This is a genomic window from Streptococcus mitis SK1080 (genome assembly GCF_000220085.1).
GTDB lineage: Bacteria > Bacillota > Bacilli > Lactobacillales > Streptococcaceae > Streptococcus > Streptococcus mitis_K.
Genome location: NZ_AFQV01000010.1, coordinates 1 through 43,989, shown reverse-complemented (window position 1 = coordinate 43,989; position 43,989 = coordinate 1). Strand labels below are relative to the sequence as shown.

Annotated in this window: 43 protein-coding genes and 2 tRNA genes; 40 read left to right on the top strand and 5 right to left on the bottom strand. The window is 40.4% G+C overall.

What is annotated here, in order from left to right:
* Positions 1-107 precede the first annotated feature (107 nt).
* From HMPREF9957_RS05135 to deoD, 13 genes are all read left to right on the top strand, one after another.
* Positions 108-392 carry a DUF2695 domain-containing protein gene (locus HMPREF9957_RS05135; protein ID WP_001031754.1) on the top strand — a complete coding sequence of 95 codons (285 nt, stop codon included), beginning with the start codon at positions 108-110 and terminating at the stop codon, positions 390-392.
* A gap of 58 nt (positions 393-450) precedes the next feature.
* Positions 451-780 carry a hypothetical protein gene (locus HMPREF9957_RS13395; RefSeq protein ID WP_000767168.1) on the top strand — a complete coding sequence of 110 codons (330 nt, stop codon included), beginning with the start codon at positions 451-453 and terminating at the stop codon, positions 778-780.
* An 8-nt stretch (positions 781-788) separates the two neighbouring features.
* The gene (locus HMPREF9957_RS13390; protein ID WP_369665124.1) at positions 789-1,124 is read left to right on the top strand and encodes a DUF6678 family protein; all 336 of its coding nucleotides are present in this window, start codon (positions 789-791) and stop codon (positions 1,122-1,124) included.
* A 225-nt stretch (positions 1,125-1,349) separates the two neighbouring features.
* A complete protein-coding gene (locus HMPREF9957_RS0102225) occupies positions 1,350-1,655 on the top strand; it encodes a hypothetical protein (RefSeq protein WP_173253953.1) in 306 nt (101 codons plus the stop codon).
* A 90-nt stretch (positions 1,656-1,745) separates the two neighbouring features.
* Positions 1,746-2,618: an NAD(P)H-hydrate dehydratase gene (locus tag HMPREF9957_RS05125; protein ID WP_004242176.1), complete on the top strand. Its 873-nt coding sequence runs from the start codon at positions 1,746-1,748 to the stop codon at positions 2,616-2,618.
* Between the two features lie 281 nt (positions 2,619-2,899).
* Positions 2,900-3,583, top strand: coding sequence for a ribose-5-phosphate isomerase RpiA (gene rpiA, locus HMPREF9957_RS05120; RefSeq protein ID WP_000429290.1), 684 nt, complete (start codon positions 2,900-2,902; stop codon positions 3,581-3,583).
* Between the two features lie 13 nt (positions 3,584-3,596).
* Positions 3,597-4,808 carry a phosphopentomutase gene (locus HMPREF9957_RS05115; protein WP_000033114.1) on the top strand — a complete coding sequence of 404 codons (1,212 nt, stop codon included), beginning with the start codon at positions 3,597-3,599 and terminating at the stop codon, positions 4,806-4,808.
* 1 nt (position 4,809) lies between these two features.
* Positions 4,810-5,370 (top strand): DUF1697 domain-containing protein, encoded by a 561-nt coding sequence (locus HMPREF9957_RS05110; RefSeq protein ID WP_000199112.1) that lies wholly within the window; start codon positions 4,810-4,812, stop codon positions 5,368-5,370.
* Positions 5,367-6,176 carry a purine-nucleoside phosphorylase gene (locus HMPREF9957_RS05105; protein WP_000143373.1) on the top strand — a complete coding sequence of 270 codons (810 nt, stop codon included), beginning with the start codon at positions 5,367-5,369 and terminating at the stop codon, positions 6,174-6,176. Before HMPREF9957_RS05110 ends, HMPREF9957_RS05105 begins: the two co-directional genes overlap by 4 nt.
* A 301-nt stretch (positions 6,177-6,477) precedes the next feature.
* Positions 6,478-9,225, top strand: coding sequence for a galactose-binding domain-containing protein (locus HMPREF9957_RS13745; protein ID WP_000690147.1), 2,748 nt, complete (start codon positions 6,478-6,480; stop codon positions 9,223-9,225).
* Between the two features lie 295 nt (positions 9,226-9,520).
* Complete coding sequence (locus HMPREF9957_RS05100; protein WP_419992007.1) at positions 9,521-9,742, top strand: phosphorylase family protein; 222 nt, start codon at positions 9,521-9,523, stop codon at positions 9,740-9,742.
* Positions 9,736-11,019 (top strand): chloride channel protein, encoded by a 1,284-nt coding sequence (locus HMPREF9957_RS05095; RefSeq protein ID WP_000910662.1) that lies wholly within the window; start codon positions 9,736-9,738, stop codon positions 11,017-11,019. Before HMPREF9957_RS05100 ends, HMPREF9957_RS05095 begins: the two co-directional genes overlap by 7 nt.
* A 691-nt stretch (positions 11,020-11,710) precedes the next feature.
* Positions 11,711-12,421 carry a purine-nucleoside phosphorylase gene (deoD, locus tag HMPREF9957_RS05090; protein WP_000022107.1) on the top strand — a complete coding sequence of 237 codons (711 nt, stop codon included), beginning with the start codon at positions 11,711-11,713 and terminating at the stop codon, positions 12,419-12,421.
* Positions 12,422-12,446: 25 nt separating this feature from the next.
* Here deoD and HMPREF9957_RS05085 read toward each other — a convergent pair whose 3' ends face one another.
* The 3 genes from HMPREF9957_RS05085 to coaA all read right to left on the bottom strand — a co-directional run bounded on the left by HMPREF9957_RS05085 (position 12,447) and on the right by coaA (position 14,249).
* The gene (locus HMPREF9957_RS05085; protein WP_000684194.1) at positions 12,447-12,971 is read right to left on the bottom strand and encodes a DNA topology modulation protein; all 525 of its coding nucleotides are present in this window, start codon (positions 12,969-12,971) and stop codon (positions 12,447-12,449) included.
* Between the two features lie 53 nt (positions 12,972-13,024).
* Complete coding sequence (gene rpsT, locus HMPREF9957_RS05080; RefSeq protein WP_001274000.1) at positions 13,025-13,261, bottom strand: 30S ribosomal protein S20; 237 nt, start codon at positions 13,259-13,261, stop codon at positions 13,025-13,027.
* Between the two features lie 67 nt (positions 13,262-13,328).
* Positions 13,329-14,249, bottom strand: a complete 921-nt coding sequence (coaA, locus tag HMPREF9957_RS05075; protein ID WP_000180500.1) for a type I pantothenate kinase — start codon at positions 14,247-14,249, stop codon at positions 13,329-13,331.
* A 200-nt stretch (positions 14,250-14,449) separates the two neighbouring features.
* On the opposite strand from coaA, the gene HMPREF9957_RS05070 reads away from it, so the two are divergent.
* The 9 genes from HMPREF9957_RS05070 to HMPREF9957_RS05030 all read left to right on the top strand — a co-directional run bounded on the left by HMPREF9957_RS05070 (position 14,450) and on the right by HMPREF9957_RS05030 (position 22,804).
* Positions 14,450-14,842 (top strand): hypothetical protein, encoded by a 393-nt coding sequence (locus tag HMPREF9957_RS05070; RefSeq protein WP_000698101.1) that lies wholly within the window; start codon positions 14,450-14,452, stop codon positions 14,840-14,842.
* A 208-nt stretch (positions 14,843-15,050) separates the two neighbouring features.
* Positions 15,051-15,641, top strand: coding sequence for a class I SAM-dependent methyltransferase (locus HMPREF9957_RS05065; protein ID WP_080563507.1), 591 nt, complete (start codon positions 15,051-15,053; stop codon positions 15,639-15,641).
* Entirely contained in the window at positions 15,638-16,915 is a 1,278-nt protein-coding gene (locus tag HMPREF9957_RS05060; RefSeq protein ID WP_001201449.1) for a pyrimidine-nucleoside phosphorylase, read from the top strand. Before HMPREF9957_RS05065 ends, HMPREF9957_RS05060 begins: the two co-directional genes overlap by 4 nt.
* A gap of 19 nt (positions 16,916-16,934) precedes the next feature.
* A complete protein-coding gene (gene deoC / locus HMPREF9957_RS05055; RefSeq protein ID WP_000773719.1) occupies positions 16,935-17,597 on the top strand; it encodes a deoxyribose-phosphate aldolase in 663 nt (220 codons plus the stop codon).
* The gene (locus tag HMPREF9957_RS05050; protein WP_000246098.1) at positions 17,584-17,973 is read left to right on the top strand and encodes a cytidine deaminase; all 390 of its coding nucleotides are present in this window, start codon (positions 17,584-17,586) and stop codon (positions 17,971-17,973) included. The genes deoC and HMPREF9957_RS05050 overlap by 14 nt, the downstream gene beginning before the upstream one ends.
* 89 nt (positions 17,974-18,062) lie before the next feature.
* Positions 18,063-19,115: a BMP family lipoprotein gene (locus HMPREF9957_RS05045; RefSeq protein ID WP_001036121.1), complete on the top strand. Its 1,053-nt coding sequence runs from the start codon at positions 18,063-18,065 to the stop codon at positions 19,113-19,115.
* A gap of 143 nt (positions 19,116-19,258) precedes the next feature.
* Positions 19,259-20,794, top strand: a complete 1,536-nt coding sequence (locus tag HMPREF9957_RS05040) for an ABC transporter ATP-binding protein (protein ID WP_000929812.1) — start codon at positions 19,259-19,261, stop codon at positions 20,792-20,794.
* Positions 20,787-21,845: an ABC transporter permease gene (locus HMPREF9957_RS05035; protein WP_000038669.1), complete on the top strand. Its 1,059-nt coding sequence runs from the start codon at positions 20,787-20,789 to the stop codon at positions 21,843-21,845. Before HMPREF9957_RS05040 ends, HMPREF9957_RS05035 begins: the two co-directional genes overlap by 8 nt.
* A gap of 2 nt (positions 21,846-21,847) precedes the next feature.
* Positions 21,848-22,804 (top strand): ABC transporter permease, encoded by a 957-nt coding sequence (locus tag HMPREF9957_RS05030; protein WP_000029124.1) that lies wholly within the window; start codon positions 21,848-21,850, stop codon positions 22,802-22,804.
* 57 nt (positions 22,805-22,861) lie between these two features.
* On the opposite strand, the gene HMPREF9957_RS12495 is transcribed toward HMPREF9957_RS05030, so the two are convergent.
* Together HMPREF9957_RS12495 and plsY are read right to left on the bottom strand one after the other, a co-directional pair.
* Positions 22,862-24,210 (bottom strand): IS3 family transposase gene (locus HMPREF9957_RS12495; RefSeq protein WP_141562069.1). Its coding sequence is split into 2 segments (ribosomal slippage): positions 22,862-23,769 and positions 23,769-24,210, totalling 1,350 coding nucleotides; the frame shifts between segments, so codons are not numbered across the junction.
* Between the two features lie 66 nt (positions 24,211-24,276).
* Entirely contained in the window at positions 24,277-24,918 is a 642-nt protein-coding gene (gene plsY / locus HMPREF9957_RS05015) for a glycerol-3-phosphate 1-O-acyltransferase PlsY (RefSeq protein WP_004242180.1), read from the bottom strand.
* A gap of 135 nt (positions 24,919-25,053) precedes the next feature.
* Here plsY and parE point away from each other — a divergent pair, with 135 nt between their 5' ends.
* The 18 genes from parE to sufB all read left to right on the top strand — a co-directional run bounded on the left by parE (position 25,054) and on the right by sufB (position 43,951).
* Positions 25,054-26,997 carry a DNA topoisomerase IV subunit B gene (parE, locus tag HMPREF9957_RS05010; protein ID WP_000037281.1) on the top strand — a complete coding sequence of 648 codons (1,944 nt, stop codon included), beginning with the start codon at positions 25,054-25,056 and terminating at the stop codon, positions 26,995-26,997.
* Positions 26,998-27,024: 27 nt separating this feature from the next.
* Positions 27,025-27,858, top strand: a complete 834-nt coding sequence (locus HMPREF9957_RS05005; RefSeq protein ID WP_004242169.1) for an aminoglycoside 6-adenylyltransferase — start codon at positions 27,025-27,027, stop codon at positions 27,856-27,858.
* The gene (locus HMPREF9957_RS05000) at positions 27,839-28,573 is read left to right on the top strand and encodes a CPBP family intramembrane glutamic endopeptidase (protein ID WP_000681815.1); all 735 of its coding nucleotides are present in this window, start codon (positions 27,839-27,841) and stop codon (positions 28,571-28,573) included. The genes HMPREF9957_RS05005 and HMPREF9957_RS05000 overlap by 20 nt, the downstream gene beginning before the upstream one ends.
* Positions 28,574-28,624: 51 nt before the next feature.
* Positions 28,625-31,096, top strand: a complete 2,472-nt coding sequence (gene parC / locus HMPREF9957_RS04995) for a DNA topoisomerase IV subunit A (RefSeq protein ID WP_000065518.1) — start codon at positions 28,625-28,627, stop codon at positions 31,094-31,096.
* A 134-nt stretch (positions 31,097-31,230) separates the two neighbouring features.
* Positions 31,231-32,253, top strand: coding sequence for a branched-chain amino acid aminotransferase (locus HMPREF9957_RS04990; RefSeq protein ID WP_000219006.1), 1,023 nt, complete (start codon positions 31,231-31,233; stop codon positions 32,251-32,253).
* A gap of 22 nt (positions 32,254-32,275) precedes the next feature.
* Positions 32,276-34,243 (top strand): peptide ABC transporter substrate-binding protein, encoded by a 1,968-nt coding sequence (locus HMPREF9957_RS04985; protein WP_000837383.1) that lies wholly within the window; start codon positions 32,276-32,278, stop codon positions 34,241-34,243.
* Positions 34,244-34,340: 97 nt separating this feature from the next.
* Complete coding sequence (locus tag HMPREF9957_RS04980) at positions 34,341-34,571, top strand: DUF2969 domain-containing protein (RefSeq protein WP_000037113.1); 231 nt, start codon at positions 34,341-34,343, stop codon at positions 34,569-34,571.
* 49 nt (positions 34,572-34,620) lie between these two features.
* Positions 34,621-34,701 (top strand) — tRNA-Tyr (locus HMPREF9957_RS04975).
* 9 nt (positions 34,702-34,710) lie between these two features.
* Positions 34,711-34,782, top strand: a tRNA-Gln gene (locus HMPREF9957_RS04970).
* 161 nt (positions 34,783-34,943) lie between these two features.
* Entirely contained in the window at positions 34,944-36,146 is a 1,203-nt protein-coding gene (rpsA, locus tag HMPREF9957_RS04965; RefSeq protein ID WP_001001634.1) for a 30S ribosomal protein S1, read from the top strand.
* Positions 36,147-36,232: 86 nt separating this feature from the next.
* Positions 36,233-36,730 (top strand): GAF domain-containing protein, encoded by a 498-nt coding sequence (locus HMPREF9957_RS04960; RefSeq protein ID WP_004242179.1) that lies wholly within the window; start codon positions 36,233-36,235, stop codon positions 36,728-36,730.
* Entirely contained in the window at positions 36,730-38,385 is a 1,656-nt protein-coding gene (gene dnaX / locus HMPREF9957_RS04955) for a DNA polymerase III subunit gamma/tau (protein ID WP_000283802.1), read from the top strand. The genes HMPREF9957_RS04960 and dnaX overlap by 1 nt, the downstream gene beginning before the upstream one ends.
* 27 nt (positions 38,386-38,412) lie before the next feature.
* Positions 38,413-38,607 (top strand): DUF3272 domain-containing protein, encoded by a 195-nt coding sequence (locus tag HMPREF9957_RS0102205; RefSeq protein ID WP_001081609.1) that lies wholly within the window; start codon positions 38,413-38,415, stop codon positions 38,605-38,607.
* Between the two features lie 149 nt (positions 38,608-38,756).
* Positions 38,757-39,527, top strand: a complete 771-nt coding sequence (gene sufC / locus HMPREF9957_RS04950; protein WP_000114489.1) for a Fe-S cluster assembly ATPase SufC — start codon at positions 38,757-38,759, stop codon at positions 39,525-39,527.
* A 27-nt stretch (positions 39,528-39,554) separates the two neighbouring features.
* Positions 39,555-40,817: a Fe-S cluster assembly protein SufD gene (gene sufD, locus HMPREF9957_RS04945; RefSeq protein ID WP_000159848.1), complete on the top strand. Its 1,263-nt coding sequence runs from the start codon at positions 39,555-39,557 to the stop codon at positions 40,815-40,817.
* 10 nt (positions 40,818-40,827) lie between these two features.
* Positions 40,828-42,054 (top strand): cysteine desulfurase, encoded by a 1,227-nt coding sequence (locus HMPREF9957_RS04940; protein WP_000887695.1) that lies wholly within the window; start codon positions 40,828-40,830, stop codon positions 42,052-42,054.
* Positions 42,041-42,481 carry a Fe-S cluster assembly sulfur transfer protein SufU gene (gene sufU / locus HMPREF9957_RS04935; RefSeq protein WP_001218497.1) on the top strand — a complete coding sequence of 147 codons (441 nt, stop codon included), beginning with the start codon at positions 42,041-42,043 and terminating at the stop codon, positions 42,479-42,481. Before HMPREF9957_RS04940 ends, sufU begins: the two co-directional genes overlap by 14 nt.
* 57 nt (positions 42,482-42,538) lie before the next feature.
* On the top strand, positions 42,539-43,951 hold the full coding sequence (sufB, locus tag HMPREF9957_RS04930; protein WP_000797047.1) for a Fe-S cluster assembly protein SufB: 1,413 nt from the start codon (positions 42,539-42,541) through the stop codon (positions 43,949-43,951).
* Positions 43,952-43,989: the final 38 nt, after the last annotated feature.

The window sequence follows — 43,989 nt, the reverse complement described above, 5'->3', positions numbered from 1 at the left end:
AAACGACCAGTGACGGCAATTATGTATGTTTGGAATAGCGGAGATATGGTGTATAACGTAAAAAAATAAACTATTTGAAAAAACAATTTAATAAAGGAGAAAAGCTCATGAACAAATTTGAGAAGAGAAAATTGTTACAAGAATATCAAGTCAAACAAATGGAAGAATTTGAAGAGAACTTACCGATGGAAAAGAAATTATTTTATGAATTATTTGATTATCTAAATGATAAATCAGAAACGGTAGAGTGTAATCACGATTTTTCTTTAACAAATGAGTTTTTGAAAGATAAAAATGCGGATATTGAAAAGGTTATAGAATTTTTGCGAGAAAATGGTGCTGGTTGCGATTGTGAAGTGATTTTTAATGTTGAGGAAAAGTTTGAAGAATAAAATGTTTGTATTAGAAACAGACTGGTAAATTTGAAGGTGTAAGTAAAAATAGTGATAGATGAAACTAATAAATGATATTTTATGTGAAAAACTAAATCCGAGAAGTGGAGTTATCAAAATAAGTAGTTCTAATGATGAAGATAGAATTTATTTCGATATAAGTTGGGAGGGAGATTTCCATTTTATAGTTACTGGTTGGGTGCATTACGGGTGGTATTATGTACAAAGAGATAAACAATGTATATCGCCATCTTATGTTTATCAAAGAATAGATGATAGAGCGTTATCTGTAATGCAACACATTATAGACGAAATTGAAAATGGGAAATATAACAACAGAAAAACTGAAAAAGAAAAATTAAACAGATTCTTGAAGAAAGAAATCTAACCTCTTTTGTGAACAATACAAAATGGAAAGAACTAATAGATTCCATCATGGAGAACATGAGAGACATCCCGATACAATATAAGACGTTTTTTGATGAAGAAGAGCCTAGCATGTATTGGACGATTGATGCTGATGAACATTTTTTTCATATGAATATGAGAATTGTTGAATGGTTTAAAATTAGAAGTAAATTTGAGAAAGTTATTGGTCAAGGACGTTTAATTGAGCCAAAGATATGTGTTACTGATAAAAAAACAGAAATAGAGTGTATGCTTAATAAATTTAGTATTCCTTATGAATATGATGATATTGAAAAATGTTTTATTATTTTTGGGTATAGATAATGAAAATTGAAAATTAGAAGTTAAAGGAGTAATTGTTCCATTAAATAGAATAGTTTGTTGTGATACTCCTCTTTATATTAAAATATCCGACTATAAATATGAGGTGCGGTTAGGCTATGAATTAGTTTTTAAATATGATTTTTTTGTATAGCTTTTGGGAAGAATGTGTTGTTATCACTGATAAGTTTTAGCAGCAAGGATGATAAAAATATTCGGATATCACAAATGAAAAAGGCTTGGTCAACGCCTAACCGAAGCGATAAAACAGAAGAGGAAATGTGGAAGTCTTATCAAAAAATTGCAAACAGACAAACTTTTGAGAAACTATGCAATATGGAAGAGATTGCAAATGAATCTGATATAGTAAATAAAAAATCGGAAAATAGTTACCACCTTATCGCTCTGTACAAAATGATTGGATACGGAGTTACAGGGTTTTATCCTGCCTTGGAAGAAAATAAAGATGAGCTGGAGAGAAAAATCGAAGAATACATTATGTGCTTAAGAACAAATCCCAGTTTGTTGGATTAGTAACTAAATATAAATTTTAAATTTTTTAATTTTTAATAAGGAGGTCTGCGCCTCCTTTTTGTTGTATAATAAATGCGAGAGGAAAAAACGATGAAAGTGATTGATCAAACCTTACTAGAAAAAGTTATTATTGAACGTTCTCGTACCAGTCATAAAGGGGACTACGGTCGTCTGCTGTTGCTGGGTGGAACTTATCCTTATGGTGGTGCCATTATCATGGCTACTTTAGCAGCTGTAAAAAGCGGTGCAGGATTGGTGACCGTTGGAACGGACAGGGAAAATATTCCAGCTCTGCACAGCCATTTACCTGAGGCTATGGCCTTTGCTCTTCAAGATCAGCAATTGTTAAAAGAGCAGTTGGATAAGGCAGAAGTTGTCTTGCTGGGCCCTGGTTTACGAGACGATACTTTTGGAGAAAATCTAGTAAAACAGGTTTTTGCTGGCTTAAAACAGAATCAGATTTTGATTGTAGACGGAGGGGCCTTAACCATCCTTGCTAGGACAAGTTTGTCGTTTCCATCTAACCAGCTTATCCTAACTCCCCACCAAAAAGAATGGGAAAAGCTGTCTGGTATTGCTATTGAAAAACAAAAGGAAGATACAACATCTAGTGCACTGACTTCCTTTCCTCAAGGAACAATTTTGGTAGAGAAAGGTCCAGCTACTCGTATTTGGCAAGTTGGCCAATCTGATTATTACCAGTTACAGGTTGGCGGTCCCTATCAGGCGACTGGTGGTATGGGTGATACACTGGCTGGAATGATTGCAGGATTTGCAGGCCAATTTCGACAGGCCAGTCTCTACGAACGTGTGGCAGTAGCAACCCATCTTCATTCAGCCATAGCCCAAGAACTATCTCAAGAAAATTATGTGGTCTTGCCGACGGAAATTAGTAATTGTCTTCCCAAAATAATGAAAATTATTTGTCAAAAAGAGAGGGTAAGCAAAGATAAACTTGTTTAAAATAGATAGATAAACCTACTTCCTTCTCTTAATTTATGATTCTTGAAATGCGCCTGCTTTAATGCTAAACTAGACGTATCAAAGTTAAGGTCTTGTTTTTGGAACTGGAAAGAGATGAACAAAGCAAATACATAAAAGATAAACTCATTTTTATTCGTTTGATAAAAAGAAAATGCATATTTTCAAAGAAAGATTGATGGAAAATGTAAATTTGATCTTTTCACTTGAATAAAAAGCGGTTTCATAGTAAAATAAGAACTGAGAATGATGGAGGTAAATCGGTGGAAAATCTGAAGAAAATGGCAGGTATCAAGGCTGCTGAGTTCGTGAGCGATGGAATGGTCGTTGGACTTGGAACAGGCTCGACTGCCTATTATTTTGTCGAAGAAATCGGTCGTCGTATCAAAGAAGAAGGATTGCAGATTACAGCTGTAACGACTTCTAGTGTGACTAGTAAACAGGCTGAAGGCCTTAACATCCCGCTCAAGTCTATTGACCAAGTAGACTTTGTCGATGTGACGGTTGATGGCGCGGATGAAGTGGATAGTCAGTTTAACGGAATCAAAGGCGGTGGTGGTGCCCTTCTCATGGAAAAGGTGGTCGCAACACCATCAAAAGAATACATTTGGGTGGTGGATGAAAGCAAGCTGGTCGAAAAACTAGGTGCTTTTAAATTGCCAGTAGAAGTGGTTCAGTATGGTGCAGAGCAGGTCTTTCGTCATTTTGAACGAGCTGGCTACAAACCAAGTTTCCGTGAAAAAGATGGTCAACGTTTTGTGACGGATATGCAGAATTTTATCATCGATCTTGCCTTGGATGTCATTGAAGATCCAATTGATTTCGGACAAGAATTGGACCATGTCGTTGGTGTCGTAGAGCACGGTTTATTCAACCAAATGGTGGATAAGGTAATCGTTGCTGGACGAGATGGGGTTCATATTTTAACCTCAAGAAAAGAAAAATAGAAGGGGGCATAAGATGTCTAAATTTAATCGTATTCATTTGGTGGTACTGGATTCTGTGGGAATCGGTGCTGCACCAGATGCTAATAACTTTGTCAATGCAGGGGTTCCAGATGGAGCTTCTGACACATTGGGACACATTTCAAAAACAGTTGGTTTGAATGTCCCAAACATGGCTAAAATCGGTCTTGGAAATATTCCTCGTGAAACTCCTCTTAAGACTGTACCGGCAGAAAGCAATCCAACAGGTTATGCAACAAAATTGGAAGAGGTATCCCTTGGTAAGGACACTATGACTGGGCACTGGGAAATCATGGGACTCAACATTACTGAGCCTTTCGATACTTTCTGGAACGGATTCCCAGAAGAAATCTTGACAAAAATCGAAGAATTCTCGGGACGCAAGGTCATTCGTGAAGCCAACAAACCTTACTCAGGTACAGCTGTTATAGATGATTTTGGACCACGTCAGATGGAAACTGGAGAGTTGATTATCTATACTTCAGCTGACCCTGTTTTGCAAATTGCTGCCCACGAAGACATCATTCCTTTGGATGAATTGTACCGTATCTGTGAATACGCTCGTTCGATTACCCTTGAGCGCCCTGCCCTTCTAGGTCGTATCATTGCTCGCCCTTATGTAGGTGAACCAGGTAACTTCACTCGTACGGCAAACCGTCGTGACTTGGCTGTATCTCCATTTGCCCCAACTGTTTTGGATAAATTGAATGAAGCTGGTATCGATACTTATGCTGTTGGTAAAATCAATGATATCTTTAATGGTGCTGGTATCAATCATGACATGGGCCACAACAAGTCAAACAGCCACGGAATTGATACATTATTGAAGGCCATGGGACTTTCTGAGTTTGAAAAAGGATTCTCCTTCACAAACTTGGTGGACTTTGATGCTCTTTACGGCCACCGTCGTAATGCTCATGGTTACCGTGATTGTTTGCATGAGTTTGATGAACGCTTACCTGAAATTATCGCAGCTATGAGAGAGAACGACCTTCTCTTGATTACTGCGGACCATGGAAATGACCCAACCTATGCAGGAACAGACCACACTCGTGAATATATTCCATTGTTGGCCTACAGCCCTGCTTTTAAAGGAAATGGTGTTATTCCAGTCGGTCATTTCGCAGATATCTCAGCAACAGTTGCGGATAACTTTGGTGTGGAAACTGCTATGATTGGGGAAAGTTTCCTAGATAAATTGGTATAAGATGACTCGCTATGCTTTGCTGGTGAGAGGCATCAATGTTGGTGGCAAGAATAAGGTCGTCATGGCGGAGCTTCGGCAAGAATTGACAGACTTGGGACTGGAAAAGGTTGAAAGCTACATCAATAGTGGCAATGTTTTCTTTACTTCGACAGACTCAAAAGCCCAATTGGTTGAAAAGTTAGAGTCTTTCTTTGAAATCCATTATCCATTTATTCAGAGCTTTTCGTTGCTGAGTCAAGAAGACTATGAAGCAGAAGTGGAGAATCTGCCAGCTTGGTGGAATGAAGACTTGGCACGAAAAGACGTTCTCTTTTACACGGAGGGCTTGGACGTGGAGCAAGTCATCGCGACGGTTAAAAGTTTAGAGCTGAAAGATGAGGTCGTTCATTTTGGAAAATTTGGGATTTTCTGGGGGAAATTCTCTGAAAAATCCTACTCTAAGACTGCCTATCACAAGTACTTGCTGAAGGTGCCTTTCTATCGCAATATTACTATTCGCAATGCCAAAACCTTTGACAAAATCGGTCAAATGCTAAAAACTAATAAAGGAGACACACAATGACATTTTTAGATAAAATCAATGAAACAGCTGCCTTCCTGAAGGACAAGGGAATCCAAACGCCTGAGTTCGGTCTAATCCTTGGATCAGGACTTGGAGAATTGGCAGAAGAAATCGAAAATCCAGTTGTAGTAGACTATGCAGACATTCCAAACTGGGGCCGCTCTACAGTAGTCGGTCACGCTGGTAAATTGGTATATGGTGAACTTGCAGGTCGCAAGGTCTTGGCTCTTCAAGGTCGCTTCCATTTTTACGAAGGCAATCCTCTGGAAGTCGTGACTTTCCCAGTACGTGTCATGAAAGTTCTTGGATGTGAAGGTGTCATTGTAACCAATGCAGCTGGTGGTATTGGATATGGTCCTGGTACTTTGATGGCTATCTCAGACCATATCAATATGACGGGGCAAAATCCATTGATGGGTGAAAACTTGGATGACTTTGGTCCTCGTTTCCCAGATATGTCTAAGGCCTACACACCAGAATACCGTGCTACTGCCCATGAAGTGGCTAAAAAACTTGGTATCAAGCTTGATGAAGGTGTCTATATCGGTGTAACTGGTCCAACTTATGAAACACCAGCAGAAATTCGTGCCTATAAGACACTGGGAGCTGATGCAGTCGGTATGTCTACGGTTCCTGAAGTTATTGTAGCAGCCCATTCAGGTTTGAAAGTTCTAGGAATTTCATGTATTACTAACTTTGCGGCTGGTTTCCAAGAAGAACTCAACCACGAAGAAGTTGTAGAAGTAACCGAACGTGTCAAAGGTGACTTCAAGGGCTTGCTTAAAGCGATTCTTGCAGAATTGTAAGAAAAAAGATTTAAAAGGGGGAATGCCTCTTTCCTTTCATGGTTGACTATTCGGAACAAAGAAGAAACATAGGTAGACTATGGGTTTCTTCCTACTCTTGTAGCTGAAAGAGTCTGATAGTTAGCATTGTGAAAGACAAGATTCTAGGATACTAGCATTAGCTTCCTAGCCAAGCAGACTAGTATGATAAGAAGAGATAAGAATGAATTTACTTTCTGAATTTCTCAGTCTTATCATATATAGCACAATGAGATTTTGCTTGAGTCTGCTTACAAATAAACGAAAAGAAAGATAAGAAATAATGAAAATTGGTCAACGAATTATGCGCTTTGGCATAAAAAAATTAAGTATCGGAGTTGTATCTGTTGCAGTCGGCTTTGCATTTCTAGCTCCAGCTGGAATTTCAGCCAATGAACTAAAACAAGATGTAACATCTGAAGTGGCAACAAGAGTGCTAGATTCTAAGGAGGAATTGAGAGAGCCGGAAAATGTTGCTCCAAAACTAGAAACTCCTCTTAGAGAGGAGCCAAGACTAACTCCTCAAACGCTTCCAGAAGCAAGTGAAGTTCTTGAAAACAAAAGGGAAGAGTCAAAAGTAGAGATAACAGAGCCAGCTCAAGACTCACCTATTCATGCTCCTGTAGAAGAAACTAAAGAAGAAGTTGTGACAGAAAAACCAACAAATACTCGTTCTTTAACAGCAGAAGATTTGGTGAAGATTTCCAAAGGGGAATTGCATTTAGAAAATGATTTGATTGATGAATCTCTCTATGGTGAAAAAGTTCTTGATTTGGAAGGGGATGATGACCAAGATGGCATCAAAAACAAAGATGAACTTTATGTGTACAACAAAGATGGTAAGGATTATCTAGGATATAACAGTCATCCCTTGCTAGCAGACAGTGATGGGGATGGTTTGGCAGATGGAGAAGATGACAATAAGAAAGAATGGTATGTCACAGACCGTGATTCTCTTCTCTTTATGGAGTTAGCTTATCGAGACGATGATTATATTGAGAAAATTTTAGATCATAAGAATCCTTTCCCTAGTCTCTATCTTGACCGTCAAGAATACAAACTTATGCACAATGAATTGGCTCCTTTCTGGAAGATGAAAAAAGCCTACCATACAGATAGTGGCTTGGATGCTTTCTTATTTGAGACCAAGAGCGACCTTCCTTATCTCAAAGATGGAACGGTGCACATGTTGGCTATTCGTGGAACGCGAGTTAATGACGCCAAGGATTTAAGTGCAGATTTGGTTTTATTAGGTGGAAATAAACCAGCTCAAGCGGATGATATCCGCAAGGTTGTTGGGGAATTAGCCAAGGATACAAGTATTACCAAGTTGTATATGACAGGTCATTCTCTTGGAGGCTACCTAGCTCAGATTGCAGCAGTTGAAGCTTACCAAAAATATCCTGATTTTTATAACCATGTATTACGGAAAGTGACGACTTTCAGTGCTCCTAAAGTGATTACTTCCAGAACTGTTTGGAATGCTAAGAATGGTTTCTGGGATGTTGGTTTGGAAAGCCGTAAATTAGCTGTTAGCGGAAAAATTAAGCATTATGTGGTTGATAATGATAATGTTGTGACTCCCTTGATTCATAACGATCGTGATATTGTTACATTTACAGGTAATTCACGCTTTAAACACCGTTCTCGTGGCTATTTTGAAAGTCGAATGAATGATATTCCTAACTTTAATATTGGTAAACGAGCTACCTTGGATAAACATGGTTATCGTGATCCGAAATTGGATAAAGTGCGATTCTTTAAGAAACAGGCTCTGCCTCAATCTGCTAGTCAACCAAGCGCTGAACCAATGGAAAATATTGCCTTAGGGAAACAGGTTACTCAAAGTTCGACAGCTTTCGGAGGAGATGCTAGAAGAGCTGTGGATGGCAAAGTTGATGGTAACTATGGTCACAATTCTGTCACTCATACCAACTTCCAATCTAAACCTTGGTGGCAAGTAGATTTGGCTAAAGAAGAAACTATTCGCCAAATTAATATTTACAACCGAACAGACACTGCCCAGGATAGATTGGCAAACTTTGATGTCATTCTTTTAGATAGTTTTGGTAAAGAAATTGAGAGAAAACGCATAACATCTCTTAAAGATGTATCAGCACAAATTGCGATTAACCATAAAAAAGCGCGCTATGTTCGAATTGAGCTAGAAGGCTATAATGCCCTCAGTCTTGCAGAAGTCCAAGTATATCGTGCTGAGAATATCGCTTGGAAAAAACAAGCTAAGCAAAGTTCTACTGATTTTGGTGGAGATGCTAGTCGTGCCTTGGATGGTAATACCAATAGTAGTTATAGCCAACAATCAATTACCCATACAAAATTTGAAAACCAGCCTTGGTGGGAAGTTGATTTAGGTCGTACAGAACAGGTAGGACTTGTTCGCCTTCATAACCGTGGGGATGGAGAACTTTCTAAACGTCTGTCAGACTTTGATGTGATTTTATATGATGAAAAAGGGAAAGAAGTTGCTAGACAGTATGTTTCTAAACTTGACGGAACGAGCTTGGATGTTCAATTAAATGGGAAATTGGGACGCCGTGTTCGTGTGCAACTACGTAAGAACAATCAAGCCCTCAGTCTTGCAGAAGTAGAAGTTTTCCGCTTTATAGCTACGAATGGTGAGACGGCGACACAAGTTTCTAAGCCAGTTCAACCAATCAGTCAGACTCCTGCAAAAGACAAAACATTGACAATTCAACATAGTGGAGCTTACATTGCCCGCTACTCTATCACTTGGGAAGAAGTTACAGTAGATAAAGATGGAAACCAAGTTGTTCGTAGTCGTTCTTGGGAAGGAAACGGTCGCAACCAGACTGCAGGTTTTGTCCTCAACCTCCCAATCAAAGAAAATATGAGAAATCTGCGAATTAAGATTGAGAAAAAGACAGGCCTACTATGGAATAGATGGCAAACAATCTATGAAAACAGACCTCTCCTTGCCCAACCACATCGAAAAATCACTCATTGGGGAACGACATTAAATTCTAAGATTTCTGATGACGATGTCTTGTAATCTGATGATACAATGACAGTTAGATGATTTAGTTCATAAGAGAAGTACTACCTGAGCTTGAATAGAACTCAGGTAGCTCTCTGTGAAAGAACAAAATTAATACTCAATGAAAATCAAAGAGTAAACTAGGAAACTAGCCGCAGGCTGCTCAAAGCACTGCATTGAGGTTGTAGATATAATTGACGAAGTCAATAACATATATACGGCAAGGCGACGTTGACGTGGTTTGAATTTTATTTTCGAAGAGTATAAACAGAAAGGTAGAGCGCGTGTTCTAATTTGAACACGAGTAGCAATTCGTACCTATAAGATGCTTGGAACAGATGTGGTCGGAATGTCAACTGCTCCTGAAGTTATTGTTGTAGCCTACTCGGGTTTGAAACTTCTAGGAATTTTATGTATTACTAACTATACTACTGGTTTCAAAGAAGAGATTAACCACGAAGAGGTTATGGAAGTGACTGAGTGTGTTAAAGGCGTACTTAAAGCCGTTTTTGCTGAATTATTACTATGTTAAAAGAATTGAGGAGTATTTTTCAGAAAATCCCTTATAATCTTAAGTTATTCCTAGCAGTCATTTTGCAAGGAATAGTTTCAGGTTTATCTGGTATTTTTCTACATTATCTTTTAAAGATGATAGAGGGGATAGCTTTTGGTCAATCAGAGCATCAAACTGTATTCTTGACAGATGGAGTTTCCTCATCGCGGATAGGATTAAGTTTAATAATTGTGGGTCTTGGCTCATCCTTGGTCTGGTATTTCTTGCAAAAAAAATCACAGATTTTTTCCATTAAAGCACAGATGAAGGATGAGACTTCACAATACAAACTTCATTTTTTAAAACAGCTATTTCATTCAATTTGGCAGATCATTGCAGTTGGAGGGGGAGCCCCTATTGGCAAAGAAGCTGCACCACGAGAGATTGGAACTCTATTTGCAGGACCAATTGGAAAAATATGTTCTCTCTCTAAGAAGGATCAAATCTTTCTCCTTGCTTGTGGTGCGGGTGCTGGTTTAGCAGCTGTCTACCAGGTTCCATTAACAAGTGTCTTCTTTGTTTTTGAAACTCTAGGAATTGCTCTATCTATTAAACGATTTGTCTTAGTCGGTTTGACTACCTATGTCTCAACCTATACAGCAGGCTTGGTTATTTCAGATCATGCTCTCTACCAGATTCCAGCCATTGCATGGTCATTAAAGGAAGCGTGGATTATTCTCTTATTACTTTTTTTCTTAACCCCACTAGCTTGGCTTTTTGGTCGCTTGAGTAAAGAAGTGTCTTCAAACAGGATAAAAGATAAACGAGTACTTCTCACATTGCCTACAGCTTTTCTTTTTCTTGCTGGGTTGGCAAGTTATTTTCCACATCTACTTGGAAATGGACGTATGATGGCTCAGGAAGTATTGAATGGTAGCGATGGCAAAACAGTATTCCTCTTGTTTATCCTAAAAGCACTGGTCGTTCTTATTACTCTGTGGGCAGGGGCCTATGGTGGTACACTTACGCCATCTTTTGCCTTGGGGATGGCTGGAGCTGCTCTCTTTGGAATGATTCTAGGTGGGGATAGCCAGCCAAGCATTTTGCTTATGGGATCTGTTTGCTTTTTGTCTGTGACCTTGAGGGCTCGCTGGTCTGCAACTGGATTAGTAATAGGTTTCACTGGGCTAGGTTTGGATTCTCTTCCGTATCTCTTAGTAACAGCTGTTTTAGCTTATGAATTTGCAAAAATATTAGACCGTTTTTCTTGGGCTAACATACTGTGTCAGAAGTCAAAGAATAAAGTAATTAGGTAGGAAATGCCCATTTCTTCTAGTTAAGGATTTAACTTAAAAGATTAAAAACTATTGTCAATTTATCAATAACTGTTTGAAATAAAAAAGAAGTAGGCTTATCGGAGTCTTGATTGAATCCGATTTTTCCTAGCTATGAAATATAAAAAAAGAAAGGTAGAGCGCGTGTTTTGATTTGAACACGAGCGGAAAACTTTTCTAAAAACTCAGAAGAGAAGGGGAGTTCGGGTTTGAATTGAAGCCGATCTAATCTTCTCAATATTATCAAAATTAAGAAAGAAAGGAATTGACCCCACCCTAAAAGCAGTGGGAAAAAGATAGTTGGTCTAGCGAGCATCGCTCACTGCGCCCAACTCCTATTTTCCCTTTGCTTTTTGACGGGTTTGGTATCTTTCTGATTATAAATTTTAGAATAAAGAAAGGATGGGTTAACTGTATTCATTGAACTGAATACGGGCGGAGAACTGTGTAAAAAAGATAAACTGTCTAGCATCTGCGATGCGTCGTCAGTTTCCTATTTTTACTTTGTTCTCTGTAGCTATCCTAAATATACAAAAAAGAAAGGTAGAGCGTGTGTTCTAATTTGAACACGAGCGGAAAACTCGGAAAATAGATAATCTGACTGAGAAATCAGGATTTCTCGTCAGATTCCTAATTTTCAGTCGTTTTCTTGTCGCTCTTTGTATCATAAATTATGTCTATCCATATTGCTGCTCAGCAGGGTGAAGTTGCTGATAAAATTCTTCTTCCTGGGGATCCTCTTCGTGCTAAGTTTATTGCGGAGAATTTCCTTGAAGATGCTATTTGTTTTAACGAAGTGCGTAACATGTTTGGTTATACTGGTACTTACAAGGGCCACCGTGTCTCTGTCATGGGAACTGGGATGGGAATGCCATCGATTTCGATTTATGCGCGTGAGTTGATTGTTGACTACGGTGTGAAAAAATTGATCCGTGTGGGAACTGCCGGTTCTTTGAATGAAGACGTTCACGTCCGTGAATTGGTTTTGGCGCAGGCAGCTGCAACCAACTCAAACATCGTCCGTAATGACTGGCCACAGTATGATTTCCCACAAATCGCTAGCTTTGATTTGTTGGATAAGGCCTACCATATCGCCAAAGAACTCGGTATGACCACCCACGTTGGGAACGTTTTGTCTTCTGATGTCTTTTATTCAAACTACTTTGAAAAGAATATCGAGCTTGGTAAATGGGGAGTCAAGGCCGTAGAAATGGAAGCAGCAGCTCTTTACTATTTGGCGGCCCAGCACCATGTTGATGCTCTTGCTATCATGACTATTTCTGATAGTTTGGTTAACCCAGACGAAGACACAACTGCAGAAGAACGCCAAAATACCTTCACCGATATGATGAAGGTTGGATTAGAAACCTTGATTGCAGAATAATTATAGCCAAAAAGGAAGCCCTTCTTTATGAATTGGAGGACTTCCTTTTCTTATCCAGAAATTGATCTAGCTCTCTTTGATTTCGAAGAATAGTGACTTTATGTGAATATTCTTGGCAAAGTTTTTGGTAATTTTCTTTTTGAGTTTTGGTTCTCCCATCCCAGAGAATCCATCTGATAAACTCCCAATTAAATTGTTCTTGACAACCAGCTGCCATACTTTCTCTGACTTTTCCCCGGTATTTAAGATAACGTTTAAAGGCTCGTAGCAGACAATTCCAGCGAGAAAAATTGAGAAAGATAATTTGGTCAGCTTCTTGTATTCTTTCCTCGTAATAGCACCAAGAATAATTCCCATCGATGACCCAGGCTTCATGCTTGGTGAGAAATTTTTTCATCTCATCAAACATCCATTCACGGTCACTGTCTTGCCAACCGGGTTGAAATTGGAGTGTATCCATGTGAAGTTTTGGGATGGAGTAGTAGTGAGACAACTTTTCAGCTAGAGTTGACTTACCAGCACCAGAATATCCGATAATTGCGATTTTCATTTCCTACCTTTTTCCTATTTGGAGACAAAAAAACAGCCTCTATGGACTGTTTCTTATTTAGCAAGTTTAGCTGAAAGACGAGCTTTGTCGCGGCTTGCTTTGTTTTTGTGAATCAAACCTTTAGTTTCTGCTTTATCGATAGCTGAGCTAGCAGCACGGAAAAGTTCTTCAGATGGGTTTGCTTCGAAAGCTTTGATAGCAGTACGCATAGCTGATTTTTGAGCTGAGTTCTTTTCGTTTTGTTTAACGTTCAATTCAGCGCGTTTGATAGCTGATTTAATGTTTGCCAATGTTCTTACCTCCATATTTACTAACTATACCATTATATCTGAAAACTTACGTTTTGACAAGGGAAAATTACTTTTTTAAGTAAATTTCATCGATTTCATGGTTCTTACTTTTATGTAGAATCACTTCCGCACGATTTCTGGTTGGTTCAATATAATTTTGTAGATTTGTGAGATTGATACTGGTCCAGACCTGATGGGCAAAGGACTCCACTTCCCCAATCGGCATTTGTGTAAAACGATAATAGTAGTTATTAGGGTCATTTTGGGCTAGGCTCAGCATCTTTAAGAAACGGTCCAGATACCAACTCTCGATGTCATCGACTGCAGCATCAACATAGATGGAAAAGTCAAAGAAGTCGGTGATATAGAGACGCTCGTTTTGTGGATTTTGGAAGACATTAATCCCCTCGACAATGACAAAATCAGCAGCTTTGACGCTTTGCTTTTCCTCGGGTACGATGTCGTAGACTTCATGAGAATAGACAGGAATATCTACATCTTGTCCATTTTTAATGCGATCCAAGAAGTTGAGAAGAGCTTCCATATCATAGCTTTCAGGAAATCCCTTGCGATTTAAAATCCCTTGTTCAATCAAGGTCTGGTTGGGATAGAGAAAGCCATCGGTTGTTACCAACTCAACCCTAGCATCTTTAAGCGTACGGGATAGTAAGATTTGCAGTAGTCGACTAGTTGTGGATTTTCCAACGGCAACACTCCCAGAAACTCCAATGATAAAAGGTTGAGATTTACTTTCACGTTGGAGGAAAATTCCTTTTGAAAAGGCTAAATCTTCCTTAGTTCGCTTGTAAATCTGAATTAGATGAGCCAAGGGGAGATAGATATCTGTAACGTCTTGAAGACTGATTTGGTCATTAAAACTCTTGATAGATTCCAATTCCTCTTCTGTCAAAGGAGGTGTTGTCTTTCGATGTAAAGATTGCCAAGTCTGGCGGCTGATTTTTTCAAAATGTAAAAATTCGTTGGTCATTTGTTTTCCCCTAGATATTTTGTCTATCATACCATAAAAAGCTAAAAAAATAAAGCGGTTTCTTGAATGTGTTAAGTCAATAGTATATACTATAAGTAGATAGAGGATGAACAATTTATTGATGAAGTAGGAGCTACTTTCTCCTGACTTATAAGCTAATAAAGGGGACTTTGGGATTCACAACTTATAGGAGGTGTACTATGAAAATCTTAAAACGTTACATATTGGAACTTTGTTTTATTTTAAGTTTTGCACTACCTTTTATAAAAGGGGCGAATGCGGATAATGGCAGACGCTTTGTGGAAATCTATTACGGTTTTACTTTTTTGATGGAACAAGCTGTATTTATCTGTTCGCTCTTGATTGCTTTCTTCCTAAAAAAACGGTGGACGAAATGGCTTGCTGCTGGTAGTTATTTCTTCTTAGTTCTATGGATTGCTACAGAGGGTTATTTCTTCCGCATGTCGCTAGAAGATTTGGTACGGCTTTGGACAAGTTTGGAAATCCTGACAAAAACGTATCAGTTGGGCTTTTATCTAAATATTTTGTTGGGAATTTTGTTGATAATTAAGTATCTGAAGGTTAAGCAATAGTAATAAAAATGCGCTTGATTATAGACAATAAATTTGTTGTTTTATCATGGCAATGATAGCTGTAGTCCTAGATGAAATACTATTTGCTTATAAAGGTTGAAAGAGATTGAAGGGGAGCTATTGTAAAGCAACTTCCTTCAATCTTTTTGTCTCATTCTGGATATGTAAACGATTTACAATTTAAGTCAAATTATGGTAAAATAGTTTCATGAGTAAAATGTATTATGCAGAGAATCCTGACGCTGCTCACGACATTCATGAGTTGAGAGTGGACTTGTTGGGAGAAAAAATGACCTTTTTGACGGATGCGGGTGTTTTTAGCAAGAAAATGGTTGACTTTGGAAGTCAACTTTTGCTCAAGTGTCTTGAGGTCAATCAAGGAGAAACTGTCCTTGATGTAGGCTGTGGTTACGGACCTTTGGGCTTGTCTTTAGCAAAGGCTTATGGAGTTCAGGCGACCATGGTTGACATCAACAATCGTGCCTTGGATTTGGCGCGACAAAATGCTGAACGAAATAAAGTAGAAGCGACGATTTTCCAGTCCAACATCTATGAACAAGTTGAAGGTACATTTGACCATGTCATTTCCAATCCCCCTATCCGTGCGGGCAAGCAAGTGGTTCATGAAATTATTGAGAAAAGTAAAGATTTCTTGGAAACTGGTGGGGATTTAACAATTGTTATCCAGAAAAAACAAGGGGCTCCAAGTGCCAAGTCCAAGATGGAAGATGTGTTTGGCAATTGTGAAATCGTCAAAAAAGATAAGGGATACTGTATCCTTAGAAGTGTGAAAGAATGAGAGCAATTGATTTAATCCAAAAAAAACGTGATGGTCAAGAACTGACTTCAAGTGAAATCGAATGGCTAGTTGAAGGCTATGTGTCAGGAACTGTTCCTGATTATCAGATGTCTGCCTTTGCTATGGCTGTTTATTTCAAAGGAATGACGACACGAGAAATCTCTGATTTGACTATGAAGATGGTTAAGACTGGTCAAGAGTTTGATTTATCAGCTATTGATGGGGTTAAGGTAGACAAGCATTCTACGGGTGGTGTTGGTGATAAGGTGACCTTGATTTTGGCTCCTCTTGTTGCTAGCTTCGGTGTGCCTGTGGCAAAAATGAGTGGTCGTGGTCTCGGCCATACTGGCGGAACGATTGATAAATTGGAGTCCATTAAGGGCTATCAAGTCGAGCGCACCCAAGAGGATTTTATTCGTCAGGTTCAGGATATTGGAGTATCTGTCATTGGGCAATCAGACCAGCTGGTCAAAGCGGATAAGCTTCTCTACGCCCTTCGTGATGTGACTGCAACTGTCGACACGATTCCTTTGATTGCGAGTTCGGTGATGAGCAAGAAAATCGCGGCAGGAGCGGATGCTATTTTGCTAGACGTGACTGTCGGTGAGGGTGCCTTCATGAAGACGGTTGATGAGGCGCGCGAATTGGCTCAAACCATGGTGGAACTTGGTAAGGCAGTTGGTCGAAAGACGGTAGCAGTGATTACGGATATGAGCCAGCCCTTGGGACGAGCGATTGGAAATCGTCTGGAAATCCTTGAAGCATTGGAGATTTTACAAGGGCAAGGCCGTCAGGATATTACCCACTTCATATGTGAGTTGGCTCAAATTATGCTTGGTCTGGCAAATGTAAACAAGACAGTTGAAGAAGTTCGGCAACATCTTGAAAATGGTCAAGCACTGGCTAAGTTTGAGGAAATGGTCCGAGCCCAAGGTGGAGACTTGGAAGACCTCTATCGTCCTGTAAATGTAGCCCATGTGGTGGAAATCCCTGCTCAGGAAACGGGTGTCATTTCAGCTCTTCCAGCTATGGAATTTGGGCTTTATGCCATGAGACTGGGAGCTGGTCGTGCAGTCAAGTCTGATGCCTTGGACTATGAGACAGGAATTGTTTTTGAAAAGAAAGTTGGAGATTCCGTTCAAAAGGGAGAAATTGTTGCAAAAGTATACACAAATGGAAAAATTTCTCCTCAGCTAGTTACAGATTTTCAAAAATATGTTAAAATAAATGATAGGGTGCAAAGTTTACGAGAAATTATAGAAATTATCTCATAAACCGCAGGAGAATCCGAATATGAAATTAAATAAATATATCGATCATACGCTTTTAAAGCAAGATGCAACAGAAAATCAAATTGATAGTTTGTTGTCTGAGGCTAGGGAGTATGACTTTGCCAGTGTTTGCGTTAATCCGACCTGGGTTGAATATGCTAAAAAAGGACTTGAAGGCACAGATGTCAAGGTCTGCACAGTAGTAGGTTTCCCCTTGGGAGCAACAACTTCAGCCGTGAAAGCTTTTGAAACAAAAGAAGCTATCCAAAATGGGGCTGATGAGATTGACATGGTAATCAATGTTGGGGCTCTCAAATCAGGCAATTTAGCCTTGGTTGAGTCAGATATTCGCGCAGTCGTGGAAGCAAGTGGTGACAAGTTAGTGAAAGTCATTATTGAAGCTTGCCTTCTGACAGATCAAGAAAAAGTTGTGGCTTGTCAATTAGCCCAAAAAGCAGGAGCTGATTTTGTTAAAACATCTACTGGCTTTTCAACTGGTGGCGCTACGATAGCAGATGTTCAATTGATGCGTGAAACAGTTGGGCCTGATATGGGTGTCAAGGCTGCTGGTGGAGCTCGTTCTTATGCAGATGCTCTTGCATTTGTGGAAGCAGGTGCGACCCGTATCGGAACGTCAGCTGGGGTAGCCATTTTAAAAGGAGAATTGGCAGATGGCGACTACTGAGTTGATTGAACTGGCAATTGAAACCAGCAAGAAAGCCTATGTCCCCTATTCTCACTTTCCTATCGGAGCAGTTTTAGTAGCCAAAGACGGAAGTGTTTACACGGGAGTGAATATCGAAAATGCTAGCTATCCTTTGACAAACTGCGGAGAGCGTACAGCGATTTTTAAAGCAGTTTCCGAAGGGCAAAGAGAATTTTCAGAGCTGATTGTTTATGGTCAAACTGAAAAACCGATTTCACCATGTGGTGCTTGTCGCCAAGTAATGGTCGAATTTTTTGAACAAGATCTAAAAGTGACCTTAGTCGCAAAAGATAAATCGACGGTCGAGATGACGGTCGGGGAGTTACTTCCATATTCTTTTACAGACTTAAATTAGTCTGAGTCGCTCTTTGAGTGACACGGTCCTTGTGACCAATCAATCCATACTTGCAACATCGTTGCACATCTTATTTAGGAGGTTCAGTAATGAACAAGAAACAATGGCTAGGCCTTGGTCTAGTTGCAGTGGCAGCAGTTGGACTTGCTGCATGTGGTAACCGCTCTTCTCGTAAGGCAGATTCATCTTCTGATGTGAAGACAAAAGCAGCAATCGTCACTGATACTGGTGGTGTTGATGACAAATCATTCAACCAATCAGCTTGGGAAGGTTTACAGGCTTGGGGTAAAGAACACAATCTTTCAAAAGATAACGGTTTCACTTACTTCCAATCAACAAGTGAAGCTGACTACGCTAACAACTTGCAACAAGCGGCTGGAAGTTACAACCTAATCTTCGGTGTTGGTTTTGCCCTTCACAATGCGGTTGAAGAAGCAGCTAAAGAACATTCTGACTTGAACTATGTCTTGATTGATGATGTGATTAAAGATAAAAAGAATGTTGCGAGCGTAACTTTCGCTGATAATGAGTCAGGTTACCTTGCAGGTGTTGCAGCAGCTAAAACAACTAAGACAAAACAAGTTGGTTTTGTAGGTGGGCAGGAGTCAGAAGTTATCTCTCGTTTTGAAGCAGGATTCAAGGCTGGTGTTGCGTCAGTAGACCCATCTATCAAAGTACAAGTTGACTACGCTGGTTCATTTGGTGATGCTGCGAAAGGTAAAACAATTGCAGCCGCACAATACGCAGCCGGTGCAGATATTGTTTACCAAGTAGCTGGTGGTACAGGTGCTGGTGTCTTTGCAGAAGCAAAATCACTCAACGAAAGCCGTCCTGAAAATGAAAAAGTTTGGGTTATCGGTGTTGACCGTGACCAAGAAGCAGAAGGTAAATACACTTCTAAAGATGGCAAAGAATCAAACTTTGTTCTTGTATCTACTTTGAAACAAGTTGGTACAACTGTAAAAGATATTTCTAACAAGGCAGAAAAAGGTGAATTCCCTGGCGGTCAAGTGATCGTTTACTCATTGAAAGATAAAGGGGTTGACTTGGCAGTAACAAACCTTTCAGAAGAAGGTAAAAAAGCTGTCGAAGATGCTAAAGCTAAAATCCTTGATGGAAGCGTAAAAGTTCCTGCAAAATAATGGATGGAAGTCATTTCTTAGGAAGCGGCCCTCGGCCGCTTTTTTAAGAGTTGAGACAAAATCATTTTGTCTCAGTAAAGCTTGCTACTAGATAAACTAGCAAGTTTTATTGAAATAAAATAAGACTCTGAAAGGAAGAGCACATGGCACACGAAAATGTCATTGAGATGCGTGATATTACCAAGGTGTTTGGTGAATTTGTTGCCAACGACAAAATTAACCTGCACCTACGAAAAGGTGAAATTCATGCACTTTTAGGAGAAAATGGGGCTGGTAAGTCCACGCTCATGAACATGTTAGCAGGGCTTCTTGAACCAACTAGTGGTGAAATCGCGGTCAACGGTCAAGTTGTCAACCTCGACTCCCCATCTAAAGCAGCTGGCTTGGGAATCGGAATGGTTCACCAGCACTTTATGTTGGTAGAGGCTTTCACGGTGGCTGAAAACATTATTTTAGGAAGTGAATTGACTAAAAATGGTGTGCTAGATATCGCTGGAGCTAGCAAAGAAATCAAGGCTCTTTCTGAACGTTATGGCTTAGCTGTGGATCCTTCTGCCAAAGTGGCAGACATCTCAGTTGGAGCCCAACAACGTGTAGAAATTTTAAAAACCCTTTATCGGGGAGCTGATATTCTTATTTTTGACGAACCAACGGCTGTTTTGACTCCATCAGAAATTGAGGAGTTGATGGCTATTATGAAAAATCTTGTCAAAGAAGGAAAATCAATTATCTTGATTACTCACAAGTTGGACGAGATTCGCGCAGTTTCTGACCGCGTTACGGTTATCCGTCGTGGGAAATCAATTGAAACTGTAGAAATCGCAGGGGCTACCAATGCTGATTTGGCAGAAATGATGGTAGGACGTTCTGTTTCCTTTAAAACAGAGAAGCAAGCCTCTCAACCAAAAGAAGTTGTCTTGTCTATCAAAGATTTGGTGGTCAATGAAAACCGCGGTGTCCCAGCTGTTAAAAATCTGTCCTTGGATGTTCGTGCTGGAGAGATTGTTGGTATTGCGGGGATTGATGGAAATGGTCAGTCTGAACTGATTCAAGCCATCACAGGTCTTCGCAAGGTTGAATCTGGTAGCATTGAACTAAAAGGAGATTCAATTGTAGGATTGCACCCACGTCAGATTACAGAACTAAGTGTTGGGCACGTTCCAGAAGACCGTCACCGTGATGGTTTGATTTTGGAAATGATGATCTCTGAAAATATTGCCCTTCAAACCTACTATAAAGAACCACATAGTAAAAATGGAATTTTGAACTATTCAAATATTACTTCTTATGCCAAAAAGTTAATGGAAGAATTTGATGTTCGTGCTGCCAGCGAATTTGTTCCTGCAGCGGCACTCTCAGGTGGAAATCAACAAAAAGCAATTATTGCTCGTGAAATTGATCGAGATCCTGATCTCCTTATCGTCAGCCAACCAACTCGTGGTTTGGATGTCGGTGCCATTGAATATATCCACAAGCGCTTGATTGAAGAGCGTGATAATGGCAAGGCTGTCCTTGTTGTCAGCTTTGAATTGGATGAGATTTTAAACGTCTCAGACCGTATTGCCGTTATCCACGATGGTAAGATTCAAGGTATTGTATCACCAGAAACAACCAATAAACAAGAACTTGGTGTCTTGATGGCTGGTGGAAACTTGGGAAAGGAGAAGAGTGATGTCTAAAAAATTACAACAAATTTCGGTTCCCTTGATTTCTGTCTTCCTAGGAATTTTACTCGGAGCCATTGTCATGTGGATCTTCGGTTATGATGCTATTTGGGGCTACGAAGAATTGTTCTATACAGCCTTTGGTAGCCTGCGTGGTATTGGAGAAATCTTCCGTGCTATGGGGCCTTTGGTCTTGATTGGTCTTGGTTTTGCCGTTGCCAGTCGCGCAGGTTTCTTTAACGTCGGACTTCCTGGTCAGGCTTTGGCTGGTTGGATTCTCAGTGGTTGGTTTGCCTTATCGCATCCAGATATGCCCCGTCCCTTGATGATTCTAGCAACCATCGTGATTGCCTTGATTGCGGGAGGAATTGTCGGTGCGATTCCAGGTATTCTGAGAGCCTATCTAGGGACATCAGAGGTTATCGTAACCATCATGATGAACTACATTGTCTTGTATGTAGGAAATGCCTTTATCCATGCTTTCCCTAAAGACTTCATGCAAAGTACAGATTCGACCATTCGTGTTGGGGCTAATGCAACCTACCAGACACCTTGGTTGGCTGAGTTGACTGGTAACTCACGGATGAATATTGGTATTTTCTTTGCTCTCATTGCCGTTGCAGTTATTTGGTTCATGCTCAAGAAAACAACCCTTGGTTTTGAAATTCGTGCAGTTGGTCTTAATCCACATGCTTCAGAGTATGCTGGTATTTCTGCCAAACGGACTATTATCCTCTCAATGATTATCTCAGGTGCCTTGGCAGGTCTTGGTGGAGCTGTTGAAGGACTGGGAACCTTCCAGAACGTCTATGTTCAAGGGGCATCATTAGCTGTCGGATTTAACGGGATGGCGGTTAGTCTGCTTGCGGCCAACTCACCAATTGGTATTCTCTTTGCAGCCTTCCTATTTGGTGTTCTCCAAGTTGGAGCCCCTGGTATGAATGCGGCGCAGGTACCGTCTGAGCTTGTCAGCATTGTAACAGCTTCTATTATCTTCTTTGTCAGTGTTCATTATCTTATCGAACGCTTTGTCAAATCTAAAAAACAAGTTAAAGGAGGTAAGTAAAGATGTCTATTACAACCTTGCTCACCCTCTTGGTGTCTTCTATGCTGATTTACTCAGCCCCCCTCATCTTTACAAGTATCGGTGGTGTTTTCTCTGAACGTGGTGGTGTGGTAAACGTCGGCCTTGAAGGAATTATGGTTATGGGTGCCTTTTCTGGAGTCGTCTTTAACCTTGAATTTGCAGAACAATTTGGAGCAGCAACTCCATGGCTATCCTTGCTTGTAGCAGGATTGGTTGGTGGTCTCTTCTCTATCATCCACGCAGCAGCGACGGTTCATTTCCGTGCAGACCATGTTGTCAGCGGTACGGTATTGAACTTGATGGCGCCTGCCTTGGCTGTTTTCTTGGTGAAAGTTCTTTATAATAAAGGACAAACCGACAACCTAAGTCAGACTTTTGGACGCTTTGATTTCCCAGTCTTGGCAAATATCCCAGTAATCGGTGATATCTTCTTCAAGTCAACTAGCCTTCTTGGTTACTTGGCGATTGCCTTCTCGTTCCTTGCTTGGTTTATTCTCTTCAAAACTCGCTTTGGTCTTCGTCTCCGCTCTGTTGGTGAACATCCTCAAGCAGCGGACACGTTGGGAATCAATGTCTACAAGATGAGATATTTAGGGGTTATTATTTCAGGTTTCCTAGGTGGAATTGGCGGAGCGATTTATGCTCAATCAATCTCAGTTAACTTCTCAGTGACAACTATTGTTGGACCTGGATTTATCGCCCTTGCTGCGATGATTTTCGGGAAATGGAATCCAATCGGAGCCATGCTATCTAGTCTTTTCTTTGGACTTTCACAAAGTTTGGCTGTTATCGGTTCTCAATTGCCGTTCCTACAAGGAGTTCCTGCGGTTTATCTTCAAATTGCACCTTATGTTTTGACCATTCTTGTCTTGGCAGCCTTCTTTGGAAAAGCAGTTGCACCAAAAGCAGATGGAATCAACTATATCAAATCAAAATAAGCATACAAAAAAACGTCAGTACAGAATGTACTGACCCCAAAAAGTTAGACAATTAATTTATCCGAAGGATTTAGTTCTGTATTGCACAGGGCTAAGTCCTTTTAGTTTTACCTTAATTCGTTTATTGTTGTAGTAATCAATATAGTCTACAATGGCTTGTTCCAATTGGTGAAGCGACTGAAACGACTTCTCATAACCGTAAAACATCTCCGATTTCAGAATGCCAAAGAAGGATTCCATCATACCGTTGTCTGGGCTGTTTCCCTTGCGTGACATAGATGCTTGAATTCCCTTACTCTCTAGGAACCGATGATAAGAGTCGTGTTGGTATTGCCAACCTTGGTCACTATGAAGAATCGTATTCTCGTAGTGCTTCTCTGTGAATGCCTGTTCCAACATTGTTTTTACTTGTTCTAAGTTGGGTGAAGTTGAAAGATTATAGGCGATAATTTCGCTGTTGAAACCATCTAAAACTGGTGATAAGTAAAGTTTTTGAGTACTTGCTGGAATGGCAAATTCTGTCACATCTGTGTAGCACTTTTCCATTGTTTTAGAGCCTTCAAATTGGCGTTGAATGAGATTCTCTGCCTTCTTGCCAACGTCTCCTTTATGAGAAGAATATTTTCGTTTCTGTCGCATTTTAGCTTGTAAATTGAGTACTTCCATCAAGCGTTGAACTCTTTTATGATTTACCAGATAACCACGATTTCTTAATTCTAAATGAACCCGACGATAACCATAATTTCCCTTGTGTTCGATAAAAATGGATTGAATTTCAGCTTTAAGCTCTTGGTCCTTATCTGGTTTATCTAGCTGTTTCAAGTGATAGTAGTAGGTCGAACGAGCTAGTTTAATGACTCTTAGAAGAATATCTAACGAAAACTCAGTCATTAATTCTTGAACAATTTCTGTCTTTCTTCTTTCTCTTTTTCCTCCTTCAATCGGAGTTCTCTTAACTTTTTTAGGATGGCATTCTCCGCTCTCAGGTACTCATTTTCTGCTTGAAGACGTTCTAATTCTGTCCTCTCTTCAGGTCTCTTTTTTGGCTTACGTCCCATTTTAGGTACTCTCCCTCTTGTTTTCTCAACAATAGTATACCCGTTTTTCTTGTATTGTGCTAGCCAATTAAGAAGTATCGTACGACTTGGGAGACCGTATTCAAGAGAAACTCTATCTTTAGTCCAGCCTTCATGTATGACTTTATCAATCATTTCTTGTTTTAAATCAGGAGAATAGTAACGATTTTTTCCTTTTTTGACGAACTCTATTCCGTAACGATCAATCAATTTAATCATATACCTAAGATTAGAATTATTTATCCCAAATTTATTTGAAAGCTTCTCTAAGCTATATCCTTGTTTTCTAAGTTCATAGATCTGAACTTTATCATCATATGTTAATTTCATAATAAAAATACCCCAAAAGTTAGATTTTTTCTGTCTAACTTTTGGGGTGCAGTTCAGAACTGGCGTTTATTTTTTAGAATTTTGATGGGTTAAGTTTAATCCCCAAGGGACCAAATTTTCAGTTTTATTTTTGATGCGTGTGATATTGTCCTTATGACGAATAATGATTAAACTAGCAAGAGCTAGGATAATAGCGATGAAGAGAGGGTCATAGTGACTCAGGATAAAACCAAAAAGTGGAAAGAGTAGAACTCCAATGACAGCCGCGATAGATGCAATGACACTAGATAGTGAAATCATACTACCAAGATAGAGGGTTCCAAAGAAAACAACTGCTAGGTAGAGACAGAAGACAGGCGCAAATCCGAAAATCACTCCAGCACTGGTTGCGACAGCCTTACCACCCTTAAATCCTGCAAAGATAGGGAAGGTATGGCCAATAACAGCCAAAAGTCCAAAGATGAGAGGCGAGACGCCTTGCAGATGAAAGATAATAGGCAGAAGCGTTGCTAGAGTTCCTTTGAAAAAGTCAATCACAAAGGTCGTCATACCAGCTTTCTTACCTAAAATGCGGAAAGTATTGGTTGTTCCAGTATTTCCAGAACCGTGTTCACGCAGATTTGTCTGAAAGAATACTTGTCCAATCCAGAGACCAGACGGAATCGAACCCAGCAGATAGGCTAGGATTAATAAAACTATTGTCATCATACTCCTATTATATCATGAAATGGAGAAGAAAGGCAGAGAATCTCTTCTGAAATTGTTACATCGGAGAAAGAAAAATTTTGCAAAATCCTTGGAAAACCTGTAGAATAGTAAAGATGAACGAATAGGAGGTTCCTTGTGTCAAAAAAGGAAATCAATATTAACAATTATAATGATGATGCCATTCAGGTGCTAGAAGGGTTGGATGCGGTTCGAAAACGTCCGGGGATGTATATCGGATCGACCGATGGTGCTGGTCTCCACCACCTCGTCTGGGAAATCGTCGACAATGCAGTCGATGAAGCCTTGTCTGGGTTTGGTGATCGTATCGATGTAACTATCAATAAAGACGGTAGTCTAACGGTTCAAGACCACGGTCGTGGGATGCCGACGGGTATGCACGCTATGGGAATCCCAACAGTTGAGGTTATCTTTACCATCCTTCACGCAGGAGGGAAATTCGGTCAAGGAGGCTATAAGACATCAGGTGGACTTCACGGGGTAGGCTCTTCTGTCGTCAATGCTCTTTCTAGCTGGTTAGAAGTAGAAATTACTCGTGATGGTGCAGTCTACAAGCAACGTTTTGAAAATGGTGGAAAACCTGTCACGACTCTGAAGAAAATTGGTACAGCACCCAAGTCTAAAACAGGTACAAAGGTTACGTTTATGCCTGACGCGACTATCTTTTCTACGACAGACTTCAAGTACAATACCATTTCAGAACGCCTCAATGAGTCAGCCTTTCTCTTAAAAAATGTGACCTTGTCTTTGACGGACAAGCGTACAGATGAAGCGATTGAGTTTCATTATGAAAATGGGGTGCAGGACTTTGTTTCCTACCTTAATGAAGACAAGGAAACCTTGACACCAGTTCTCTACTTTGAGGGGGAAGATAATGGTTTCCAAGTGGAAGTTGCCCTCCAGTACAATGATGGATTTTCAGATAACATTCTATCCTTTGTTAATAACGTTCGTACTAAAGACGGTGGAACGCATGAGACAGGACTCAAGTCTGCTATCACTAAGGTCATGAATGACTATGCGCGAAAAACTGGTCTTCTCAAAGAAAAAGATAAAAATCTTGAAGGCTCAGATTATCGTGAGGGGCTAGCAGCCGTTCTTTCTATCTTGGTTCCTGAAGAACACCTCCAATTTGAAGGACAGACCAAGGACAAGCTAGGAAGCCCTCTTGCTCGTCCCGTTGTGGATGGAATTGTGGCTGATAAGTTGACATTTTTCCTTATGGAAAATGGGGAACTGGCTTCTAACCTTATTCGCAAGGCTATCAAGGCGCGTGATGCTCGTGAAGCGGCTCGTAAGGCGCGTGATGAGAGCCGAAATGGGAAGAAAAACAAGAAGGACAAGGGCTTGCTGTCTGGTAAATTAACCCCAGCCCAGTCCAAAAATCCTGCTAAGAATGAACTCTATCTAGTTGAGGGGGACTCTGCCGGTGGCTCTGCCAAGCAAGGCCGTGACCGTAAGTTCCAGGCTATCTTGCCTCTCCGTGGTAAGGTTATCAATACAGCCAAGGCCAAGATGGCGGATATCCTCAAAAATGAAGAAATCAACACCATGATTTATACTATCGGTGCGGGTGTTGGGGCAGACTTCTCCCTTGAAGATGCCAACTATGACAAGATTATTATCATGACCGATGCGGATACCGACGGTGCCCATATCCAGACCTTGCTCTTGACATTTTTCTACCGCTACATGCGTCCTCTAGTCGAGGCAGGTCATGTCTATATCGCCCTTCCGCCTCTTTACAAGATGTCAAAAGGTAAAGGCAAGAAAGAAGAAGTGGCCTATGCTTGGACGGACGGAGAGCTAGAAGAACTCCGCAAGCAGTTCGGTAAAGGTGCTACCCTCCAACGCTACAAAGGTCTTGGTGAGATGAATGCGGACCAGCTCTGGGAAACAACCATGAATCCTGCAACCCGTACCCTCATCCGTGTCACCATCGAAGACCTAGCTCGCGCCGAACGTCGCGTCAATGTCCTCATGGGAGATAAGGTCGAACCACGACGTAAGTGGATTGAAGACAATGTCAAGTTTACGCTGGAAGAAGCGACAGTTTTTTAAGTTAGTTTTTAATGAATGGGTATAAACATGAGAGCTGAAACAGAAATTCTAAATCTGATTTTACAAACTGCCAAAACTTTACAAGTCAAAGCTGTCGCCATGTCTGGTTCACGGACAAACCCAAAGGCCCCAAAAGATGAATTTCAAGACTATGACGTGGTTTATGTCGTGGACGATTTAGATAATCTGACAAGTAATATTTCTTGGCTAGACCTGTTTGGGAATCGCATTATTGAGCAAGAAGTTGCTCTTGACCATCGTCGTCTATATCTCATGCTCTTTGAGGATGGTAACCGCATTGATTTAACTCTCTGCCCCAAAGAGCACATCAAAGAGTGGGTGGATAGTGAGGCAGGATTCACTGTTTTAGAAGATCCAGAACATTTATTTGAACCCTATTCTCAAAATCTAGAGCGTTACTGGATGAGTCCAGCTAGTGAGACAGATTTTAAAAATTCCTGTAATGAATTTTGGTGGGTTTCCACCTATGTAGTGAAGGGCATTTGTCGTAGTCAAGTCATCTATACGACTGACCATCTCTATGGTATTTGTCAACAAGAACTCCTGAAAATTTTAGCTTGGCTGGTAGCAAGTGATAGGGGAGCAGTTGACATCGGTAAAAATTACAAGTACCTCTTTCACTATTTGCCTGCTGAGAAAGAGAAACAATTCTCAAATCTGCTTGATTTCTCAAGTTTAGATAAAATCACCCAGTCTTTGTTTGCTACGATGCAACTGTTCCACCAAGAAGCTCAATCCCTTGCTCAAAAAATGGGATTTGACTACGATAAGGAAGTGGCTGAGAAGATGATTGAGTATGCTGAGGAGAGACTCGAAACAAATGAAACATTTACAAAATAATAAGATAACAAAATTTTTACTGATTAGTTTTCTCATTTCTTGGGGATTTGGTTGGGGATTGCTCGCTTTTCTGACGCAAATGAGCCTCTTAAGTCTAACAAGTCCACTAGGAGTTTTTCTCCATTTACTAGGAGGTTTCGGTCCAACCATTGCAGCTATTTCTTGTTTGCCTCAAAAATCCATTAAAAGCATAGTCTCTTTTATCTTAGGAGACTCAAAGAAATATATTTTGTTATTTCTTTTACTAATTTTCGTGCAGACAGGTGTCATTGCTTTCTCATCTAAGGAGCTTAATCCGGTTTTTCCACTAGGAAATTTGTTTGTTGTTTTTTTGAGTGCAGTCTGTTTTTATGGTGGCGAAGAAGAATTGGGATGGCGAGGCATCTTGCAACCAACTTTGGAAACTAGATTCTCCTTTTGGATTTCCGGTTTGATAACAGGTTGTATTTGGGCAATATGGCATGTACCTTTATGGTTTGTGATTGGAAGTTCCCAAAGTGGGATGCCTTTTATATTATTCAGTCTATTTGCAATTTATCTCAGTATTCTTCTAGCAGCTGTTTTCAAAAAGACTAAGTCGGTCCTTTTTTGCGCTATTTTTCACGGCCTAATTAATACCCTACTTAGCTTATTTGTTATTAAAATTAATCTTTTGTTCATTCTAGGATTAGTAGGATTGCTCTTCTTTTCTCACTACCTACAAAGAAACAGTTAAATTTAAAAATATAGATTTACTTTACAATAAAACACTAAAAAGAGAATTATTATGTCTAACATTCAAAACATGTCCCTTGAGGACATCATGGGAGAGCGCTTTGGTCGCTACTCCAAGTACATTATTCAAGACCGGGCTTTGCCAGATATTCGTGATGGCTTGAAGCCGGTTCAGCGTCGTATTCTTTATTCGATGAATAAAGATGGCAATACTTTTGACAAGAGCTACCGTAAGTCGGCCAAGTCAGTCGGGAACATCATGGGGAATTTTCACCCACACGGTGACAGCTCCATCTATGATGCCATGGTTCGTATGTCACAGGACTGGAAGAATCGTGAAATTTTAGTTGAAATGCACGGTAATAATGGTTCTATGGACGGAGATCCGCCTGCGGCTATGCGTTATACGGAAGCTCGTTTGTCTGAGATTGCAGGCTTTCTTCTTCAAGATATCGAGAAAAAGACAGTTCCTTTTGCTTGGAACTTTGACGATACCGAGAAAGAGCCGACTGTTCTGCCGGCAGCCTTTCCAAATCTCTTGGTGAATGGTTCTACTGGGATTTCAGCTGGTTATGCTACGGATATTCCTCCCCATAATTTGGCTGAGGTCATCGATGCGGCGGTTTACATGATTGACCACCCAACTGCAAAGGTGGATAAACTCATGGAATTCTTGCCGGGACCAGATTTTCCGACTGGAGGAATCATTCAGGGTCGTGATGAAATCAAGAAGGCCTATGAAACCGGGAAAGGGCGCGTGGTTGTTCGTTCCAAGACTGAGATTGAAAAGCTAAAAGGTGGTAAGGAACAAATCGTTATCACTGAGATTCCTTATGAAATCAACAAGGCTAATCTGGTCAAGAAAATCGATGATGTTCGTATCAATAACAAGGTAGCAGGAATTGCTGAAGTTCGTGATGAGTCGGACCGTGATGGTCTTCGAATTGCTATTGAGCTCAAAAAAGATGCCAATACGGAGCTTGTTCTCAATTATCTCTTCAAATACACCGACCTACAAATCAACTACAACTTTAATATGGTGGCAATTGATAATTTCACGCCTCGTCAGGTTGGGATCGTTCCAATCTTGTCTAGCTACATCGCTCACCGTCGTGAAGTGATTTTGGCGCGTTCACGCTTTGACAAGGAAAAGGCTGAGAAACGTCTCCATATCGTCGAAGGTTTGATTCGCGTGATTTCGATTTTGGATGAAGTCATTGCTCTTATCCGTGCTTCTGAGAATAAGGCTGACGCTAAGGAAAATCTCAAGGTCAGCTATGACTTTACAGAGGAGCAGGCTGAGGCCATCGTTACCTTGCAACTTTACCGTTTGACCAATACAGACGTAGTTGTCTTGCAGGAAGAAGAAGCAGAACTTCGTGAGAAGATTGCCATGCTTGCGGCTATTATCGGTGATGAGCGGACTATGTACAATCTCATGAAGAAAGAACTTCGTGAGGTTAAGAAGAAGTTTGCGACTCCACGTTTGAGTACTTTAGAAGACACAGCAAAAGTAATTGAGATTGATACAGCTAGTCTTATCGCTGAGGAAGATACCTACGTCAGCGTGACCAAGGCAGGTTACATCAAACGTACCAGTCCACGTTCCTTCGCAGCTTCAACGCTGGAAGAAATTGGCAAACGTGATGACGACCGTTTGATTTTTGTTCAATCTGCCAAGACAACCCAGCACCTCTTGATGTTCACAAGTCTTGGAAATGTCATCTACAGACCAATCCATGAATTAGCAGATATTCGTTGGAAGGATATCGGAGAGCATCTGAGCCAAACCATTACCAACTTTGAAACTAACGAAGAAATCCTTTATGTTGAAGTAGTAGATCAGTTTGATGATACGACAACTTACTTTGCTGCAACTCGTCTTGGTCAAATCAAGCGTGTAGAACGTAAAGAATTCACTCCATGGCGGACCTATAAATCTAAATCAGCCAAGTATGCTAAACTAAAAGATGAGACAGACCAGATTGTAGCAGTAGCTCAGATTAAACTGGATGATGTTCTCTTGATTAGCCAAAATGGTTATGCCCTGCGTTTCAATATCGAAGAGGTTCCTGTTGTCGGTGCCAAGGCTGCAGGTGTCAAGGCTATGAACCTGAAAGAAGATGATGTCCTCCAATCTGCCTTTATTTGCAATACCTCATCCTTCTACCTCTTGACCCAACGTGGAAGCTTGAAACGTGTTTCTATTGACGAAATTCCGACAACCAGCCGTGCCAAACGTGGGTTACAAGTCTTGCGTGAGCTAAAAAATAAACCGCATCGTGTCTTCTTAGCAGGAGCAGTTGCAGAGCAAGGCTTCGTTGGTGACCTCTTTAGTACAGAAGTGGAAGAGAATGACCAAACGCTACTTGTCCAATCCAATAAAGGAACAATCTATGAAATCCGATTGCAAGACTTGAATCTGTCAGAACGAACTAGCAACGGTAGCTTCATCTCTGACACGATTTCAGATGAAGAAGTTTTTGATGCTTATCTTAAAGAAGTATTTACTGAAGCTAAATAAGTGAAATGAAGAATCAGTTCTAAGAGCTGGTTCTTTTTATTGAAGAAATTTTCTGAAAATTACAAAATATACTTGCTATTTTAGAAAAATAGTGTAGAATATAAGAAATAGGTTTTTAGAATAAGGAGTGGAATATGACAGTAACGATTGATTGGGAAAACCTTGGTTTTTCCTATATGAAATTACCTTATCGCTATATTGCTCATTTTAAAAATGGACAATGGAATCAAGGAGAGCTGACAGAGGATGCAACTTTGCATATTTCAGAGTCTTCTCCAAGTCTCCACTATGGACAACAAGCATTTGAAGGTTTGAAGGCTTATCGTACTAAGGATGGCAGTGTTCAACTGTTCCGTCCTGATGAAAATGCTAAACGCCTGCAACGTACATGTGACCGTCTCTTGATGCCACAAGTTCCGACAGAAATGTTTGTAGAAGCTTGTAAAGCAGTTGTCCGTGCGAATGAAGAATACGTACCACCATACGGAACAGGTGGAACCCTCTATCTTCGCCCTCTTTTGATTGGTGTCGGAGATATTATCGGGGTAAAACCAGCAGAGGAGTATATTTTTACTATCTTTGCTATGCCAGTTGGAAATTACTTTAAGGGTGGTTTGGTCCCAACCAACTTCTTGATTCAGGATGAATACGACCGTGCTGCTCCAAATGGTACAGGTGCGGCAAAGGTTGGTGGAAACTATGCTGCCAGTCTCTTGCCAGGGAAATTGGCCAAGTCACGTCATTTTTCAGATGTTATTTACCTAGACCCTTCAACTCATACAAAGATTGAAGAAGTTGGATCAGCTAACTTCTTTGGAATTACAGCTGACAATGAGTTTGTAACACCATTGAGTCCATCTATCTTGCCATCTATTACCAAGTATTCCTTGCTTTATTTGGCAGAACATCGCTTGGGCTTAACTCCTATTGAGGGAGATGTCCCAATTGATAACCTTGACCGTTTTGTAGAGGCAGGTGCCTGTGGTACAGCAGCGGTTATTTCTCCAATTGGAGGTATTCAGCACGGTGATGATTTTCATGTATTCTATAGTGAAACAGAAGTAGGACCTGTGACTCGTAAACTCTATGATGAATTGACAGGTATTCAGTTTGGTGATATTCTAGCGCCAGAAGGTTGGATTGTAAAAGTAGATTAAAAATATATTAAGGGAGATTTTTATGAAATCGAAAAAGTGGATTTTAACAACAGGACTTATCCTAAGCACAACAGCTCTTTTAGCAGCCTGTGGAAAAGCTGATAAAGAAGCAGATGCTCCGACAACATTTTCTTATGTCTATGCAGTGGATCCAGCATCCTTGGACTACAGCATAGCAACGCGTACATCCACAACAGATATTATCGGGAATGTCGTTGATGGTTTGATGGAAAATGATAAATATGGTAATGTTATTCCTTCTTTGGCTGAGGATTGGTCTGTCTCAAAAGATGGATTGACTTATACCTATAAACTTCGTAAGGGAGTGAAATGGTACACTTCAGAAGGTGAAGAATACGCAGAAGTAACAGCCCATGACTTTGTGACAGGACTAAAACACGTCGCTGATGGCAAGTCAGACGGTGTCTCTCTCATTCAAAATTCAATCAAAGGCTTGGACGCCTACATGACTGGTGAAACCAATGATTTCTCTACAGTTGGTGTTAAAGCTTTGGATGACTACACGGTTGAGTATACATTGAATGCGCCAGAAAGTTTCTGGAATTCAAAAGTTACAACAGCGACGATGTTGCCTGTAAATGAAGAGTTTTTGAAGGCATCAGGAAAGAATTACGGAGAGGTTAGCCCAGCAGGGATTCTCTACAATGGTCCTTATTTCTTAAAAACATTGACTTCTAAATCGTTGATTGAATATGAAAAAAATCCAAATTACTGGGATAAAGAAAATGTTAAAATCGAGAAGATTAAATTGACCTACTACGATGGTTCAGATCAGGAGTCTTTGATCCGTAGCTTCTCTTCTGGTGCTTATACGACAGCCCGTCTCTTCCCAAGCAGCTCAAACTTTGCTTCAACTTTGGAAGAATACGGAGATAAAATCACTTATAGCCCGCAAGATTCAAGTAGTTATTACTTTACTTTTAACGTAAATCGTCAGTCATACAATAAAACTGCAAAAACAAGTGAAGAGCAAAAGACTTCTACAAAAGAAGCTATGCTTAATAAGGACTTCCGTCAGGCTATCAACTTTGCCTTCAACCGTCATTCGTATGCTGCCCAGCTAAACGGTGAAGATGGTGCGGACAAGATTATTCGTAACAGCCTTGTTCCAGATAACTTCGTACAAGCAGGTGGTAAGAACTTTGGTCAAATCGCTCAAGCAGAGTTGGTGAACTATGGTGACCAATGGAAAGGTGTTGAGCTAGTTGACGGTAAGGATTCTATCTACAACCCTGACAAGGCTAAAGCTGCGTTCGAAAAAGCTAAGAAAGACTTGGAATCTAAAGGAGTAACCTTCCCAATTCACTTGGATGTCCCGGTTGAACAAACAGATACTATCGCTGTTCAACAAAGCAACTCTTTCAAACAGTCTATTGAATCAACTCTTGGTGCTGAAAATGTTGTCATCGATGTACTTCAAATGACAGATAATGAAAAAGAAACGATTACATCACAAGCGCGTGTTCCTTCTCAAAAAGACTATGATTTGAACAGTACAGGATGGGCTCCAAGCTATCAAGATCCAGCGTCTTACTTGAATATTATGGATCCAAAATCTGGTTCTGCCATGAAACACCTTGGTATTACGAAAGGAAAAGATAAGGATGTTGTAGCTAAACTTGGTTTGGATCAATATAAGAAATTGTTAGAAGATGCTGTTTCTGAGACCACTGACCTAGAGAAGAGATATGAAAAATATGCCAAAGCTCAAGCTTGGTTGACAGATAGTTCATTATTGATGCCAACAGCTTCATCTGGTGGTTCTCCAGTTGTAAGTAACGTAGTACCATTCTCAAAACCATACTCACAAGTTGGTATTAAGGGGGATCCATATATCTTTAAAGGAATGAAATTGCAAAAAGATATTGTTACAACAAAAGAATATGACGAAGCTCTTAAAAAATGGCAAAAAGAAAAATTGGAATCCAATAGCAAATATCAAAAAGAACTAGAAAAACACATTAAATAAAGCAGAAAACTCTATGTCAGACAAGCCTGATATAGAGTTTTTTCTTGCTAGTTTTAGGATTTTCTTGTAAAATAGAAAAAGTGAAGAGAGGTATGAAATGAGTAAGAAAGATAAAAAAATTGAAATTCAAGTAGCAGATGCCAAAGTTAATGTAGGAAAAGACAGTTTTGAAGGTTATACATTGACTATCGGTAAAAAAGTTATTGGAGAAATTGCCGAATTAGATGGACAATTTGCCATCATAAAGAATGGGAATGTCGATAGTTTTTATAAAAAATTGGAAAAAGCTGTAGAAATTTTGATTGAAAATTATAATTTAGCAAAATAAGTCTTGTTTTTTTGAAATTTTCATGATATAATAGTCCATGTTGATTGTAGGAGAGATAGCGAAGAGGCTAAACGCGGCGGACTGTAAATCCGCTCCTTCGGGTTCGGGGGTTCGAATCCCTCTCTCTCCATTTTATCAATGGGGTATAGCCAAGCGGTAAGGCAAGGGACTTTGACTCCCTCATGCGTTGGTTCGAATCCAGCTACCCCAGTTCTTAGGTAATAATCAAGATAAAAAGCAAAATATCTTAGGGTATTTTATTTTTATAATTGAAAGACGTGAATGATATGAACATGTCCTTGCGGGTGCTTAGGAAAAAAATTATAAGTATGTCAAGTTTAAGAAAAACTTGATTGTTGGAGGATTTTTTAGATGAACGAATTTGAAGATTTGCTAAATAGCGTTAGCCAAGTTGAGACTGGTGATGTTGTTAGTGCTGAAGTATTGACAGTTGATGCGACTCAAGCTAACGTTGCAATCTCTGGAACTGGTGTTGAAGGTGTCTTGACTCTTCGCGAATTGACAAACGATCGCGATGCAGATATCAATGACTTTGTTAAAGTAGGAGAAGTATTGGATGTTCTTGTACTTCGTCAAGTAGTTGGTAAAGATACTGATACAGTTACATACCTTGTATCTAAAAAACGCCTTGAAGCTCGCAAAGCATGGGACAAACTTGTTGGTCGCGAAGAAGAAGTTGTTACTGTTAAAGGAACTCGTGCCGTTAAAGGTGGACTTTCAGTAGAATTTGAAGGTGTTCGTGGATTTATCCCAGCTTCAATGTTGGATACTCGTTTCGTACGTAACACTGAGCGTTTTGTAGGTCAAGAATTTGATGCTAAAATCAAAGAAGTTGACGCCAAAGAAAACCGCTTCATCCTTTCACGTCGTGAAGTTGTTGAAGCAGCTACAGTAGCAGCTCGCGCTGAAGTATTTGGTAAATTGGCTGTTGGTGATGTTGTAACTGGTAAAGTTGCTCGTATCACAAGCTTCGGTGCTTTCATCGACCTTGGTGGTGTTGACGGATTGGTTCACTTGACTGAATTGTCACATGAACGTAACGTATCACCAAAATCAGTTGTAACTGTTGGTGAAGAAATTGAAGTGAAAATCCTTGATCTTAACGAAGAAGAAGGACGTGTATCACTTTCACTTAAAGCAACAACACCTGGACCATGGGATGGCGTTGAGCAAAAATTGGCTAAAGGTGATGTAGTAGAAGGAACAGTTAAACGTTTGACTGACTTCGGTGCATTTGTTGAAGTATTGCCAGGTATCGATGGACTTGTTCACGTATCACAAATTTCACACAAACGTATTGAAAATCCAAAAGAAGCTCTTAAAGTTGGTCAAGAAGTTCAAGTTAAAGTTCTTGAAGTTAACGCAGATGCAGAGCGCGTATCACTTTCTATTAAAGCTCTTGAAGAGCGTCCAGCTCAAGAAGAAGGACAAAAAGAAGAAAAACGTGCTGCTCGTCCACGTCGTCCAAAACGTCAAGAAAAACGTGATTTTGAACTTCCAGAAACACAAACAGGATTCTCAATGGCTGATTTGTTTGGTGATATCGAACTTTAATCAAATTGAAAATTCACAAAATCCTTTGTTTACTAAACAAGGGATTTTTCTTTTGTCTCTGCTCCTTTTTTTGATATAATAGTTCTATGTTAAAATCAGAAAAACAATCACGTTATCAAATGTTAAATGAGGAGCTCTCTTTTTTATTGGAAGCTGAAACCAATGTTTTGGCTAATCTTTCCAACGCCAGCGCTCTTTTAAAATCACGCTTTCCTAATACCGTATTTGCAGGCTTTTATCTGTTCGATGGAAAGGAATTGATTTTAGGTCCCTTCCAAGGTGGTGTTTCCTGCATCCGTATTGCACTAGGAAAGGGTGTTTGTGGTGAGGCAGCTCACTTTCAGGAAACAGTTCTGGTTGGTGATGTAAGGACTTATCCTAACTATATTTCTTGTGATAGTCTAGCTAAAAGTGAAATTGTGGTGCCGATGATAAAGAATGGTCAATTACTTGGGGTTCTGGATCTGGATTCTTCAGAGATTGATGATTATGATGTTATAGATCGAAATTATTTGGAACAATTTGTCGCTATTTTGCTTGAAAAGACAGAATGGGACTTTACAATGTTTGAGGAGAAAGCCTAATGTATCAAGCACTTTATCGAAAATATAGAAGTCAAAATTTCTCCCAGTTGGTTGGTCAAGAAGTTGTGGCTAAGACTCTTAAACAAGCAGTGGAGCAAGAGAAAATAAGTCATGCTTATCTTTTTTCTGGCCCTCGTGGAACAGGAAAAACCAGTGTTGCTAAAATTTTTGCCAAGGCTATGAACTGTCCCAATCAAGTGGGGGGAGAACCATGTAATAACTGCTATATCTGTCAGGCAGTGACGGACGGGAGTTTAGAAGATGTCATCGAAATGGATGCGGCCTCTAATAATGGGGTGGATGAAATCCGTGAAATTCGTGATAAATCTACCTACGCCCCTAGCCTTGCCCGTTATAAGGTTTATATCATAGATGAGGTTCACATGCTGTCTACAGGGGCTTTTAATGCCCTCCTAAAGACGCTGGAAGAGCCAACACAGAATGTAGTTTTTATTTTAGCCACTACTGAATTGCACAAGATCCCTGCGACTATTCTATCCCGTGTGCAGCGTTTTGAATTTAAATCAATTAAGACACAAGATATTAAGGAGCATATCCACTATATCTTAGAAAAGGAAAATATTAGCTCTGAACCAGAGGCTGTGGAAATCATTGCTAGACGGGCTGAAGGTGGAATGCGGGACGCCTTGTCTATTTTAGACCAAGCTCTGAGTTTGACCCAGGGAAACGAGCTGACGACTGCCATCTCTGAAGAAATTACTGGCACCATTAGCCTATCAGCCTTGGATGATTATGTGTCTGCCTTGTCTCAACAGGATGTTCCCAAAGCATTAGCTTGTTTAAATCTTCTTTTTGACAATGGTAAGAGCATGACTCGTTTTGTGACCGACCTTTTGCACTATTTAAGAGACTTGTTAATTGTTCAAACAGGTGGAGAAAACACTCATCATAGTCCAGTCTTTGTAGAAAACTTGGCACTTCCTCAAGAAAATCTGTTTGAAATGATTCGCTTGGCGACAGTCAGTTTAGCAGATATTAAGTCTAGTTTGCAGCCCAAGATTTATGCTGAAATGATGACCATCCGTTTGGCGGAAATCAAGCCCGAACCAGCTCTTTCTGGTGTAGTTGAACATGAAATTTCTGCACTGAGACAGGAAGTGACACGTCTCAAACAAGAACTCGCTAATGTGGGAACTGTGCCCAAGCCAACAAGTCCAGCTCCTAGTCGCCCAGCGGCAGGCAAGACCGTCTATCGTGTGGATCGCAATAAAGTTCAATCTATCCTACAAGAGGCCGTCGAAAATCCTGATTTGGCTCGTCAAAATCTGATTCGCTTGCAGAATGCATGGGGAGAGGTAATTGAAAGTCTAGGTGGTCCTGATAAGGCTTTGCTGGTTGGTTCTCAACCGGTTGCGGCCAATGAACACCATGCTATTCTTGCTTTTGATTCTAACTTCAATGCTGGTCAAACCATGAAACGGGACAATCTCAACACTATGTTTGGCAACATTCTCAGTCAGGCAGCAGGTTTTTCACCTGAGATTTTAGCCATTTCCATGGAAGAATGGAAAGAAGTGCGCGCAGCCTTTTCAGCCAAAGCCAAATCTCCTCAAACTGAAAAAGAAGCAGAAGAAAGCCTGATTCCAGAAGGTTTTGAATTTTTGGCTGATAAAGTGAAGGTAGAGGAAGACTAAAGAAAGATTTCATGATACAATAAGTTTATGAATAGACAACAATTTATTATTATGGCGCTGTTTACAGCTGTTGAGACCTATTTTTTCAATGAAGCCTGGATGACTGGCCGCTATATTATGGCAGCCTTTTGGGCCATTTTGCTCTTTAGAAATTTCCGAGTTAGTTACTTGATGGGCAAGATTGTAGATGTCATTGACCAGCATTTAAAAGGAAAAGACTAGTCCTCAGCTTCTAGACAAAATCAAAGCCTTTTAGGCTTTTTTTGTTATACTATAAAAGTATATTTATTGACCTTTTACCGTATTTTCTAGGGAAATCAAGTATGTTTCTAGTAAGCACTGTAAAGGTCTTGAAAAAGAAAGGAACTATCATGTCAGTATTAGAGATCAAAGATCTTCACGTTGAGATTGAAGGAAAAGAAATTTTAAAAGGGGTTAACCTGACCCTGAAAACAGGAGAAATTGCCGCGATCATGGGACCAAATGGTACAGGTAAATCGACTCTTTCTGCCGCTATCATGGGAAATCCCAACTATGAAGTAACTAAAGGTGAAGTTTTGTTTGATGGCGTAAACATCCTTGAGTTGGAAGTGGATGAGCGTGCGCGTATGGGACTTTTCCTTGCTATGCAATACCCATCAGAAATTCCTGGTATTACTAACGCTGAGTTTCTTCGTGCAGCCATGAATGCTGGTAAAGAGGATGATGAAAAGATTTCAGTTCGTGAGTTTATTACTAAACTAGATGAGAAGATGGAATTGCTCAACATGAAAGAAGAAATGGCTGAGCGTTACCTCAACGAAGGTTTCTCTGGTGGTGAGAAAAAACGTAATGAGATTCTTCAACTTTTGATGTTGGAACCAACTTTTGCCCTTTTGGATGAGATTGACTCTGGTCTTGATATTGATGCCCTTAAAGTTGTTTCTAAAGGTGTGAATGCTATGCGTGGTGAAGGCTTTGGTGCTATGATTATCACTCACTACCAACGTCTTTTGAACTACATCACACCTGATGTGGTACACGTCATGATGGAAGGTCGTGTTGTCCTTTCTGGTGGTCCAGAATTGGCTGCACGTTTGGAACGTGAAGGATACGCAAAACTAGCTGAAGAACTTGGCTACGACTACAAGGAAGAATTGTAATTCCCTCGTATCTTTTAGGAGAAGTAAATGACTAAAGAAACTATTAAACTTTTTTCAGAAATGCACGCTGAACCAAGCTGGTTGGCAGACCTCCGTCAAAAAGCTTTTGATAAGATTGAGAGTTTAGAATTACCAGTTATTGAGCGTGTCAAATTCCACCGTTGGAATCTGGGTGATGGAACGATTACAGAAAGTGAGCCATCAGCAAATGTTCCAGATTTCACAGCTCTAGATAATCACTTGAAGTTGGTGCAAGTAGGAACTCAAACTGTTTTTGAGCAAACTCCAGTTGAGTTAGCTGAACAGGGTGTTGTCTTTACAGATTTCCATTCAGCTTTAGAAGAAATTCCAGAACTCGTAGAAGAATTCTTCATGTCATCTGTTAAGTATGACGATGACAAGTTGGCAGCCTACCATACAGCTTATTTCAACAGTGGTGCTGTCCTCTATATTCCTGATAATGTTGAGATTGCTGAACCAATCGAAGGTATTTTCTACCAAGATAGCGATAGCGATGTGCCGTTTAACAAGCATATTATGATTATCGCTGGTAAAAATTCTAGGATTAGTTATCTGGAGCGTTTAGAGTCACGCGGTGAAGGAAGTGCCAAAGCAACTGCAAACATTACTGTTGAAGTGATTGCTCGTTCTGGAGCTCAAGTCAAGTTTGCGGCTATCGACCGTCTAGGTGAAAACGTCACTGCTTACATTAGCCGTCGTGGTAAATTAGGCAACGATGCAAGCATTGACTGGGCGATTGGTGTTATGAACGAAGGAAATGTTGTTGCTGACTTTGATAGCGATTTGATTGGTAACGGTAGCCATGCTGACCTGAAAGTTGTAGCTCTTTCAAGCGGTCGTCAGGTACAAGGGATTGATACCCGAGTAACTAACTATGGTTGCAACTCAATCGGAAACATTCTACAACATGGGGTTATTCTTGAAAAAGCAACCTTGACCTTCAATGGTATTGGCCACATTATCAAGGGGGCCAAGGGAGCAGATGCCCAACAAGAAAGTCGTGTTCTCATGCTTTCAGACCAGGCTCGTTCAGATGCTAACCCAATTCTTTTGATTGATGAAAATGACGTAACTGCAGGACACGCAGCCTCTATTGGTCAGGTGGATCCAGAAGATATGTACTACCTCATGAGTCGTGGCTTGGATAAGGCAACTGCAGAGCGTTTGGTTGTTCGTGGCTTCCTTGGATCCGTTATCGTTGAGATTCCAGTCAAGGAAGTTCGTGATGAAATGATTGCAACTATAGAAGAAAAATTGTCAAAACGCTAAGGGGTAGCCTATGTTAGATGTAGAAGCGATTCGCAAGGATTTTCCGATTTTAGACCAGATTGTCAACGATGAGCCATTGGTCTATTTAGACAATGCTGCAACGACACAAAAACCACTAGCTGTTCTTGAAACGATTAACCGCTACTATGAGAACGACAATGCCAATGTTCACCGTGGTGTTCATACCTTGGCAGAAAGGGCGACAGCTTCTTATGAAGCTGCTCGTGAAACCATTGCTAAGTTTATCAATGCAGGGTCTACAAAGGAAGTTCTCTTTACTAGAGGAACGACAACCAGTGTTAACTGGGTAGCGCGTTATGCTGAGGAAGTCTTGACTGAGGGAGACCAGGTCTTGATTTCCGTCATGGAACACCATTCCAACATCATTCCTTGGCAGGAAGCCTGTCGTAAGACTGGGGCAGAGCTTGTCTATGTCTATCTTAAGAATGGAGCTCTGGATATGGATGATTTGCGAGCTAAATTGACTGATAAGGTGAAATTTGTCTCCCTTGCTCACGCCTCAAATGTCCTGGGTGTGGTCAATCCAATCAAAGAAATCACTCAAATGGCCCACCAAGTGGGAGCTATCATGGTGGTGGATGGTGCTCAATCTACTCCTCATATGAAGATCGATGTCCAGGACTTGGATGTGGACTTCTTTGCCTTTTCAGGTCACAAGATGGCGGGTCCAACTGGTATCGGTGTTCTTTACGGAAAAGAGAAGTATTTAGAACAAATGTCACCAGTAGAATTTGGTGGTGAGATGATTGATTTCGTCTATGAGCAATCTGCTAGTTGGAAGGAATTACCTTGGAAATTTGAGGCTGGAACACCCAATATGGCTGGTGCAATCGGACTTGCTGCGGCAGTGGATTATCTGGAAACGATTGGTATGGATGCCATTGAAGCTCATGAACAGGAATTGATTGCCTATGTCTTTCCGAAATTACAGGCGATTGAAGGACTGACCATTTATGGTTCACAGGACTTGGCTCAACGTTCAGGTGTCATTGCTTTTAACCTAGGCGACCTTCATCCTCACGACCTTGCAACGGCTTTGGATTATGAAGGTGTGGCAGTTCGTGCGGGTCACCACTGTGCGCAACCCTTGCTCCAGTATTTGGATGTTCCAGCAACAGCTCGTGCAAGTTTTTATATCTACAATACCAAGGCAGATTGCGACAAGCTAGTCGATGCCTTACAAAAGACAAAGGAGTTTTTCAATGGCACTTTCTAAACTAGATAGCCTTTATATGGCAGTGGTAGCAGACCATTCGAAAAATCCACATCACCAAGGGAAGTTAGAAGACGCTGAGCAAATCAGTCTCAACAATCCGACCTGTGGAGATGTCATCAACCTCTCTGTCAAGTTTGATGTAAATGACCGTTTGGAAGATATCGCTTTTCTAAACTCAGGTTGTACCATCTCAACTGCCTCTGCTAGCATGATGACAGATGCAGTTTTAGGAAAAACCAAACAAGAAATTTTAGAACTTGCGACTATTTTTTCTGAAATGGTTCAAGGGCAAAAAGATGACAGACAAGATAGTCTTGGCGATGCAGCCTTTTTGTCAGGTGTTGCAAAATTTCCACAACGGATTAAGTGTGCGACCTTGGCTTGGAATGCCCTGAAGAAAACAATTGAAAATCAAGAAAATCAGTAAGACAAGTTTCTTTTGTCTTATGAATCAGTAGAAATGAAGAATGAAAGAAAGGATATTATGGCTGAAGAAAGAGTAGAACCAAAACCAATTGACCTTGGTGAATATAAATTTGGTTTCCATGATGATGTAGAGCCTGTCCTATCGACAGGAAAAGGATTGAATGAAGATGTCATTCGTGAACTATCAGCTGCCAAGGGAGAACCTGAGTGGATGTTAGAATTCCGTTTGAAGTCTTATGAAACCTTCAAAAAAATGCCCATGCAAACTTGGGGAGCAGATTTGTCAGAGATTGATTTTGATGACTTGATCTACTACCAAAAACCATCTGATAAACCAGCTCGTTCATGGGATGACGTTCCTGAAAAAATCAAGGAAACCTTTGAACGTATTGGGATTCCAGAAGCTGAGCGTGCTTATCTAGCTGGTGCTTCTGCCCAGTACGAGTCAGAAGTGGTTTACCACAATATGAAGGAAGAGTTTGAGAAGTTAGGTATCATCTTTACAGATACGGATTCTGCTCTCAAAGAATACCCAGACTTGTTTAAACAATACTTCGCTAAGTTGGTACCGCCGACAGATAACAAGTTGGCTGCCCTTAACTCAGCAGTATGGTCAGGTGGAACCTTTATCTACGTACCAAAAGGGGTCAAGGTAGATATTCCTCTTCAAACTTACTTCCGTATCAACAACGAAAATACTGGTCAGTTTGAACGTACCTTGATTATCGTTGATGAAGGCGCAAGTGTCCATTATGTAGAAGGATGTACAGCGCCAACTTATTCAAGTAACAGCTTGCATGCTGCCATCGTAGAAATTTTTGCCTTAGATGGAGCTTACATGCGTTATACAACCATCCAAAACTGGTCTGATAACGTTTATAACTTGGTAACGAAACGTGCTAAAGCTCAAAAGGATGCCACTGTTGAGTGGATTGATGGAAACTTGGGTGCCAAAACAACTATGAAATACCCATCTGTTTACCTAGATGGAGAAGGGGCGCGTGGTACCATGCTTTCGATTGCCTTTGCTAATGCTGGGCAACACCAAGACACGGGGGCTAAGATGATACACAATGCTCCACATACAAGCTCGTCTATCGTGTCTAAATCCATCGCTAAAGGCGGAGGAAAGGTTGACTATCGTGGACAAGTAACCTTTAACAAGAACTCTAAGAAATCTGTTTCTCACATTGAGTGTGATACCATTATCATGGATGACTTGTCAGCATCAGATACCATTCCATTTAATGAAATTCACAACTCGCAAGTTGCTTTGGAACATGAAGCTAAGGTATCTAAGATTTCAGAGGAACAACTCTATTACCTCATGAGCCGTGGATTGTCAGAATCAGAAGCGACAGAAATGATTGTTATGGGATTTGTAGAGCCCTTCACAAAAGAACTTCCAATGGAATACGCCGTTGAGCTGAACCGTTTGATTAGCTATGAGATGGAAGGATCAGTTGGGTAAAATTTGATTTTAGATTTATCCAAAATCAAGGACTTTGA

Coding starts and splice junctions, on each gene's coding strand:
- HMPREF9957_RS05135 (WP_001031754.1), top strand. CDS start 108: ATGAACAAATTTGAGAAGAGAAAATTGTTACAAGAATATCAAGTCAAA.
- HMPREF9957_RS13395 (WP_000767168.1), top strand. CDS start 451: ATGAAACTAATAAATGATATTTTATGTGAAAAACTAAATCCGAGAAGT.
- HMPREF9957_RS0102225 (WP_173253953.1), top strand. CDS start 1,350: ATGAAAAAGGCTTGGTCAACGCCTAACCGAAGCGATAAAACAGAAGAG.
- HMPREF9957_RS05125 (WP_004242176.1), top strand. CDS start 1,746: ATGAAAGTGATTGATCAAACCTTACTAGAAAAAGTTATTATTGAACGT.
- HMPREF9957_RS05115 (WP_000033114.1), top strand. CDS start 3,597: ATGTCTAAATTTAATCGTATTCATTTGGTGGTACTGGATTCTGTGGGA.
- HMPREF9957_RS05110 (WP_000199112.1), top strand. CDS start 4,810: ATGACTCGCTATGCTTTGCTGGTGAGAGGCATCAATGTTGGTGGCAAG.
- HMPREF9957_RS05105 (WP_000143373.1), top strand. CDS start 5,367: ATGACATTTTTAGATAAAATCAATGAAACAGCTGCCTTCCTGAAGGAC.
- HMPREF9957_RS13745 (WP_000690147.1), top strand. CDS start 6,478: ATGAAAATTGGTCAACGAATTATGCGCTTTGGCATAAAAAAATTAAGT.
- HMPREF9957_RS05095 (WP_000910662.1), top strand. CDS start 9,736: ATGTTAAAAGAATTGAGGAGTATTTTTCAGAAAATCCCTTATAATCTT.
- deoD (WP_000022107.1), top strand. CDS start 11,711: ATGTCTATCCATATTGCTGCTCAGCAGGGTGAAGTTGCTGATAAAATT.
- HMPREF9957_RS05085 (WP_000684194.1), bottom strand. CDS start 12,971: ATGAAAATCGCAATTATCGGATATTCTGGTGCTGGTAAGTCAACTCTA.
- coaA (WP_000180500.1), bottom strand. CDS start 14,249: ATGACCAACGAATTTTTACATTTTGAAAAAATCAGCCGCCAGACTTGG.
- HMPREF9957_RS05070 (WP_000698101.1), top strand. CDS start 14,450: ATGAAAATCTTAAAACGTTACATATTGGAACTTTGTTTTATTTTAAGT.
- HMPREF9957_RS05065 (WP_080563507.1), top strand. CDS start 15,051: ATGAGTAAAATGTATTATGCAGAGAATCCTGACGCTGCTCACGACATT.
- HMPREF9957_RS05060 (WP_001201449.1), top strand. CDS start 15,638: ATGAGAGCAATTGATTTAATCCAAAAAAAACGTGATGGTCAAGAACTG.
- deoC (WP_000773719.1), top strand. CDS start 16,935: ATGAAATTAAATAAATATATCGATCATACGCTTTTAAAGCAAGATGCA.
- HMPREF9957_RS05050 (WP_000246098.1), top strand. CDS start 17,584: ATGGCGACTACTGAGTTGATTGAACTGGCAATTGAAACCAGCAAGAAA.
- HMPREF9957_RS05045 (WP_001036121.1), top strand. CDS start 18,063: ATGAACAAGAAACAATGGCTAGGCCTTGGTCTAGTTGCAGTGGCAGCA.
- HMPREF9957_RS05040 (WP_000929812.1), top strand. CDS start 19,259: ATGGCACACGAAAATGTCATTGAGATGCGTGATATTACCAAGGTGTTT.
- HMPREF9957_RS05035 (WP_000038669.1), top strand. CDS start 20,787: ATGTCTAAAAAATTACAACAAATTTCGGTTCCCTTGATTTCTGTCTTC.
- HMPREF9957_RS05030 (WP_000029124.1), top strand. CDS start 21,848: ATGTCTATTACAACCTTGCTCACCCTCTTGGTGTCTTCTATGCTGATT.
- plsY (WP_004242180.1), bottom strand. CDS start 24,918: ATGATGACAATAGTTTTATTAATCCTAGCCTATCTGCTGGGTTCGATT.
- HMPREF9957_RS05005 (WP_004242169.1), top strand. CDS start 27,025: ATGAGAGCTGAAACAGAAATTCTAAATCTGATTTTACAAACTGCCAAA.
- HMPREF9957_RS05000 (WP_000681815.1), top strand. CDS start 27,839: ATGAAACATTTACAAAATAATAAGATAACAAAATTTTTACTGATTAGT.
- parC (WP_000065518.1), top strand. CDS start 28,625: ATGTCTAACATTCAAAACATGTCCCTTGAGGACATCATGGGAGAGCGC.
- HMPREF9957_RS04990 (WP_000219006.1), top strand. CDS start 31,231: ATGACAGTAACGATTGATTGGGAAAACCTTGGTTTTTCCTATATGAAA.
- HMPREF9957_RS04985 (WP_000837383.1), top strand. CDS start 32,276: ATGAAATCGAAAAAGTGGATTTTAACAACAGGACTTATCCTAAGCACA.
- HMPREF9957_RS04980 (WP_000037113.1), top strand. CDS start 34,341: ATGAGTAAGAAAGATAAAAAAATTGAAATTCAAGTAGCAGATGCCAAA.
- rpsA (WP_001001634.1), top strand. CDS start 34,944: ATGAACGAATTTGAAGATTTGCTAAATAGCGTTAGCCAAGTTGAGACT.
- HMPREF9957_RS04960 (WP_004242179.1), top strand. CDS start 36,233: ATGTTAAAATCAGAAAAACAATCACGTTATCAAATGTTAAATGAGGAG.
- dnaX (WP_000283802.1), top strand. CDS start 36,730: ATGTATCAAGCACTTTATCGAAAATATAGAAGTCAAAATTTCTCCCAG.
- HMPREF9957_RS0102205 (WP_001081609.1), top strand. CDS start 38,413: ATGAATAGACAACAATTTATTATTATGGCGCTGTTTACAGCTGTTGAG.
- sufC (WP_000114489.1), top strand. CDS start 38,757: ATGTCAGTATTAGAGATCAAAGATCTTCACGTTGAGATTGAAGGAAAA.
- sufD (WP_000159848.1), top strand. CDS start 39,555: ATGACTAAAGAAACTATTAAACTTTTTTCAGAAATGCACGCTGAACCA.
- HMPREF9957_RS04940 (WP_000887695.1), top strand. CDS start 40,828: ATGTTAGATGTAGAAGCGATTCGCAAGGATTTTCCGATTTTAGACCAG.
- sufU (WP_001218497.1), top strand. CDS start 42,041: ATGGCACTTTCTAAACTAGATAGCCTTTATATGGCAGTGGTAGCAGAC.
- sufB (WP_000797047.1), top strand. CDS start 42,539: ATGGCTGAAGAAAGAGTAGAACCAAAACCAATTGACCTTGGTGAATAT.